Origin of the sequence: Vulgatibacter sp. (genome assembly GCF_041687135.1) — a bacterium.
Classification (GTDB): domain Bacteria; phylum Myxococcota; class Myxococcia; order Myxococcales; family Vulgatibacteraceae; genus JAWLCN01.
The window spans coordinates 1-57671 of the sequence record NZ_JAWLCN010000016.1 but is presented as its reverse complement, the minus strand read 5'-3'; the positions used below and the strand labels follow the sequence as shown (position 1 = coordinate 57671).

Below are 57671 nucleotides of genomic sequence, written 5' to 3'. Positions count from 1 at the left end.
TTCGCGGTTTCGTCTCGGTCCCCGCGCAGCCGCTGCCCAACGTCGCCGTCGAGTTCACCGCACGTGGCAACGCAGGGAACCGGCTCGCGCTCTACCTCACGGGACACACCTCCCTCGAGGTCACCGCCACCGGCGAGCCGCAGACCGTGCGCCGCTGCCTCGCTCCCACCTCCTTCGGCAACACGCTCGAGTTCGGCATCCACGCGCACAACTACGATTCCGAGACGGGAGGCTGCCCGCAGGCGGTCGACTGGCGGATCGACGACATCCGCTTCGTCTCCGACCCACTTTGTGTGGCAAACCCGTAAAGCCGGGATTCTCTTTGGTTTTCGGGCGACCTCGGCGCCCCCTGCCGGCTGTGCGACAAGGCTGGCCGGGGGCGCTTGCCGTGCCCTCCGATCACGGGGTAGAGCGTGCGACATGATCGCACCTGCCCTCCAGCACCGCGTCCTCGCCCTCGCCAACCAGGTCGGCCCCCGGGCCGACCTCGAGGGCGCCCCCGCCAGCCTGCACCGCTACAGGGTCCGCAAGTCGGAGACCGTGCGCGACGACCTCAGTTCGGCTCCGGTCCTCGAGTTGGTCCTCGAGGGTCGGAAGACGATCTGGCGCGACGGCAACCGGGAGATCTTCCGGGCGGGCCAGCTCCTCCTCCTGCCGGCGGGCCTGCCGCTCGACGTGACCAACGAGCCCTGTGCGGAGTCGGGGGTCTACCGGGCGATGCGTCTCGAGTTCGCCCCGGACGCGATCGCGCGCTTCCGCGCCAACTGGCCCGAGGCGCCGGAGCGCCTCCCCGGCGAGGCGCCGCTCCGGGTCGCCGTCGACGGCCCGCTGGTGGAGTCGCTGGGGCACGCCCTCGAGGCGCTGCTCCAGCCCGAGCACCACGGCAGGCTCACCGCGATGAACCGCCTCATGGAGGTGCTGCTGCGCCTGCGCCGCCAGGGCAAGCTCGCCGATCTGATCGGCGACGTCGCCGAGTCGGAGCCGGCCGCCGCCCTTCCCAGCCGCGTCGCTGCCGCAACCGCCTCGTGGGCAGCAGCCCCACTCCCGTGATCGGCTGGGCCTCCCCTGCACATGGGCGGTAGACTCGCCCCCCCTTGCACGGGAGTACCGGATGACGACGAAGCGCCTCCTGGTCGCCCTCGCGACCGCATGGCTCTCCGCCTGCGGCGCAGGCGAGGACGGTAGGGACGGAACCTCCTGCACGGTGCAGGAGCGGGCCGACGGGACGGGCCACGAGCTCGTCTGCGCGGACGGCACCACGGTGCCCCTGCCCGAAGGGCCGCAGGGCGAGCCCGGCACCTCCTGCACCGCCACCGAGAACGGCGACGGCTCCCGCACGATCGCCTGCGCGGACGGCACCAGCATCGTCATCCGCGACGGCACCGACGGGACCGACGGCGAGGATGGCAGCGACGGTGAGGACGGCACCTCGTGCACCGTGACCGACAACGGCGACGGGACCAAGACCGTCTCGTGCGAGGACGGCACCAGCGTCGTGGTCGCAGATGGCATCGACGGCGAGGACGGCACCTCCTGCACGCTCACCGACAACGGGAACGGCACCGCGGATCTCGTCTGCACCGACGGCAGCCGCGTCACCATTCCGCTCGTCCAATGCCGCGGTGATTTCTTCGCCGGCGATTTCAGCATCGGCGGGCCCTGGCAGCGCGAGGGAGCGGCGGACGTGGACGAGACCACGCCGGGCCACGACGGCCGCGGCGCCGGCTACCTCCGCCCCGCCGCGGTCTGCGCCCAGGACACGCTCTCCCAGACGGTCTGCATCGGCGGCCTCCACGAGCGCGGCCCCCTCGTGCTCTCGCTCTGGCAGCAGACCGATTGCCCCGGCTGCACGCAGGAGACCGCGGTCACCATCGGCGCGGGCACGGTTCCCGTCGCCCTCGGCGCCGCCAGCGACACCTGGAGCGAGGCCCGTCTCTGCGTCGGAGAAGCGGGCTATGGCGACGCGATCGCCTTCGCGCTGCAGAGCCTCTCGGCGCCAGCGAGCTGCGACGGTACGGGCACGACGCCGGGCGTCTATTTCGACGACGTCGCCCTCGAGGAGGCGCTGCCGCTCGAGTGCCCGGCGGTGGGTGAGGTGAGGAACGGCGACTTCGAGCAACGCCTCTTCGGCTGGCAGATCGAGCAGAGCGGCCGTGGGCTGGTGCTGCTGGAGCTGAAGCCGGATGGAAATTCGGTGCTCTTCCAGGCCCTCGACGACTGTTCCGAAGCGACGGCGACCGGCCTCGTCTCGGTGCCGCTGCCAACCACCCTGCCCGGCGCGGCGCTCCAGCTCCGCGCCGCCGGGATGAGCGAGATCGAGGTGCGCTTCAACGGTGCCTCGACCGGAAGCACCTTCACCGGCACCGGCAGCCGCGAGGTGCTCACGGCCTGCATCCCCGACGAGCTGGCGGGCAACGCGGTGGCGGTGCAGATCGGCCTTCCCGCCCGCCGCAGCACCAATTGCACGAGCTCGCTGCCGCGGGAGTGGGTGGTGGAGGAGGTGCGCCTCGTCGCCGATCCGGTGGGCTGCCCGTAGCGGGACGTCGGCCAGGCCACGCCCGGGCGCGGAGCGGGGGTTGCCGCAGGCGCCCCCCGACGGCACTTTCGGTCGTTCCTTCCGGAGGAGATCGATCGATGCACGGCGAGAAGCCCCGCGAGTCCTACCCACTCGGCGCCCACGTGCTGCCGGGCAGTCGCTGCTCGTTCAAGGTCTGGGCCCCCCGAGCCCACGGCCTGCAGCTCGAGATCCTGCCGCGGCACGACGCCGGCGAGACCCGGCTCTACGATCTCGAGCCCCACGGTGACGTGCTCGGCGTGGTGGTGGACGACGTGGTGGACGGCGACCGCTACCATTTCGTCTTTCCCGACGGCAGGCGTCGTCCCGATCCCCGCTCGCGCCGGCAGCCCGACGGCGTGCACGGCCCCAGCGCCGTGGTGGATACCGCAGCCCTGGGCTTCTCCGCGATCCGCGGCGACCGCCTCGACGCGCGCGAGCACGTGATCTACGAGCTCCACGTCGGTACCTTCTCGCGGCGGGGCACCTTCGACGGCGTGATCGACCGCCTCTCCCATCTGCGCGACGAGCTCGGCGTCACCGCCATCGAGATCCTGCCGGTCTCCTCCTTCCCCGGCAGGCGCAACTGGGGCTACGACGGCGTGCACCTCTTCTCGGTGCAGGAGAGCTACGGCGGGCCGAAGGGGCTCGCGCGGCTGGTGCAAGCGGCGCACGAGGCGAACCTCGCGGTGATCCTCGACGTCGTCTACAACCACTTCGGCCCCGAGGGGAATTACCTCCGCGAGTTCGGCCCCTACTTCACCAGGAAACACGCGACACCCTGGGGCGAGGCGATCAACTTCGACGACGAGGGTGCGGGTTTCGTGCGCTCCTTCGTGATCGACAACGCGCTGCAGTGGATCCGCGATTACCGCATCGACGGCCTGCGCCTCGACGCGATCCACGCCATCGCCGACGACAGCCATCCCCACGTCCTCGCCGAGGTCGGCGCCGCGGTGCAGGCGGTGGGCGGCTTCGTGATCGCGGAGAGCGATCTCAACGACCCCGTCACCATCCTCGGGCGGCCCGACGGCTGGGGCCACGACGCGCAGTGGAGCGACGATCTCCACCACGCGCTGCACGCCCTCGTCACCGGCGAGCGCAGCGGCTACTACGAGGACTACGGGCAGGTGGGCGACGTCGCGGGGGCGCTGGAGCGCGGCTTCCTCTACGACGGCAGCAGGCCCTCGGCCTTCCGCGGCGGCAGGCACCACGGCATGAGCACCCGCGGTATCCCGGCGGAGCGCCACGTGGTCTGCATCCAGAACCACGACCAGGTCGGCAACCGCGCCAGGGGCGATCGCATCGCCCACATCGCCGGCACGGAAGCGGCGAAGGTCGCAGCCGCCACGGTGCTGCTCGCGCCGGGGATCCCGCTGCTCTTCATGGGGGAGGAGTACGCCGCGCCGCAGCCCTTCCCCTACTTCACCTCGCACTCCGATCCGCAGCTGGCGAAGGCGGTGACCGAGGGACGGCGCCGGGAATTCGCCGCGTTCTCGTGGCAGGGCGAGGTGCCCGATCCGCAGGCGGAGGAGACCTTCCTCTCGGCGGTGCTGCTGCCCGATGATCACGAGCGCGCGCCGCACGCAGGCGTCTTCGCCTTCTACAAGGCGCTCATCGATCTGCGCCGCAACCACCCGGCCTGCCGCGGCGACGAACGGCAGACGCGCACCAGCGTCGGCTTCGACGAAGCGACGAAGGTGCTCTGGATGGAGCGGTGGTCGGGGCAAGGCAAGCGGCTGCTGGCGATTTTCTCGTACGGCGCCGAACCGGTGAGACTCGCCGCCACCCTGCCGCAGGGGCCCTGGCAGCTCGCCATCGACAGCGGCGGCGGGCGCTTCGGCGGAGGCGGCGGCACGGCGCCGGCGACGCTCGAGGGCGGAACCTCCACCCTCGAGCTGCAGCCGACGACGGCGTGGGTCTACACCGCCTGATCACTCGGTCGCAGGCGCGTCCTCGCAGGTGAAGAGCGGCCGGACGCTGCCGAAGAGCGGCATGCTTCCGTCGCCGGCGCCGTTGACGATCACGGTCACCGTGCCGTCGTCGCCGCCGCTGGCGTAGCCGACCCCCGGCATGCCGAAGAGCGCGCCGTTCTCGCACTCGAAGAGCTGCATCATGCCGGCGCGGAGGGCCGAGCCGTCAGGGCAGGTGACGGTGACGCTGGAGACGGTCGCTTCGATCTTCGCGGTGCCCGCATGCGTGGTGATCGCCTGGCTCGAGCTGCTCTCGCCACCGGTGGAGCGCGCGGCGAAGCAGTCGGCGCCGTCCCTGGTGGCGGTGAAGTTCCAGTCGTGGCCATCCTCAGGGAGCGGGCGCGGCACCGGCTCGGTGAAGGAGATGGCGAAGCCGTCCTCGTAGCTGCAGCTGGTGCGATCGGCGGAGAAGGTGCCCGCGTCGTCCGGCGCCGGGAGGCAGCTGCTCGCAGCCAGGGCGACCTGCCGCCAGCAATTGTCGGGCTGGTCGAACCACTCGCAGGTGAGCTTCTTCGGTGCGTCTTCGTCGCCGCCGCAGGCGGATGCGAGGAGGGCCAGCGCAAGGGCGTAGGTGAGCTTCTGCATGGGGCGGCTCCTGGTCGTGGATGGAGAGCCACCACCCTGCAACCGCCGTGCGCGGCGCAAGCCCGCGGAAACGCAGGTGTGACGACAGGGGCGTGCCCACTGGAGCACGACACCGCTGTCACGCCGGCGGGACGAGGAGCTTCGGCGGCTCGCCGGGGACCAGGTGCCAGGCGAGGCGTGGCGCACCTTCGCCTTCGGGCAGATCGAGGGCGAGGATCGCGCCGGGCTGCAGCGGCGCCGGCACGCTGCGCAGGCCGAGGAGGAAGGCGGCCAGCGCGCCGATCAGCGGCAGGTGGCCCACGAGCGCGAGCGTTTCGCCGTAGCGATCGTCGACGAGCTGCGCCGCTGCGGAGACCCGCGCGTCGGGGGCGAGGGCGGTGGTCACCTCCACCGGCCCGTCCAGGCCGAAGGCGGCGAGGCCGATCTCGCAGGTCTGCACCGCGCGCACCAGGGGCGAGACGATCCAGCGGGTGGGGGATCCGCCCTGCTCCGCCCAGATCGCGGCGCTGAGGCGGAAGAGGCGGCGCCCGTCGTCGGTGAGGGGGCGGTGCTCGTCGAGCTCGGTGCCGCCCGGCGCTGCGATGCCGTGCCGGACGAGATAGACGCGCATCAGATCTCCCGGCGGCCCGCGAGCGCGCGGGCGAGCGTGACCTGGTCGGCGTATTCGAGATCGCCGCCCATGGGGACGCCCTGGGCGATCCGGGTGACGCGCACGCCGAGGGGCTTGAGCAGGCGGGTGAGGTAGAGCGCGGTGGCCTCGCCCTCGACGTCGGGGTTGGTGGCGACGATCACCTCCTCGACCCGCTCGCGCCCTTCCGGCGGTGTACCGAGGCGGCGGACCAACTCCTTGACGCGGAGCTGGTCCGGGCCGATCCCGTCGAGGGGAGAGAGCGCGCCGTGGAGCACGTGGTAGCGGCCGCGGAATTCGCGGGTGCGCTCCACCGCCAGCAGATCGGGCACGTTCTCGACCACGCACACGATCCGATCGTCGCGCCGGTCGTCGCTGCACGTCGCGCAGGGGTCTCCCTCGGTGAGCGTGCAGCACACCGAGCAGAGGCGGACCTTCTCCGTCACGTCGACGATGGCTGCCGCCAGATCGCGTGCGTACCCCGGCTTGGAGCGGAGGATGTGGAAGGCGAGTCGCTGCGCGGTCTTCTCACCGATGCCGGGCAGCTTGGCGAGCTCGGCGGTGAGGCGCTGGATCGGGTCGGGGGTCAAACGGGCCTCACATCGTCAGGCCGGGGATCTTGATGCCGCCGGTGAGCTTGCCCATCTCGGCATCTTCCTGGACCTTGGCCTGGGCGAGCGCCTGGTTCACGGCGGCGACGACGAGATCCTCGAGCATCGAGAGGTCGTCGGTGTCGACGGCCTTGGGATCGATCTTGAGCGAGACGAGCTCGCGCACGCCGTTGACGGTGGCGGTGACCAGCCCGTCGGCGGCCTTGCCCTCGACGCGGACGGTCTCGGCCAACTCCTCCTTCTTCTTGTTGGCCTCCTCCTGCATCTTCCGGACCTGGCGCATCAGCGTGTTGAAATCGAAACCGGGCATTTCCTGACTCCCCTGGCCGGCCCGAAGGACCGGCTTTCGAAAAAGCGGTGCGGCAGTCTACCGCTCCTCCAACACTTCGATGTCGTCGATTTCGCCGCCGAGGATCGATTGCACCGCGAGGACCGCAGGATGCTCGCGGGCCTCGGCGCGGAGGCGGAGGCGCCGCTCCTCCCGCGCCTTGCGCTCCGTATCCGCCACGGACGCAGGCGCGTTGGCGGCCGCCTCCTGCAGCTTGAGCTTCGTCGGCGCGCCGAACCAGCGGCTCAGCATCTCCTCCACCTGCCGGGCGAAGGTGCTCTCGAGCTGGCTCCGGTAGAAATGGCCCGCCGGTGGGTAGCCCAGCGCCACCTCGCCGGGCCGGAGCCAGAGGAGGCGGCCCTCGGAGAGGCAGGAGCCGATGATCGTGTTCTCGCGGCGCAGGCCGTCGACGGCGTCGCGCCAGCGGGCGTGGACGTCGGCGGTGGGATCGTCCGCCGGCGCGGGCACGGGAGCTGTCGCGGAGGCCTGCGGCGCGGGCTCGTCGCGGCATTCGTTGGTGGCGCAGCCGCCGGGCATCTCCTCCCGCGGCAGCGCGCGCACCTCGCCGCCGCCGGAGAAGCCGGGCTCCTCGTCGCCCCACGACGGCATGTCCTCGTCGCCGGGCGGCGGCGGCTCGTCGTCGCCCCAGGGCGCAGGCGCCGGCGCGCTCGCCCTGGCGGCGATTGCCGCACGAAAATCGGGCCTGCCGGCGCCGGGACCGGGACCGTTCGGCGCAGGGGGTCTGGCGCCGAATCCGCTCCGGCCCTCCGGCGGGCGTCCGCCCTGCATCCCCCGGGGCACGGGCATGCCCGCCGGGATCTCGAAGGGCACCCGGGAGCCACCTGCCGCAGGAGGAGACGGCGCCTGCCGCTGCTGTTGCTGCACCGGCGGCGCGAGGGGACGCGCTGCAGCAGGCGGCGCTACCGGACCAGTCGCCGGTGGCGGGCTGAAAGCGCGCGGCGCACCATGGGGTTCTTCGTCGCTGCCACCTGCCGGCGGCGTGCCGCGCCCTGCAGGCCTGCCCCCCGCCTGCCGGGGCGCCGCCCTGCCGCGGGTGAGGGCCTCCACCTGCTGGAGCAGATCGTTGGTGGGCATCTGCACCGGCCGCTGCGGCGCCGCGGGCCGCTGTTGCTGCGGCGGCTGCCCGTGTGACACCGGCGGTGCCATCGGCGCCCGCTGCTGCTGCGGCGGTCCCCGCTGCGGCGCGGGAGCCGGCGCCGCCTGCATCGGCTTCGGCATCGGCGCCGTGCCGCTCGCCAGCGCCCCTGCCACCGCGTCGAGCCGCGCCGCGAGATCCGCCAGCCCCTGCGCAGGCGCCAGGTGCACCGCCGAGAGCAGCGCCACCTCCAGCGCCAGCCGCGGCTGCGCCGCGTAGGAGAGCTCCCGGATCGCGTGGTGCACCAGGTCGAAGAGCCGGGTGATCTGCGTCGCGTCCGCCTTGCCGGCCTGCTCGACCAGCAGCTTCTGCTCCACGTCGCCGCGATCGCCCGGCGCCTGCCCGATCGCCTTCACGTAGACGAGATCGCGCAGGTGCTGCGCCAGCTCCTCGCAGAGCCGCTTCGCGTCGACGCCGCGGTCGTAGACCCGCGCCAGCGACTCGATCACCCGCTTGCCGTCGCGTTCGAGGAGCCCGCCTGCGATCTCGTGGACCACGGTGCGATCGACGAGGCCCAGCGCCTCCTCCACCGCTCCGTCCTCGATCTGCGTCCCAGCCGAAGACAGGAGCTGGTCGAGGAGCGAGAGCGCGTCGCGCATGCCGCCGTCCGCCTGCCGCGCCACCAGCGCCAGGGCCCGGTCGGAGATCGCGATCCCCTCGGCGTCGCAGATGAAGCGCAGGCGATCGACCATCTTTCCCGCGGGCACCCGGCGGAAGTTGTGGCGCTGGCAGCGGGAGAGGATCGTGTCGGGGAGCTTCTGCGGATCGGTGGTGGCGAAGACGAACTTCACGTGCGGCGGCGGCTCTTCGAGCGTCTTGAGCAGCGCGTTGAACGCCGCCACCGAGAGCATGTGGACCTCGTCGATGATGAAGACCTTGTGCCGGTCGCGCTGGGGCAGGTAGCGGGCCGCTTCGCGGAGCTCGCGCACGTTGTCCACGCCGTTGTTCGAGGCGCCGTCGATCTCCACCACGTCCACCGAGGAACCCGCCACGATCTCGCGGCAGGCCTGGCAGGTGCCGCAGGGGGTGGCGGTGGGGCCTTCGTGGCAGTTGAGGGCCCGGGCGAGCAGGCGCGCGGTGGTGGTCTTGCCCACGCCGCGCGGGCCGCAGAGGAGGAAGGCGTGGGCGACGCGATCGTGGGCGATGGCGTTGCCCAGCGTCTGGACCACGTGCTCCTGGCCGGTGACGTCCTCGAACGCCTGCGGACGGTATTTCCTCGCCAGGACCAGGTAGCTCATCGACGTCTCCCGCGGTGCAAGAGGGAAGGGTTTAGCCTGTCCCCTCGGCGCGGGACAAGCCTGGCTTGGGAGAACCGCCGGCGGCGCCCGCGCCATCCGCGCGCGCGATCAGCGCGGCGCCTGCTCCAGCGAGAGGTGGAGCACGCCCCGGATCCCCTCGGGCACCACCGTGCCGTGGAGGAGCACGTTCTCCACCTGCTCGAGGAAGGCCGCCTCCTCGAGGAGGAGCGCCCGCACCACCGCTGCCTCGGCGCTCCGGGCCTCGCTCTGGCGGAGGGCCTCGAGGATGGCGCGAACGTCGAGGAAGAGCGCCTGCTCGCCAGGGGCGCCGAGGGCCTCGAGCCGCGCGCCGAAGTCGGTGGTCCCCTGCCCCGGCGCGAGCTCCCGCCGCGCCCGGATGGTGGCGATCTGGAGGATCCCCTCCTCCAGCCGGTAGAAGAGCGGCCCGCGCTGCCACCAGCCGCCGCCTGCCCGCTGCGCTGCGGCGGCGAGGGCCTGCTCCACCACCCGCGCTGCCTCGGCGCCCTGCAGCTCCACCTTCGCCAGGATCGGCGGGTGGGTGTCGGCCCCTGCGCCGCCGAGCCCTTCGCGCTGCAGGAGCATCGCCACCAGCTCGGTGAAGCCGGCGGGATCGAAATAGAGCGCCGCGGTGGCCCTGCCGGTGGTGGCGTCGAGGAGCCTGCCCAGGGGCACGCCCGCCCGATCCGCCACCAACCCCTCGAGCAGCGCCCGCTGCAGCCGGTTGGGCACCGCCTGTCCGAAGGCAGCCTGCGGCTCGAGGGAGAGGGAGAGGAAGCCCACCGCCCCCTCGGGATAACGGCCCAGCTCGGCAGAGCCGCCCTCCCCCTGCGCCACCACCCCGCGCAGGCCCTCCACCTGCTCGGGCGGCAGCGGCACGCCGAAGCTCGCCTCCGCGGCCTCGTCCGCGAGGGCGAGTCCCACCGCCAGCGGCATCCAACTGCCGTCGTCGTGCTGGATCTGGGCGAAGAAGATGGCGTCGTCGCCGGGCGCCAGGGCCCGCGCCTGCTGGAAGCGCTCGGAGGCACCCAGCCCCGCGCCACTCGTGGCGAAGGCGCCGACGGTCTCCTCGATCGGGCCGGGCTCGGCGCTCGCCCGCAGCAGCAGGTAGCCGTCGACCAGGGCGAAGGCCCGCATTTCGCCCTCGGGGAGGATGCCGACGAAGAGTTGGCCCGCCTCGGTCTCGATCGGCTCCACCTCGCGGACGTCGAAGAGGCGCTGCGCCAGCTCGATCGCCTTCCCCTCGTCGAGGATGCCCACCGCGATCCAGGCGGCAGAGGCGTCGAAATCGAAGACGGCGATCCCCAGCCCCTCGGCCGGATCGATCCCCTGCGCCACCAGCTGGCCCGGATCCGCCGGATCGGCGCCGAGGCGCTGCGCCACCCGGTCCAGCGTCTCGGTCACCTGCTCCGCCGGGAAGAAGCGCCGTGCGAAGGACGTGAAGCGCTCGAGGCGCGACCAGCCGTCGGGGAGGACGAGGGCGAAGCGCACGCTGGCGGGGATCGCCCGGAGCACCGGCCGCGGCGCGACCTCCACCTCGAAGCGATCGGCGCCGCCGCTCCCCTCCACCGTGACGGTGTACTGGCCGGGGACCTGCCAGGCGTGGCGGAGCACCCGCCCTTCCACCGGCTCGCTGCCGTCGCCGGGGCTCCAGCGGAGCGCGTCGTCCTCCGGTGGTGGCTCCGCCAGCGCGATCTCCATCGTCTCGCCGGCGAAGGCCTGCTGCCGCGCCGGCGCCACCGGGCGGAAGCCCGCGCAGCCGGCGCAGAGGACGAGGAGGAGGACGGTGACGGAGAAGCGGGGTGCGCCCATGTCGGCTCCAGGCCTTGCGGCAGGGGAGCCGCAGCAATGGCGGCACTGTAGTGCGGCGAAGCGGTGCTGCCCACGCCGAACGCGCACAAAAAAAGCGGCGATCCCCGGAGGGATCGCCGCTCGACAAGAGTGATAGCCGGGCAACCCGAGTACACGCGGAGGTGCGCTACCGTTGCTCCCTTCCGGGCCTGGCGGGGTTCACGACCCCGCGTTACCACGGACCCGGCTATCGCAATGCTGGCGGAGAGGCAGGGATTCGAACCCTGGGTACCCTTGCGAGTACACACGCGTTCCAGGCGTGCACCTTCAACCGCTCGGTCACCTCTCCAAAACGAACGCCGGTGCGGGGTTGATTCCGCACCGGCTTATTCAACTGTGGCGGAGAGCGAGGGATTCGAACCCCCGGTACCCTTGCGGGTACACCTGATTTCGAGTCAGGCGCCTTCGACCAGCTCGGCCAGCTCTCCAAAATCTGTTGCCGGCCTCTCGGCCGACGAAAGCCGCGCTCCATCGAGAACGCGGCTCCTTGTGCCTCTAGCCCCCGCTGCTTCGGGCTGCCTTCCCCGCTGCGCGCTTGCGCCGGAAGAAGTCGGTGAGGAGTGCGCCGGACTCCTCCGCCCGAATCCCGCCCACCACCTCGATGCGGTGGTTGAGCCGGGGGTCGGTGCAGATTTCGTAGAGGCTCTGCACCGCGCCTGCCTTGGGGTCGCTCGCGCCGTAGACCAGCCGATCGACCCGGGCATTCACCATCGCCCCTGCGCACATCGCGCAGGGCTCCAGGGTGACGTACAGGGTGACTCCAGTCAGGCGCCACCGACTCAGGTTTCGCGATGCGTTCCGGATCGCGTCGAGTTCGGCATGCGCCAGGGGGTCCGTCCTGCATTCCCTGGCATTGCGTCCCGTGCCGACGATCTCGCCCTGGTAGATGGCGATGGCACCGACTGGGACTTCGTCCTCCGCTGCGGCTTTCCTCGCTTCCTCCAGCGCGAGGTCGAGGAAATGTTCGTCAGCGGGGTACATCAAAATATGGCGGGCCCTGCAGGATTCGAACCTGCGGCCTTCGGATTCGTAGTCCGACGCTCTATCCAACTGAGCTAAGGGCCCGTACTTTCCTTCAAATGGCGGAGAGAGAGGGATTCGAACCCTCGATACGGTGTGACCCGTATGCCGGTTTAGCAAACCGGTGCCTTCGGCCTCTCGGCCATCTCTCCCTAGGGAAGTTTCTGCTGCGGGAACGACGGCTGGCACGACCGGGATTCCCGCTATTCGATTGTCTGGCGGAGGAGGAAGGATTCGAACCTTCGGGACGCCTCTCAGCGCCCAGCGGTTTTCAAGACCGCCGCCATAAACCGCTCGGCCACTCCTCCGTGGCCTCCGCCTGTCGCTTCGTTGTTGCCGTCGCGACGTGGGCGGCTTCTTAGCGCAGGCTCCGGCGGGCTTGCAAGCAGGATTTCGCCGGCGCCTCGAAAAACTTTCAGCGCAGCTCTTTCGCGCCGCCGAGATAGGGCTGCAAAGCCTCCGGAATTGCTACGCTTCCGTCCGCCCGCTGGTACTGCTCGAGGATCGCCACCACGGTGCGGCCGATGGCGAGCCCGGAGCCGTTGAGGGTGTGGACGAAGCGCGGCTTTTCGCCCTTGGCGGGGCGGAAGCGGATCTGCGCCCGCCGCGCCTGGAAGTCCTCGAAGTTCGAACAGCTCGAGATCTCGCGGTAGGCGCTCTGCCCCGGCAGCCAGACCTCGATGTCGTAGGTCTTGGCGGCGCCGAAGCCGAGGTCGCCGGTGCAGAGCGCCATCACCCGGTAGTGGAGGCCGAGGCGCTGGAGGATCTCCTCCGCGTCACCGGTGAGCTTCTCCAGCTCCTCGTAGGAGCTCTCGGGCCTGGTGAACTTCACCAGCTCCACCTTGTGGAATTGGTGCTGGCGGATGAGCCCCTTGGTGTCCCTGCCATAGCTCCCCGCCTCGCGGCGAAAGCAGGGCGTCCAGGCGGTGTGCCGCAGCGGCAGCTGTTCGCCCTCGAGGATCTCGTCCCGGTAGAGGTTGGTGACCGGGACCTCGGCGGTGGGGATGAGGAACTTCTCGTCCTTCTGCTCCTCCTCCCGGGTCTTGAAGGCGTCGTCCTCGAATTTCGGGAGCTGGCCGGTGCCGGTCATCGACTCGCGGTTGACCAGGTAGGGCGGGAGCACCTCTTCGTAGCCGCGGCTCGTGTGCACGTCGAGCATGAAGGCGGCGAGGGCCCGCTCGAGCCTGGCGCCCATGCCCCGCAGCACGACGAAGCGGGCGCCGGAGAGCTTCGCCGCCCGGTCGAAGTCGAAGATGCCGAGGGCGGTGCCGAGCTCGTCGTGGGTCTTCGGCGCGAAGTCGAGGGCGCGCTTCTCGCCCCAGGTGCGGACCTGGACGTTGTCGTCCTCGCTCCTGCCCTCCGGGGTGCTCTCCGCCGGGAGGTTGGGCAGGTAGAGCAGGGCCTGCTCGAGCTCCGCCTCGATCCCGCGGAGCTTCTCGTCGAGCCCCTTGATCTGGCCGGAGAGCTCCTTGAGCTCGGCGCGGGCGCCGGCGAGGGCGTCGCCGCCCTGCTTCGCCAGCACCTTCATCTGCTCGTTGGCGGCGTTCTGCTTCTGCCGGAGGCTCTCGCTCTCCTGCAGCAGCGTGCGGCGCTCCTCGCCGAGCCGGCGCACCGGCTCGAGGTCGATGCTGCCACCGCGGCGGGCGAGCTTCGCCGCCACTTCGTCGAAGTTGGAAAGGACGTACTTCAGATCGAGCATTCGCTTACTCCGCCCACTCGGGAGGGTCTTCGCCTTCCACCATGTCCTCGAACGGCTCGCCGCGGCGGACGCCGTAGTAGATCCAGGCGGAGGCGTCGGGATCGTAGACCTTGTCCTCGAAATCGGCAGGCCGCACCGCATCGAGCGCCCGCGCGAGGGCCTGCACCACCTGCTCCCAGTCGGGACGCTTGGCCTCGTCGCCACCCAGCATCGCCCCTTCGGCGCTCTGGTAGAGATAGGCCTCGCTGACGTCGCCCTCCGGGCCACGGACGAGCACCGGATAGGTGAAGGCCTCCGCCAGCGCTTCCGTGCGGTAGGGCGGCGAACCTGCCAGCGCCTGCAGCTTGCCGCGCAGCTCCGGCATCGCGAGGTCGAGCGGCGCGATCGGCTGGCCGAGGATGGAGAGGTGCAGGTCGAGTTCGGCGAGCAGGAAGGCGTAGCCACCTGCAGCGAGGGTCCGCTCCGGGACCGGCTCGCCGCTCTCGGCGGCTCTCTGTGCGCTCCGCAGCGTGGCCTCGGCGTCGGCGCGACGCTCCTTCAGCCCCATGGATGCTCCTTGTGGCCTCCCGTGGCTCCACGGGCGGTGCTCGTTCGTGCACGGGCGGCGGCGGACCGCCCGCAGGGGAGCGAAGGTATAGCAGATCGAACGCGGAGGGGCGCCCGGGGATCTGCCCCCGAACGCCCCTCGTCCAGCCCGAGCGCTTTCGCTCGCCGTCAGATCCGCAGCGTGGCGATCTCGTCCTCGATCTCGGCGCGATCGGTGGCCTCGGGTTTCTTCTCGAGGTAGCGCCGGAAGGCCTTCACCGCTTCGCCGATCCGGTTGCGCTCCTTGTAGGCGTAGCCGAGCTGGCGCCAGGGCATCGCGTCCGCCGGGTCCTCGCTCACCGCCTTCTGGAACCAATCGATGGCCTCGCCGCTCCGGCCCTTCTCCTGGTAGGCCATCCCGAGGCGGAAGGCGACGCCCTGCAGCGAACCGTCCCGCGGCGCCCGGCCCAGGGCCGCGATCGCCGCATCCCAGCGGTTCGACCGCATGTGGGTGTCGGCGATGGCGAGGAGGAGCCGCGTCCTTTCGGGATCGATGGCGAGCGCCGCCTCGAAGGACTTGACCGCCCGGGCACCGGCGTTGAGCGAGAGGTAGATGTTGCCCTGGTGCTCGAGGGCGTCGGCGTGGGCGGGGTAGAGCTTCACCGCGGCCTTGAACGCATCGAGCGCGTCCACCGGATTGTTGGCCTTCTCGAAGACGAGGCCGAGCTCGTAGGGATAGGTGGCGTTCTTGCCGTCGAGGGCGATGGCGCGGCGGAGCGCGTGAACCGCGGCGCTGCCGTCCCCCTTCGCAAGCTGGAAGCGCGCGAGGTAGAGGTAGGTTTCCGGGTTGGTGTTGTCGAGGGAGAGGGCGCCCTCGATGCTCTGGATCGCCGCGTCGATCTGCCCCGCATCGAATTGCGCGGCGCCGAGGCGCGAGAGGATCGCCGCGTTCTTGGGCGCGATCTTCTGGGCGGCCTCGAGGGCGGCGATCGCCCGCTCCATCTCCTTCTGCTTCCAGAGCACCGTCCCGAGCCGCAGGTGGTGCTCGGGGATCGCGTCGTTGATCGCGAGCACGGTCTGGTAGGCGGCAGCCGCCTCCGGGAGCGCCCCCAGCATCTCCAGCGCCCGAGCGCGGCCGAGGTGGGCCGCGGTGAACTCCGCATCGATCCGCACCGCCGCCTCGAAGGCTGCGATCGCCGCTGCGGGCTCACCCGCGGCGAGCCGCACCTCACCCTGCATCGTGTGGGCGCCCGGATCCCCGGGGGCACGCGCCACCGCGTCGCGGATCGCCTCGCGCGCCTCGGCGGTCTTCCCCTGCGCGAGGAGCGTGCGGGCGAGCTCGACGCGGGCGTCGGTGCGCTGCTCGTCGCGCTGGATCGCCTCGCGGAACGAAGCCGCAGCTGCGTCGAGCTTGCCGCTCTTCTCCTCCACGAACCCCTGCAGGAAGAAGAGCCGCGCCTCCTCGGGCTTCTGTTTGCGGAGCGCCTGCACGAGGTTGTCGGCCTGCAGCATCTTGCCTGCAGCGGCCCACGCCCGGACGAGGAGCTCGGCCACGTCGTGATCGGCGTCGGCGCGGGCGCGCACCGCCTCGACCACGGTCACCGCCTGGTCGGCGTCGCCGCGCTCGAGGAGGAAGCGGCCGTAGCGGAGGCGCGCCTCGGCGTTGCCGGCGTCCGCGGCGAGCGCCGCCTCGAAGGCTGCCTTCGCCTCGGTGGGAAGACGCAACCGCGCCAGCGCCGAACCGAGCAGGCCCTGTCCCCGCGCGAGGACCTTGCCGCCGATGCCCGGGACGGCGCCCGCTGCGAGCGCCGCCTCGAGGTGCTTGCGGGCGCCTGCTGCATCGCCGGCCTCGAGCGCGAGGCTGCCCAGCTCCACGGCGGAGGCTGCGTGCTGCACGTCGGCGGCGAAGGCCGCAGCGAGCTTTTCCCGGGCCCCGTCCGCGTCGCCGGTGGCGAGGAGCGCCAGCCCCTGCAGATGCAGGGGCGCTGCTGCCTTCGGGGCGAGGGCGACGGCCTTCTCGAGGAGCGGCAGCGCCTCGCCGGCGTTGCCCTGCGCGAGGTGGGCCTCGGCGAGGAGCAGGGTCGCGTCGAGATCGCCTCCAGGCGCTGCGAGCAGGGGCCCCAGGTGCCCGGCGACGCTGGCCGCCTGGCCTGCGTGGAGCGCCGCCGCAGCGCGCGCCTTGCGGACCTCGGCGTTGCCCTGGCTCGTCGCCACCAGGGCGTCGAGGTAGCTCTGCGCCTGCGGGATCTGGGCGCCGGTGCCGAAGCGGCGCTGGAGGTGGAAGGCTGCCTGCGCCCAGGCGGCACGGGCGTGGACGTCCTCGGGATCCTCGGCGAGGCCACGCTCCGCTGCGGCCAGGGCGCGCTGGTAGGCGGCGAAGTTGTCGCGGCGGATCTCGTCGCGGGCCGCCGAGAGCTGCCGCGCCAGCGGCGTGCCCTCCTCCGGTCCGTCGTAGCCGAGCAGCGGCTTGCGGAACCAGAAGCCGTAGGGCGTCGCCACCTCGAGCACCGCGCCGGAGCCTGCGATGGCCACGGCGGCGGCGGCGGCGATCACCTTGCGATCGATCCGGCGGCGGATCCGCTGCAGGAGCTCGCTCGCCGCCTCCAGCTTCGAGGGCGGCTTCATCCGCAGCACCTCGGAGGGAGTCGGCTGCGGCACGCCATCCTCGTTGAATCCGAGGATCGGCGGCGCGCCGGCGAGGGGCGCCGCGCGGATCGCCGCTGCCAGATCGTGCACCGAGGAGAGCGGTACCCAGGAGACGCCGTCGCGGGAGACCTCCTCGTTGCCGACGAGCTGTCCCTCGCCGAGCATCCGCCGCACCGCATCCACCGGGAAGGGGCCGAAGATCTTGCCGCTGCTGCGCCGCACGTGGAAGCGATCGGAGGCCTGCGCCTCCGCAGGTCCGTCGACGAAGGCGCGGATCGCCTCGTCGGTGTCCGCTGCTGCGGTCGGATCGAATTCGAGGCCGCCGTCCTCGAAGGGCCGGGGGCTCTGCGCCAGCGGCGCCGCGGGAGGCGGCGGCGGCGGCAGATCGAAGGCGACCTCGTCGAACTCGAAGACCTCCGCCTCCGCGGGAGGCGGCGGCGCGGGCGGCGGCGCCGCTGCGGCTGGGGGCGGCGGCGGCGCGGCGAAATCGACGGCGCCGAAGTCGAAGCCGAGATCGGGCGGCGGGGTCTGTGGCGGGCGCATCGCCGTGGTGGCTACAGGCGGCGGCGCTGCTGCCGCTGGGTCCAGGTGCGGCATCTGCGGCGGACGGGCCATCGGTCGCGTCTCGTCGCTGCCGAAGGGACCGGCGTCGAAGTCGACCAGCGAAGGCAGGTCACCGAAGCCCGGTGCTGGAGCGGCGGGCGCTGCGCCAGGCAGCGGCACCGCTGCGCCCGGGGACGATGGCGGGGCGAAGCCCGCGCCGGGAAGTGGCACGGCGCCACCTGCCGGAGGCGGCGGCGCGAAGCCCGAATCGAAGCTGCCGGGCAGCGGCACGGCGCCGGCTGCCGGCGGCGGCGGCGGCGGCGCGAAGTCCGGATCGAAGCTGCCGGGCAGCGGCACGGCGCCACCAGCCGGAGGCGGCGGCGGCGGCGCGAAGCCCGGACCGAAGCTGCCGGGCAGCGGCACCGCGCCGGCTGCCGGCGGCGGCGGCGGATCGAAGAAGGGATCGAAGCCACCGCCCGCGTTCTCGCCACCGGGGAGCGGCGGGGTCATCGAGGGATCGAAGGCCTGCCCCGCCAGCGGCTCGCCACCGGGCAGGGGCACTGCGCCTGCCGCGGCGGCCTGCTGCGACGGCGGCGTCGTGCCGGGAAGCGGCACCGCGCCGGATCCTGCCACCGTTCCCACCGCGGCCCGGGCACCGGGCGGCGGCCCGGCAGGCGGCGCCTTCGGTGCGGCGCCTGCGGCCCCGGGCAGCGGGACGGCAGGCCCTGCAGCCGGTGCCGCTGCAGCCGGCGGGCGCACGGCGAAGACCGCTGCGCACTTCGGGCACTTCATGTTCAAGCCGGCGGGCGGAACACGGCTGTCGTCGACGGTATAGGTGGACTTGCAGCCTGGGCAGGCAATTCTCATCGCGGCCTCGCCTCGGGGAACCGGGCGTCGTATCAGGAGAAATTCCGGGGCGGAGGGTACCACCGGGCCCCCGGTCGATCCAATTACGCGGCGCTTCCGAGCGCCGTGGCAGCCGCCTGCTCGGCAGGTAGCCGGACCACGAAGGTGGAGCCTTCCCCCGGCTTGCTGGTAGCGGTGATCGAGCCGCCGTGCCGCAGCGCGATCTTGCGGCAGATCGCGAGGCCGACCCCGCTCCCCTCGTAGCTTCCGCGGCCGTGGAGCCGCTGGAAGACGGCGAAGATCTTCTCGAGATAACGCTCGTCGAAGCCGATCCCGCGGTCCGTTACCCGGAGCTCGCAGAGGCGCTGGCCACCCTCGCGCACCAGCGCCGCCTCGATCCGGACGTGCGGCGCCCTACCCGGCTCGGTGAATTTGAGGGCGTTGGCGATGAGGTTCTGGAGGACCTGCCGCATCTGGAGCGGATCGGCGTCGATCACCGGTAGCGGCCCCAGCTCGATCGACGCGTTGGTCTCCTCCACCCGCACCTCGAGATCGGCGAGGACCTGCCGCGCCACCTGGGCGAGATCGCACCGTTCGAAGGGGCGCGCGTTGGTCGTGATCCGCGAGAAGCGGAGGAGCCCCTCGAGCAGGTCCTGCATCCGCCGCGCCGCGCCCAGCATGCGCTCCAGGTAGTCGCGCCCCTGCTCCTCGAGCACGGCGCCGTAGCGGCCGGCGAGCCTGTCGCCGAAGGCCTGCACCTTGCGCAGCGGTTCCTGCAGATCGTGCGACGCGATGTAGGCGAAGTCCTGGAGCTCGCGGTTCGAGTCCTCGAGGCGCGCCGCCGTCGCCCGGAGCTCCTCCTCGGCGAGCCTGCGCTCGGTGATCTCCTGCGCGAGCACCATGCCTGCGTAGACCTCGCCCGCCTCGTTGCGCACCGGCACCGCGCGCACCAGGAACCAGCGGCCGTCGAAGGGGATCTCGGCGCTCGTCGCGTCGCCCTCCAGCGCCGCGACGTAGAGGGGCAGGAGCCGCGCCGCCGCTTCGGCCGGAAGGCGCTCGCCGAGGGTCTTCCCCTCGAGGCGGACGTTGGAGAGGCCCAGACCCTCGAGAAGCGGCCCCTCGGCGAGGAGGTAGCGGAGGTCGCTGTCGAAGAGGAAGACCGCCGCGTCGGGCAGGTGCGCAGCGAGGGTCCGATAGAGCTCCTCGCTGCGGTGGAGCGCCACGGTGACGCGCTCGCGCTCGAGCATCTCCTCCTCGAGGGAGTGGCGGGCCCGCTCCGCTTCCCGCGCCCGCGCCCTCGCCACCTGCGCCTGCCGGATCGCGAGGGTGAGCAGCAGGCCGATCAGCGCGCCGCTGGCGCCGACCAGCCAGGGGAGCGGCGAACGTTCCTCGGCGACGGTGGCGAGGAGCGGACTCGCGTCCACCCGCCAGCGCCCGCCGTAGAAGGCCGCCTCGGCGGCGTGGGTGCGCCGCAGGCCCGCCCCGCTGCCCGGCGCGACCCGGGTGTGGATCAGGTCGCCGCCGTCGTGCACCGCCAGGGTGTAGCCCGCGAGCACGCCAGCGTTCCCCTCGAGCACGTTCTCGAGGAAGTCCTCCACCAGGAAGACGCCGAGGATGTAGCCCTGGAAGCCATCGCCGCGGACGATCGGGACCCAGGTCAGAAAGCCGAGCCCCTTGCCGTTGGCGATGCGCAGGGTCCGCGACACCGCCGCGGCCCGATCGCGCCGGGCGCGCTGCAGTGCTTCGAGGCGGCGCTCGTCGAGCGGCACCGGCAGCCCCTCGAGGAAGCGGTTGGGCGCCTGCGGCTCGATCCAGCGGTTGGTCACCTCGGGATCGACGAAGACGAGCGCCTCGTAGCCGCCGAAGTCGCGGAGCAGCCGGGCCGCCTCGTGGCGGAACTGCACCTCGCTGAGCGCGCCGTCCTCGGCCCAGCGCGCGGCGATGCGCTCGAGGGCGAGCACGCGGGTGCGCATCGACGCCTCGATCGCCGCTGCGGCGCTCCGCGCGGCGAGGGCCGTCTTCTGCTCCATCTGCTTCTCCTCCTGGAGCCAGAGCGCGCGGGCGAGCCCGGCGGTGGCGAGGAGGATGGCGCAGCCGGCGAGGAGGGGGAGCCAGGCCCGCAAGCGGGCTCGGTGTTCAGCCATGGGCGAGCGGGTCCTGCCGGGAAGGGGGCAGGATCACGCGGAAGAGCGTGGCCCCCGGCCGGCTCTCCACCTCGATCCGACCGCCGAGGGAGCTCACGATGCCGTCGCAGATCGACAGCCCGAGGCCCGTGCCGGTTCCCACCGGTTTGGTGGTGAAGAAGGGATCGAAGAGCCTGCCGAGGGCCTCGCGGGGTATGCCGACGCCGGAATCGCGAACCTCGATCCAGGCGCTGCCGTCCCCGGCGGTGCGCGTCGCGACCGCGATCACGTTCTCCTCGGGTCTCCCCTCGGGGATCGCCTGCGCGGCGTTGAGCAGCAGGTTCACGAAGACCTGCCCCAGCTGCGACGCGTTGCCCGGCACCGGCGGCACGGGATTGCAGTCGCGCACGAGCCGGGCCCGCTGCCGGATCTCGTTGGTCACCACCGAGAGCGCCGACTCGAGGATCTCGCGGACGTCGATGATGCCCTGGCCCGCCTGTTCGCGCCGCGCCAGCATCTTGAGGTCGCTGACGATGGAGCGGACCCGGTCCGCGCCCTGCTGCGCCTCGACGAGGCTCTCGCGCAGGTTGGCGATGCAGGCCCGTGCCCGCTCGGGCGGGAGCCCCTGCTCCGCCTCCTTCGCCGCCTCGTCGAGCTCGCCGAGGACGAAGCCGAGGTTGGCGATGACCGAGGCGAGCGGGTTGTTGATCTCGTGCGCGACGCCGGCAGCCAGCGTGCCCACCGAGGCGAGCCGGTCGGCGAGGACCAGCCGCTCCTGCATCCGCTTCTTCTCGCTCACGTCCCGAGCGAAGATCACCACCGCCTCGCTGCCGTCGAAGAAGAGCGGCAGGCCGGCCACGTCGATGGTCAGCCGCGCGTCCTCCCGGAGCAGGCGCATCTCCCGCGACTGCCATCCCCCGCTGCCGCGGAGCGAGCGCCGGTCGTCCGGGTGGACGAAATCCCAGACGTTCCTGCCGATGAGCTCGTCGACGGACGAGGCGCCGAGCAGCGCCACCATCTGCCGGTTGGCGTAGGCGAAGAAGCCGTTGCGCTCCACCGCGATGGCATCGGGCGCCCGCTCGATCAGGCTGCGGAAATTGCTCTCCGAGCGCTTGAGGGCGTCCATCGTCCGCGCCCGCTCGATGGCGTAGCGGATCGTGCGCCCGAGGAGCTCCGGGCTGATCTGCCCCTTGACCAGGTAGTCGGCGGCGCCGGCGAGCATCGCCAGGTGATCGAGCTCGGCGTTCACCTGGCCGGTGAGGAGGATCAGCGGGGCGGTGCACCCCTCGGCCAGCGACTCCTGGATGAAGTCGAGGCCGTGCCTGGCGCCGAGGCGGTAGTCGACGAGGTGGACGTCGTAGCCGCCGCGCCTGCTGGCCTTGCGCCCCTCCTCGAAGGTCGGGGCCCAATCCAGCTCGTACCGCTGCGACTCGACCTCCCGGAGGAGGTCGCGGGTGAGCACGAAGTCGTCCTCGTCGTCCTCGACGAGGAGAACGCGCAAGGGGCGCGCCGGCATCAGCGCTCCTCCTCTGCGGCGGGGGGCAGCTCGACGATCTCGAACCAATACCTGCCGAGCATCCGCACCGTCTCGACCAGGGCGGCGAAGGTCACCGGCTTGGCGATGAAGGAGTTCACCCCGAGGTCGTAGGTGCGGAGGATGTCCTCCTCGGCCTTCGACGTGGTGAGCACCACCACCGGGATCCGACGCAGAACCGGGTCGCGCTTGATCTCCTGGAGGGCCTCCCTGCCGTCCTTCTTCGGCATGTTGAGGTCGAGGAGGATCAGGCCCGGACGCGGCGCGGCGCCGGGCTCCGCCCAGGGGCCGCGGCGGTGGAGGTAGTCGAGGAGCTGCTCGCCGTCCTCGACGAAGCGGACGACGTTGGACAACCGGGCTTCGACGAAGGCGTCGCGGGCGAGCATGCGGTCGTCGGGGTCGTCGTCCGCCATCAGGATGGTGATCGGGCGGCGCTGGGATTCCATGTCGTCCTCTCGCGATCCCCCCGGAAACGCGACGATCGGTCGACCGAATCCTAGCCCCATGTCCGATGGGAAACAAATTTCGGGCCGCCCGGGAAGGCCCCCGGGCGCCCGTCCGCTCCCGTGCGGTCAGTGGAGATCGAGCTCGCGCTTCTCGGCGACGGGGGGCCGCTCGTTATCGCTCACGGCGCGGGTCACCGCGGCGAAGAGGACGCCCAGCCTGCCGGTCTTCGGATGAACGTACTCGGCGTGCTCCGGCTCGACCTTGATCAGCACCAGGTCCTTCGAGTCGGGCCCGTCCGGAAACCAGCCCTTCCAGCTCGGCTCCCAGAGCTCGTGGATCTTCTGCCGGTCCTGCACCACCTCCGCCCGCCCGGAGATCGAGACGTAGGTCGCGCTCCGCCCTCCGGCGTGGAAGGCCACGCCGCAGTGGGGATCGCTCTCGAGCTCGTCCACCTTGGCGCTGTCCCGCCAGGTGGCGAACCAGAGGTAGTCCTCGAAGGGCCTGCGCTGCACCGCCATGGGCCTGGTGTGGAAGCGGCCGTTCCGGTCCCGTGTGGTGAAGAGCGCGGTTTCGTAGTCGTGGAGCAGCTCGGCGAGCTCCCTCCTGTCGCCTTCCATCGAAAAATCCTTTCTCCCCCGTCCTTCGTGTCCTTGGTGGAAGCTACGCACGGAGCGGGCCTGAAAGGTCCTTGAGCACGCCTGCCCGTGCGTTAGAGTGCCGCCGATGCAGAAGCTCGCCTGCGTGACGATCAACCTCCAGGGCCTGCCCCACCTCTGCCGCCGGGTCGGGGTCGACGAGCGCTCCCTCGCTCCTGCCGGTGCCGGGGCAGTGACCCGGCGCGCGCCCGAGCGCTACGCCGAGCTCCTCGACCGCAAAGGCGTGCCCGCCACCTTCTTCACCATCGGCGAGGATCTCGAGGACGGCCCCTCCGCGATGGCGATCGGGGAGCTCTTCCGCCTCGGCCACGAGCTGGGGACCCACGGCTGGAGCGGCGACCGCGACCTCGCCGCACGGCCTGCCGGCGCGATCCGCGACGAGCTCGAGCGGGCGGCAGCCGCCCTCGAGGGGCTCGGCGCGCGCAAGCCCGCGGGCTTCCGCTCCCCTGGCGAGACGATCAGCGCCACCCTGCTCGGCATCCTCGAGGAGCAGGGCTACCTCTACGACGCCTCGGTCAACCCCAGCCCGCCGCTCTGGCTCCACCGGGCAGCGCGGCGCCGCGTCCACCGGGCGGAGGCTGCAGGCGAGCGCCCCGACTCCCCCGCCCTCCTCCTCGCGCCGCGCGAGCCCTACCGGCCGAGCCCCCGCGATCCCTACCGGCGCGGCAGCTCCAAGCTGGTCGAGTTGCCGGTGGCCACCGTGCCGATCTCCCGGCTCCCCTTCTCCGGCGCCTTCCTCGCCTCGCTGCCCAAGGCCGCGGTGGCGACGCTCTACCGCGCGGTGCGCTTCCGCGACTTCCTCGCCATCGAGCTGCAGGGCTACGACCTGCTCGACGAGAGCGACGGCGCGAGCCCGGAGCTCAGCAAGCGGCGCAGCGACCTGCGGGTCCCCGCCGCCACCAAGCGGCAGCGCCTCTCCGAGCTCCTCGACTGGCTCAAGAACGATTTCGAGATGGTCACGCTCGAGGAGGCGGCCGCCCGCCTCGCTCCCCGGCTGCGCTGACGAGGTGCGATCGGCGCCGGGGTTGACGGAACGCCTTTCGTGGGCCGATCCGCGCCTGTACGATGCGCGCCATGGCTGAGCCCATCGGCAATCGCGTCGAGCGGACGCTGCGCAACCTCACCTTCCGCATCGGCGGCGGGGACATGCGCGAACGTTTGCAGGCGCTCGCCACCCAGCAGAACGAGTTCGGCGTCGATCCCTTCGGCATGGACATGGATTACGCCCTCGCCGCGATCGGGCCGCTGCTCTGGCTCTATCGCCATTACTTCCGGGTGCGCACCACCGGCCTCGAGAAGGTCCCCCGGGGCCGCGTCCTCCTCGTCTCGAACCACTCGGGGCAGATTCCGCTGGACGGCGCGATGATCGGCGTCTCCCTCCTCACCGAGGCCGATCCCCCCAGGGCGGTGCGCTCGATGGTGGAGAAGTGGGTCCCCACCCTGCCCTACGTCTCGACCTTCATGGCCCGCTGCGGCCAGGTGGTGGGGACGCCGCAGAATTGCATCAAGCTCCTCGAGCGGGACGAGGCGATCCTCGTCTTCCCCGAGGGCGTGCGCGGCCTGAACAAGCTCTTCAGCCAGCGCTACCAGCTGGCCGCCTTCGGCCATGGGTTCATGCGGCTCGCCCTCGAGACCGGCGCCCCCATCGTCCCGGTCGCCGTGGTCGGCGCGGAGGAGCAGGCGCCCGCCCTCTTCGATCTCAAGCCGGTGGCGCGGCTCCTCAAGATGCCCGCGCTGCCGATCACCCCGACCCTGCTCCCGCTGCCGCTCCCGGCGCGCTACCACATCCACTTCGGCGACCCGATGCGCTTCACCGGCAGGCCCGACGACGAGGACGCGGAGCTCGAGCGGAAGGTGAAGCAGGTCCGCGCCGCGATCCAGTCGATGCTGAACGAGGGGATCCGGGAGCGGAAGCACATCTACTGGTAGTGGAGAAAGCCTTGGCCTCGCAGAAGCCCGCCGTCGCCATCACCGGCATCTCGGGAAATCTCGGACGCGCCCTCGCCAAGCAGCTGCACGGCAGGGAGCGGATCATCGGGATCGATCGCCGCCCCTTCCCGGGCCGGCCGAAGGATCTCGAGATCCACCAGGTCGACATTCGCAAGCGGAAGGCCGAGGACCTCTTCCGCAAGGGGAACGTCAAGGCGCTCATCCACATGGGCATCATGCACGACCCGCGGATGAGCGCCGAGGAGCACCACCACTTCAACGTGCTCGGCACCGCCAAGGCGCTCGAATATTGCGCGCGCCACGGGGTGAAGAAGCTCGTGGTCCTCTCCTCGGCCAACGTCTACGGACCGCATCCGGACAACACCAACTTCCTCACCGAGGACGCGCCGCTGATGGCGGCAGCACGCTTCGGCGAGATCCGCGATCTCGTCGAGCTCGACATCCTCGCCCAGTCCTTCATCTGGAAGCATCCGGAGGTGGAGACGATCATCCTCCGGCCGGTGCACATCGTCGGACCCACGATCCGCAACGCCGCCGCGAACTACCTGCGGCTGCGCCACCCGTGGACGCTGATGGGCTTCGATCCGATGATCCAGCTCATCCACACCGACGACGTCTGCAGGGCGATGGTGCTGGCCCTCGAGCGCAGCGGCGCCCGCGGCGTCTACAACGTGGTGGGTCCCGGCGAGGTCCCCCTCTCCGCCGCGATCGCCGAGCTGGGCCGGCACCCGCGGTCGGTGCCCCACTTCCTCGCCAGGCCGGCGCTCGACCGCCTCTTCAAGCTGCGGGTCACCAACTTCCCGCCAGGCGAGCTCGACTACATCCAGTACCTCTGCACCGTCGACGGCAGCCGCTTCGCGAAGGAATTCGGCTGGAAGCCCGATCACGGCCTCCGCGAGACGATCCGCAGCGTCGCCGCCGAGGCGTGGTAGAGCCGGAAGCATCGGCGCCGCCCGGCGGTTCGCCCCCGTTCCCTCTCGTTCGCTCCGTCCGGCTGCCCTGGCCGGGCGGTGGATAGGCTCCAAGTCGCATGTCCCGTGATCATCTCCTCCGCGCCCTTCTCCCCGAGCACGACCTGCGTGTGCTCGTCTGCGACGCCACCGGCGTGGCGCAGCACGCCGCCCACCTGCAGGAATGCAAGCCCACCGCCGCCGAGATCTTCGGGCAGGCGATCGTCGGTGTGCTCCTCGCCGCCGGGCTCGGCAAGGAGCGCCAGCGGGTGACGCTCCAACTCGCAGGCGCCGGCCCGATGAAGGGCCTCTTCACCGACGGCAGCGCCGACGGTTCCGTGCGCGGCTACGTGCGCGAGGGAAACGTCGACTTCCCCGGCCGCGGCCTCGACCTCGACGCGGTGGTGGGGCCGGACGGCTATCTCTCGGTGCTCCGCGAGCTCCCCAATGGCGAGTACTACCGCGCAGCGGTGGAGCTCGAGGACCCGCGCCTCGACCGCAATCTGGAGCACTACTACGCCGTCTCCGAGCAGGTGCCGACCACCCTCTCCATCGACGTGCAGGTGGACGAGGCGGGGACGATCACCCGTGCCGTCGGCGTGGTGGTGCAGCGGCTGCCGGGTGGCGACACCGAGGCGCTGGAGCTGGTGCGCAAGCGGCTCCACGCCGGCGGCCTGGCGCAGGCGCTCGACGGGGAGACGGGCGGCGCGAAGCTGGTGCTGCCGCTGGTGGAGGGTCTCGGCGAGATCGAGGTCCTCGAGGACCTGCCGGTGCGCTACGTCTGCACCTGTTCCCGGGAGCGCGCCCTCCGCGGCGTCGCCGGCGCGGGGCGCGAGGAGATCCTCGACATGGTCGCCCGCGACAGGGGCGCCGAGGTGCACTGCGAGTTCTGCAAGACGCGCTACCACTTCGACGCGCGGGAGCTCCTCGCGCTGGTGGACGAGCTCACGCCCGAGGACGAGCAGAAGTAGCGGCTCCGACACGGACGCCGTGCAAAGAGAAACGCCCGGGCCGCTCGCGGTCCGGGCGTTCTCGGTTGCGGGGGGGCGGCGCGATCAGGCCCCGGCCTTCTTCGCCGCGGCGATCCGCTCGTCGACGATCCGGTCCGCCACCACATCGGGCGTGGTGCCCTCGGCCTTCGCGCGCTCGAGGATCATCAGGATGGTGTCGTAGATCTTCGAGCACTTCTCACGGCTCTGGTTCTCGTCGTAGCCCACGACCTCCTGGGCCACGTTGATCAGGCCGCCGGCGTTGATCGCGTAGTCGGGGGCGTAGACGATGCCGCGCTTCGCCAGCAGGCTGCCGTGGCGCTCCTCGCGGAGCTGGTTGTTCGCAGCGCCGGCGACCGCCTTGCAGCGGAGCTGGGCGAGGGTCTGGTCGTTGATGGCGCCGCCCAGCGCACAGGGCGCGTAGACGTCGACCTCGAGGCCGACCAGCTCCTGCGGCGAGACCACCTTCGCGCCGAGCTCGTCCTGGGCCCGGCGCAGCGCCGTCTCGTTCACGTCGGCGATCCAGAGGTTCGCGCCCTGCTCCTTGAGGAGGCGCGCGAGGTGGTAGCCGACGTGGCCCACGCCCATGATCGCGACCGAGAGGCCCTGCAGATCGCTGCGGCCCATCGAGAACTGCGCCACCGCCTGGATGCCGCGGAGGCAGCCGTAGGCGGTGAAGGGGGACGGGTCGCCGGAGCCGCCCTTCGAGCGGGCGATGCCGACCACGCTCTTCGTCCCCTTGCGGACGTGGTCCATGTCCTCGGGCGAGGTGCCGCTGTCCTCGGTGGTGATGTAGCGGCCCCCGAGCGACTCGACCGCGCGACCGAAGGCGGTGAAGAGCGCCGCACGATCGAAGGGGCCCTTCGGCAGCATGATCACGGCCTTGCCGCCGCCGTGGGGCAGGCCTGCCAGCGCCGCCTTGTAGGTCATGCCGCGGGCGAGCCGGAGCACGTCGTCGACGGCGTCCGCCTCGGTCTCGTAGGTCGAGAGGGCGCGGGTGCCGCCGAGACCTGCGCCGAGGGTGGTGTCGTGGAGCGACACCAGGGCCTTCAGGCCGGTCTCCGCGTCGTGGAAGAAGTGGACCGACTCGTACGCCTTGCCTGCCATCACCGGGAAGAGGTCCATGCTCGCTCCATCGCCGCGACGAGGACCGCGGCTCGCGTGGGGTTGTAGGCGCCGCCCCGGACGCTGTCGAGGCGCAAAGCGTCATCGTTGGCGAAAGGTCCTCTACCCCACACGGGGGGCGGCGCTTTCTAGCGGTCGGTGTCGAAAATCGACACCGCTCGTACCACACGGTTTGACCTTCGCGGGCAGCTACCGGATGATTCCGGGCACTCCAACCGGCTTCACCGAATCATCGAGAGGAATCCATGCGCACCCACGTCCCGTGGTACGTGCCCATGTTGCTGCTCGTTGTTGTTGCTGCATGCGGCGGCAGTGGTGGCGGTACCCCGAACCAGAACCCCGATCCCTGCGCAGGCGTCACCGCGACCTGTGCCACCGACGCGGACTGCAGCGGCGGAGCCACCTGCTCCGGCTGCGGCGTCTGCGAAGGAGGCGAGCCGGGATGCTCGACGCACACACAGTGCGCCGAGGGCAAGCGCTGCATCGAGGGCGCCTGCGCCCCGGGTGGCTGTACCGAGACGAGCTGCGGTGATGCCGAGGTCTGCAACCCGTCGACCCGCCTCTGCGAGGTGCGGGACTGCAACCGCGACGGCTGCCCGGGCGATCTGCGCTGCAAGCCCGAGGCGGGTACCTGCCACGAATGCCTGCTCAACTCCCATTGCATCGACGAGGCCAGCCCCTGGTGCGACGTCTCCACCGGCACCTGCGTCGGCTGCCGCGGTGATCCGGATTGCAACGACAGCGCCGCGGGCAACACCTGCCGCATGGCCGACCAGGTCTGCGTCACCTGCCTCGACGACGGCGCCTGCAACGAGGCGGCGCCCCGCTGCGATGCCGACGGCCAGTGCCGGCAGTGCATCGAGGACGCCGACTGTCCGGGTTCCCGCTGCCTCGAGAACGGGACCTGCTGGGCAGGCCCGGTGGACGGCGAGACCTGCCGCGAGGACGGCAGCTGTGCCGCCGGCTTCCTCTGCATGGAGGGCGAGAACGTTTGCAAGCCCGCGTGCAATCCCTTCGAGCCCGCCTGCCCCACGGGGCGGGTCTGCACCATGCTCGAGGCGGACGGCAGGCTGATCGTCGAGGACGGCGTCCCGGTGGCAGCGTGCCTGCCGGACGCCGGCGGCGCCCCTGCCAACCGTGCCTGCGACAAGGACGAGAACGCCTGCCGCGTCGACCTCTACTGCATGCCGGACACGCCGAGCACGGGCTTCTGCCGCCGCTACTGCGATCCGAGCGGCCCCGACACCTGCGGCACCGGCCTCTCCTGCCACGAGGTGCCGATGGGCGGCGCCATGGTGGGCGTCTGCAGCCCCTCGACCTCGTGGATGCGCTCCTGCGTCCGCGACACCGACTGCGCCTTCAACCAGGGCTGCAAGCCCCTCGACGACGGAAGCGGCGTTCCCGGCGGCCGCTGCGACTGGAGCCCCGGCAACGCCAGGGCGGCGGAGGCCTGCGACGACGACGGCGATTGCCGCTCGGGCTTCTGCTTCGCCCTCGACGGCGCGGGCAACGGCCATTGCTTCGGCGGATGCGCGGGTGACGCGGACTGCACCGCCACCAACGCCTTCTGCGCCGAGCTGCCCCTCTCCCTCGACGACGGCACCACCGGCGGCCTCGCCGCCTGCCAGCCCCGCTGCGCCAACGACGCGGGCTGCAGCGCCTTCGGCGATGCGGTCTGCAACGTGGTGCAGGTCGGCGTGAAGCTCGAACAGGGCTGCACCGCGCTGGGCGGTCCCTCCGACGCAGGGGGCGGCGACTTCTGCACCGCCGACGACGGGTGCGCCACCGGCACCTGCATCGACAACGCCCGGGGCGAGGAGCCGGCGACCGCGGGTTTCTGCCTCGGCAGCTGCTTCGACGCTGGCGACTGCAGCGTCGACACCACGTGCAGGGAGGTGGCCTTCCGCACGTCGCCGGATCGGGCGGAGCCCGAGACCTGGGATACGGCCCAGGTCTGCTGGGGCGCCTCCTGCACCGGCGACGCGAACTGCCCCGAGGGCCGGGCCTGCACCTTCGAGCCCGATCCCCGCAACCCCACCGCAGCGCTCCGCACCTCGTGCAACCTCGCGGTGGGCGAGCTGCCGGCGGGATCCGCCTGCACCCTGCCTTCCAGCTGCAGCACCGGCACCTGCGAACGCCCGCAGCGCACCTCGTGGTCGGTGACCAAGGAGAATTGCACCAACGGGTGGAACGACGACTGGTGGCAGGACTCCGCCGCCGACTGCTCCGACACCGATTGCATGGCGATCTATCCATGCGCCGCCGCTGGCGAGCGCTGCGACGATGGCATCGACAACGACGGCGACGGCCTCGCCGACTGCCAGGACCCGGACTGCAGCAACCAGAGCACCTGCGCCGAGATCTGCACCGACGGCATCGACAACGACGGCGATGGCCTCGTCGACTGCGACGACGGCGAGTGCGCCTTCCTGCAGAGCTCGGGCTGCAGCAGGAGCATCTGCCTCGGGCCCTGCGCCACCAGCGCCGACTGCGCCTACGGCACCAGCTGCAGGCAGCGCACCATCGGCGGGCTGACGCTCAACGTCTGCGATCCTGCCTGAAGTAGCACCGGGGCCCCGTCACCGGCGGGGCCCCGCACCATCTGCGAGGGGAAATTCATGCGACACGTGCTGCTACCGCTGCTTTCGATCCTCACCCTGCTGCTCGCCGCCTGCGACGGGGGCGGTGGCGGCACCGTCGATCCCTGCGCCGGCGTCACGCCGGAGTGCACCAGCGACGCCGCCTGCAACCCCGGGGCGAGCTGCGACGAGTGTGGCCGCTGCATCGGTGGCGGCTGCGCCATCGACACCGATTGCGGCGGCGGGCAGGTCTGCACCGCGGGTACCTGCACCACGCCGACCGGCTGCACCGGCAACGACGATTGCGGCGAGGGCGAGGTCTGCGAGGCAGGCGCCTGCGTCGCCGGCGATTGCACCGAGGTCGGTTGCCCCAGCGGGCTGCGCTGCCGCACCGAGGACGCGCTCTGCGTCGAGTGCATGGGCAACAACCACTGCATCGACGGCGCGCGGCCCTGGTGCGAGCTCGACAGCGGCACCTGCGTGGGCTGCCGCGGCGACGGCGATTGCGACTACGATCCGGATCGCACCCGCTGCACCGAGGCGCTCACCTGCGTGCAATGCCTCTCCAACGACGACTGCGACTTCCCCACGCCGAAGTGCCGGGAAGACGTCGGCGTCTGCGGCACCTGCTCCACCGACGCGGACTGCCCCGGCTCGTTCTGCCGTGAGGACGCCACCTGCGACCTCGGGCCCGAGGAGGGCGAGGCCTGTGCCGCAGGCGGCGCCTGCGCCCCGGGCTTCGCCTGCGTCGGCGCGACCTGCAGGACCGTCTGCGACCTCTACGCCTCCGACTGCCCCGCCGGGAAGGCGTGCACCGCCGTCGCCCGCGAAGGCAGGGTGGTGATGAACGACGACGGCTCGCCGGTCGCAGCCTGCGTCGACGCCTCCACCGGCGCCGGCCGCGACCAGCCCTGTAGCAGCACCACCGGTTGCGCCGCTGGGCTCTTCTGCCTCCCCGAGTCCGCGACGGAATCGAGCTGCAAGCCCTTCTGCAACCCGGACGGCACCGGGGCGAGCTGCGGCGGCGGCGACGAGTGCATCGCCTTGAGCCTGGGTGAGAACGGCGAGGCGGTCGGCGTCTGCAGCACGCCGAGCTCCTGGTTCGATGCCTGCACCACCGACCTCGACTGCGACGCGGGCCAGGGCTGCGCTCCCTCCTACGAGGACGGCGTTCTGATCGGCCGCTGCGTCTTCACCACCGGTACGGGCACGGCGCTCTCCCCCTGCGACGACGACGCCGATTGCCGGTCCGACTTCTGCGTGCCCTTCGAGAGCGGCAGCTCCGCCGGCTTCTGCTTCGGCGGCTGCGACACCGACGCCGCCTGCAATGGCGAGGGCTTCTGCTCCGAGTACCTCTTCACCGTGGGTGTCAGGACCGTGCCGATGAACGGCTGCAGGGCGGGCTGCCTGTCGGATGACGAGTGCGCCGAGTACCCCGGCGCCATCTGCGGCATCGGCGTGATCGAGGAGCAGCTGGTGGGCATCTGCACCATGCCCGACGGCGCTGCCGGTCCCGGCGATTTCTGCACCAGCGACGCAGCCTGCGGCACGGGGATCTGCTTCGACAACGGCGTGGTCGGCCACCCGGCGGACGAGGGTTTCTGCCTCGGGCCCTGTGGCAGCGACGTCGATTGCGGGCCGGACACCGCCTGCAGGCTCACGGCGCTCAACATCGGCACCAGCACCGCCCCGCGCTACGACACGATGGAGATCTGCTGGGGCCTCGAGTGCACCGGCGACGCCAGCTGCCCGGAGGGCTGGGCGTGTGGCTTCGACGCGGAACCCGCCGACCCCGCCAACGACCTGCGCCCGAGCTGCTTCCCGGCCTACGGCGCGGGCCTCGCCGGCACCAGCTGCACCACCGATCTCGACTGCCGCACCAACCAGTGCCGGAGCTGGGGCGTCGACACCATCTGCCTCGGTCCCTGCCGGACCGATGCCGACTGCACTGCGGAGGGGACCGTGTGCGAGCTCGTGATGTTCACCAACACGGGATTGCTGGGGGTCTGCGCACCGCTCTGATGTTGCGCGGCCTACCTCCAATCGACTACGTAGACCGCAAGGGCCGCCCCTCGGGGCGGCCCCACATCCAGGACAGCGACGAGGTGCATGGTGGGGCGGCAGGAGACGCGGCGCGGGGGAACGTCGGCCTCGAGCAAGGCGACGACGAAGCGGGTGGGCTCGGCGGGCAAGGCGAAGGCCGTTCCGGAGAGGGAGACGGCCAAGGCACGCACCAGGGTGGACGGCGCAGCCAGGACGAAGGCCCGGGCGACGCCCGAGTCGGAGACCGCCAAGGCCCGCACCGCCGCAGGCGGCGGCACCGCGGCAAAGAAGTCGGCGCCCCGCAAGGCGGCACCGGCGGCGAAGGCCGCCGCAGCGAAGGCCCCCCCCGTCGCAGCGAAGAAGAAGGCTGCCGCTGCACCGAAGGCAGCCACGACGGCCAAGAAGAGCGCGGGCGGGAAGGCAGCCGCTGCGGCGAAGAAGCCTGCCAAGGCAGCCCCCGCGGCGAAGAAGCCGGTCGCGGCGCGGGCAGCACCCCGTGTGAAGAAGCCCGCTGCTGCGAAAGCAAGCCCCGCCGGGAAGCCCGCCGCCCGTGGCAAGGCCGCTGCAGCGAAGGCCGGAGCCGCGAAGCCGACGCGCGCCCGGAAGACCGATACCCCGCTGGCGCCGGAGGCCCTGCCCCGCATCCGTCGCACCGTCGATCGCCCAGCCTCGACCCGGCAGCGTCCCACCCGCGCCCCGCGGGATCGCTCGGCGCTGCAGGAGCCCGGCCTCCGGGAGCTCGACTGGCAGCACATGGCCGAGACGGCACGGACCCTCGCCCGGCAGGTGGCGAAGACCTGGTCGCCGGAGCTGGTGATCGGCGTCGCCAAGGGTGGCGTCTTCGCCGGCGAGGAGGTCGCCACCACCCTCGGCCTCGACTTCTACCCGGTGCGGGTGGGCAAGCGCAGCCGCGACGCCGGCGCCAGGGCCCCGGCTGCTGCGGCGTCGATGCCGGCGCAGGCCCGCGGCAAGCGCGTCCTCGTGGTCGACGACATCGCCGGCAGCGGCGCCACCCTCCGTGCAGCGGTGGAGGCGGCCACCGCCGCCGGCGCCAGCGAGGTCCGCACCGCGACCCTCGTGATCCGGGCGGGCGGCTTCCAGCCCGACTTCTCCTGCCTGGAGACCGCGGATCTGGTGGTCTTCCCCTGGGATTACGAGCCCTCCCCCGGTGCCGTGGGCTCCGCCTCCACCGATGCCGAGGACGAGGAGGAGGCGATCAACGCCCTTCCCTTCGCCGACGACTTCGAGGAGGAAGAGGCCGAGAACGACGAGGACGACATCGACCAGTTCGGCGTCTGAACCAGCGGCACTCGCGTGGAACGGCGGGAATGGTCGAGGGCGCCCGGCGCTTTCACCCTGACCGCCGTTTCGCCGTCGGAGGGCTACGCTCGAAGCCTCGCGAGGCCCCAGCCGAGGATCCATGCGCAGAGTCGTCATCGGTACAGCCGGACACATCGATCACGGCAAGACGGCCCTCGTCCGCGCCCTGACCGGCATCGACACCGATCGGCTCAAGGAAGAGAAGCAGCGCGGGATCACCATCGAGCTCGGCTTCGCCCACCTCGATCTCGGTGACGGAACGGTCGCCGGCCTGGTGGACGTGCCGGGCCACGAGCGCTTCGTCCGCGCCATGGCCGCAGGGGCCGGGGGGATGGATCTCGCCGTCCTCGTCGTCGCTGCGGACGAGGGGGTGATGCCCCAGACCCGCGAGCACGTCGACATCCTCCGCCTCCTCGGCGTGCGCACCGGCGTCGTCGCCCTCACCAAGGCCGACCTCCTCCCGGGCCTCGGGGCCGAGTGGCTCGATCTCCTCCACGCCGACCTGGCGGACGTCTGCGCCGGCACCATCCTCGACGGCGCCCAGCGGGTCCTCTGCTCCGCACGGACGGGCGCCGGGCTGGACGACCTGGTCGCCGCCCTGCGCCGCGCAGCAGCAGGAGCCGAAGAGCGCCCCACCGACGGCCCCCTCTACCTGCCGGTGGATCGAGCCTTCACCATCCGCGGCTTCGGCACGGTGGCGACCGGCACCCTCCTCTCCGGCAGCGTCGCTGCCGAGGAGGCGATCGACCTCGTCCCCGCCGGCTCCACCGGACTCCGGGTGCGCGGCGTCCAGGTCCACGGCGCCCCGGTGGAGCGGGCCTTCGCCGGCCAGCGGGTGGCGGTGAACCTGAGCGGCGTCGAGGCGCAGCAGATCGAGCGCGGCATGGTCCTCGGGGCCCACGGCCAGCTGCCCCCCACCCCGATGCTCGACGTGGAGCTCTCCCTCCTCGAGAGCGCGCCGCGGGCCCTGGCCCACCGGAGCAAATGGCTCCTCCACGTGGGCACCGCGCAGGTGCCGGCCACCGTCTCCCTCCTCGATCGCGAGGCGATCGGCGCCGGGGAGACCGCCCTCGCCCAGCTGCGCCTCGCGGCGCCGGTGGCGGCGCTGCCCGGCCAGCACTTCATCCTCCGGGGCTTCGCTCCGATCCCTGGCCGCGGCCACACGGTGGCAGGGGGCAGGATCCTGGCGATCCTCCCCCGCAAGCATCGCCGCGGCAGGCCCGAGATCGCGGCGGGCCTCGCGGTGCTGCGCGAGGGGGATGCCGCCGCCCGGATCGAACGCATCCTCGTCGAGGCAGGTGCGGCAGGCCTCGACGCCGGTGCGCTCGCCGTGCGCACCGCCCTGCCGGCGAAGGCCCTCGCCCGCAGCCTCGAGCAGCTGGGCTCGCGCGGCGCCGCCCTCTGCTACGACCGGGAGCGGCGCGCCTGGGTCGCCACCTCGATCCTCGATCGCCTCGCCCGCAAATCGATCCTCGCCGTGCAGCGCCACCACGAGGAGCAGCCCCTGGCCCCGGGCCTCCCCCGCGAGGAGCTGCGCGCCCGCCTCGGCCTCGCCGATCCGAAGCTCTTCGCCAGGCTCGTCGGCCTTCTCGGCGAGCGGGGCATCGAGGCGGTGGGTGAGCACCTCTCGCAGCGGGGCCGCAAGGCCGGAAGCGGCGCCACCGACCAGGCGCTCCGCGAGCGGGTCCTCGGCCTCGTGCGCGCCGGGGGACTCACCCCGCCCGCGGTGGCGGAGCTCGCCGCTGCAGCAGGCGAGGAGAAGGAGCGGCTCCTCGCGATGCTCAAGCTGCTGGAGGGCGAGGGGCTGGTGGTCCGGGTGAGCCAGGAGTTCTTCTTCGAGGCGACCGCCGTCGGCACGCTGCGCGAGCGGCTCGTCGACTTCCTCCTCGCCAACGAGGCGATCTCCACCCAGGAGTTCAAGGAGCTCGTCGGTGCCACGCGCAAATGGGTGATGCCGCTCGGCGAGTTTTTCGATCGGGAGAAGGTTACCTTGCGCGTCGCCGACACCCGCCGCGTCCTCCGCGGGGATCGGGACACGTGGCGCGAACGGCGCGAAGCAGGTGCAAGGTGATTGTCGAGCGCACGAGCCGCCAGCCGATCGGAGTGCAGGACCTCGTCGAGGCGCTGCCGGCGGGCCTGGTCCACGCCCGCGACGAGCGCGTGGTCTATTGCAACGAAGCCTTCGCCGCGATGCTGGGCGAGAAGGCGGAGGACCTCGTCGGCAGGGACTTCTTCTCGCTGGTGGCCCCCGAGCACGAGCGGCAGGCGCGGGAGCGCTACCACCTGCGCCAGCACGGGAGCGCCGTTCCATCGAGCTGGGAGCTCGAGCTCAAGCGGAGCGACGGCACCACCCGCCGGGTGGAGCTCGAGCCGAGGGCGATCGCCCCCGGCGAGCACATCGTCCTGGTGCGCGAGGTGGGCGCCACCCTGCGCGACATCGAGCTCGCCAACCGGCTCTCCGCGCTGGCGCTGCGGCTGCAGCGGGAGCGGAGCCTCGAAGCGGTGCTGCGGGCGACGCTGCGCGGCCTCGAGGAACTGGGCATGCGGATGCACGCCTTTCGCTACGAGGACGACGCGCTGGTTGCCGATTCCGTGACCGACGCGACCAATCCCCGGCTGGCGGCGGTCTTCCGGGAGCACCTCGCCACGACGCTGGGCGGCTTCCGCTTCGTGCACCCCGACGAGAACTTCTTCCGCCGCCTCTTCGAGGAGGGACAGGCCGTCTACCTCGACGACGTGCCGGCCAGCCTCGTGCACAGCGTCACCGTGGCCCGGGGGGAGGCGCCCTCCGCGGCGCTGCGGCAGGCGCTCGCCGAGACGAGCGCACGCAAGGGCGTGATGGCGCCCCTCTTCGTCAGCGACCAGCCGTGGGGCGCGATCTTCGTGGGCTCGGACGACCTGAGCACCCGCGACGCGGCGACCGTCGCCCTCTTCGTCGCGCAGGTGGCGAGCGCGATGGAGGTGGCCCGCCGCATCGACGAGCTCGGCAGGGCCAACCGGGGCCTCCGGGCGATCCACGAGGTGGCCCGCGCCGGCACCGAGCAGGAGCTCGCCCGCGTCCTTCCGCGGCTCCTCGAGGTGGCAGCGAACGCCACTGCCAGCGATCGCGCCGCGATCTTTCTCCAGGACCACGAACGCGGCGAGCTGGTCCTCGGGGGCAGCCACGGCATCTCGTGCGAAGTCCTCGAGGAGCTGGGCCGGGACAGCGTCTCCGCCCTCAATCCCTTTGCGGACGTGCTCCAGCGGCACCGGCCCGTGGTCCTCGGCGGCCTCGAGGAGGGGAGCGTACGCGAAGCCCTGCTTCTCCCGCTGCAGGTCCACGGCAGGCTCTGCGGCGTGCTCTGCCTCGGCCGCGGCGACGAGCGCCCCTACGACGAAGAGCAGGTCCGCGCGGTGGAGCCCATCGCCGCGCAGCTCGCCATCCAGGTCGAGAACGCGCGCCTCTACTCCGAGACGCGCCGCCGCCTCGACCTTCTCTCCGTGCAATACGCGCTCAGCCGCACCATCGCCGGAACCCTCGAGGAGGGCCCGCTCGTCGACGGCGCCCTCGCGCTCCTCACCGATCGCCTCGGCGCCGACGCCGGGTGGATCTACGCGAGCCAGGAGGATCGGCTCGTGCTCGCGGGGCAGCGGGGCCGCCAGGGCCAGGACATTCGCGCCGCCTGCGGCTCCGAGCTGCCCCTCGACGTGGGCAGCGTCTGCGGGCGAGCGGCCCTCGAACGGCGCTCCCTCAGCCTCGACCTCGAGCTCCAGCAGGAGCACCTCTCACCTGCGGCGCAGGCGCTGGGCATCCGCCACCTCGTGGCCATCCCGCTCGTCGTCGAGGATCGCCTCGTCGGCACCTTGAGCGTCGGCCGCAGGGGCCCCCACGGCTTCCGCGACGAGGAGCAGCAGCTGATCGAGAGCTGCGCCGTGCAGCTCGCCGTCGCCATGGAGCGCACCCGTCTCTTCTCCGAGGAACGGCGCCGCGCCCAGGACCTCTCCCGGCTCAACCAGCTCGGCGGCCTGATCGCCCAGCAGCTCGAGCTGCCCGCGCTCCTGCCGGTCGGGGTCGAGCATCTCGTGCGCCTGGTCGACGTCAGCCACGTCTTCCTCTCGCTCCTCGAGCCGGACGGCGGGCCGCTCCGCGTCGTCGCCTCCAACCTGCGCGAAGCGGGCGTCTTCGACATCACCCTCGATCGAGACGCGCCCTCCGCTGCTGCTGCGGCGGTGCGCGAGATGCGCCCCGTCCTGATCGAGGATGCCCAGCGGGATCCACGCGCCTCCCGCTCGCTGGTGCTGCGCTTCGGGCACCGGAGCCTCCTCGCGGTGCCGCTCATCTCCCGCGGCGAGGCGATCGGCTCGATCGTCCTCGCGGAGACCCGCGAGGGCCGCCGCTTCCACGGCCCTGCGATCGAGCGCGCGGTGGCGATGGCCAACCAGCTCGCCGCTGCGATCGCCAACGCCCGCCTCTTCGAGGAGGAGCGCCACCGCGTCCGCGAGCTCTCGCTCCTCTCCGAGCTGGGCCGGATCGCCTCGGGAACACTCCAGCGCGAGGTGCTCCTCTCCGAATGCCTCGGCCACATCCGCTACGCGCTGGGCTTCGATGCAGGGGCCGCGTGGACGGTGCAGCGGGGCGGCCTCGAGCGGGCAGCGGCGCAGAGCCGTGCGGATGACGGCGCCGAGGCGTCGCCGCTTCTCGAGGCGGCTGCGCTGCGGGCGCTGGAAGCTGCGGCGCCCACCGGCGAGACGTCGCCGAACGGGACCTCGGTCTGCGCACTGCCGCTGGTGGCAGGCGCGGAGGTCGGCGGCATCCTCGCCTTCTCCCGCAAGGGCAGGCCGGTGAGCGACGCGGAGCTGCGCACGCTCGCGGCCGCTGCCCCGGAGCTGGGCGTGGCGCTGCAGAACGCGCGGCTCTTCGACGACGCGAGGCGCCGGGTCGAGGAGCTGCGCCTCCTCCTCGACATCGGCAGGGCGATCACCGGCTCGCTCGACCTCGATCAGATCCTCGAGACGTCGGCCAACACGCTCACCCGGATCATCGACGGATCGAATACCTTCATCCTCCTCCTCGACGCGGGATCCGGTGTGCTCCACGGCGCCGCCTGCTCGAATCCCGCCTGGCGCGACGATTTCCGCGGGACGCGGATCCGTCTGGACGAGATGAGCATCGCCGCACGCTGCGTGCGGGGCAGGACGCCGCTCTCGGTCAACGACGTGGCGCGCTCCGACTACCGCGACGCGCCCCGGGTGCGCCTCTACGCAGAGAAGAGCGTGCTGGCGCTGCCGCTGCTCGTCCGCGGCGAGCCGATCGGCGTCGTCCTCGTCGACGACACGCGCCAGCCGCGCGACTGGCAGCCGGCGGAGATCGAGCGCGCGGCCCTCGTGGCGCACCAGGTGGCGGTGGCTGTTGCGAACGCCCGCCTCTACGACGACTTGAAGCGCAGCTATGGCGAGCTGGCCCGGACCCAGGAGGAGCTGGTGAAGCGCGAGCGGCTCGCAGCCCTCGGCGAGCTCTCGGCGGTGGTGGCGCACGAGGTCCGCAACCCGCTGGGCGTCATCTTCAACTCCCTCGGATCGATGCGGAAGCTGCTCCGGCCCACCGGCGATGGCGCCATGCTCCTCGACATCGTCGAGGAGGAGGCCGACCGCCTCGACCGGATCGTCCGCGACCTCCTCGACTTCGCGCGGCCCCACGAGCCGGCGCTGGAGCCCGAGGTGATCTCCGATCTGCTCGCCGACACGTTGCACGCGGTCCACGGCGATCGCGTGCCCGCCGGGGTGCAGGTCGACCTCGCCGTCCCCGACGATCTCCCCCGGGTCCGCATCGACGAACGGATGATCCGGCAGGTGCTCCTCAACCTCTTGCTCAACGGCATGCAGGCCATGCCCCGCGGCGGCACGCTGCGGATCCGGGCCGCGGTCGAGCAGGGCCAGCGGCCGATGGTCCGGATCGAATTCTCCGACGAGGGCACCGGCGTGCCGCCCGAGCTGGCGCCGCGGATCTTCCAGCCCTTCTTCACCACCAAAGCCGCGGGAACCGGCCTTGGACTCGCCGTGGTCAAGCGCTTCGTCGAAGCGCACCACGGCACGATCACCTTCCAATCCCGGCAGGGCGAGGGAACGACCTTCACCCTGCGCCTGCCGGTGGACGAGGCAGTCTGAGCATGGACACGGGGGAAATTCGCAATGCCGAGCAGCAGGGCCCATCGCAGAGCCGGGCCCGGGTGCTCGTCGTCGACGACCAGCGCAACATGCGCGCGACCACGGCGATGGTCCTCCGCCAGGAGGGCCACGAAGTCGCCGAGGCAGCCGGCGGCGAGGAGGCCCTTCGCCTCCTCGAGCGCGAGCCCTTCGATCTGGTCCTCACCGATCTGCGGATGGAGCCCATCGACGGTCTCGAGCTGCTCCGCCGGATCTTCGAGGTGGCGCCGATCACCCAGGTGATCCTGATGACCGCCTACGGCACCATCGAGAGCGCCGTCGAGGCGATGCGGCTCGGTGCCGCCGACTACGTGACCAAGCCCTTCAAGGAGGGCGAGCTGCTCGTGCGGGTCAACAAGGCCCTCGAGAAGCGCCGGCTGCTCCACGAGGTGGGGCTCTTCGCCGGTGAGTTCCGCGAGCGCTACGGCCTCGAGAACATCGTCGGCAACAGCGCCCCGGTGCGCGAACTGATCAGCCGCATCGTCCGCGCCGCGCCCTCGGAGACCACCGTGCTGATCACGGGCGAGTCGGGGACGGGCAAGGAGCTGGTCGCCCGGGCGATCCACGCGGCGAGCCGGCGGGCGGGCAGGCCCTTCGTCCCGGTCAATTGCGCGGCGATCACGCCTTCGCTCCTCGAGAGCGAGCTCTTCGGTCACGCCAAGGGCGCCTTCACCGGCGCGCTCAAGGCCCGGCGCGGCCTCTACGAAGAGGCAGAGACGGGCACCCTCTTCCTCGACGAGCTCGGGGAGACCGACACCGCCTTCCAGGCGAAGCTGTTGCGCGCCCTGCAGGAGAAGGAGATCCGCCGGGTCGGCGAGTCCCAGCCGGTGCACGTCGACGTGCGGGTCGTCGCCGCCACCAACCAGGACCTGAGCAAGGCGGTGCAGGAGAAGCGCTTCCGCGAGGACCTCTTCTACCGTCTCAACGTCGTGCCGATCCGGGTGCCGCCGCTCCGGGAGCGGATGGGCGATCTGCCCCTGCTCGCCGCCCACTTCCTCGCCCGCTACAACAAGCGCCACGCCAGCCGCAAACGGCTCACCGAGTCGGCCCTCGACAAGCTCCTCTCCCACGACTACCCGGGCAACGTCCGCGAGCTGGAGAACCTGATCGAGCAGGCGGCGGCGCTCTCCACCGGCGAGGCGATCGATCCCGACGACTTCGACTTCGCCCGGCTCGAGGAGCGGAGCGCCGCCGGCGGGGAGCTGCGCCGTCTCTCCGACGTGGTCGACGACGCGGAGCGGGCTGCGATCCAGGCCTCGGTCCTGCGCCACCCGGGCGATCTCGCCGCGGTGGCCCGGGAGCTCGGGATCTCGCCCACCACGCTCTGGCGGAAGATGAAGCGCCTCGACATCGCGTCCGATGCTGCCCGTTGAGGGTATGGGAAACGGGTGGAGGGCCCCCGCCTTTCAGTTCTGCAACACTGCATCGCAGGACTGAAAGGCAAGCGCAGGGCAGGGCCACACCAAAGCGGCCCTGCGGGGCCCTCCAGCGGAGACTGGCCCGTGGCACGGTCGCTGCAGTAGATTCCAGACGAAGCGCGGCGTCGGGAACCAGAGGTAGGTCCCCCCCCGCCACTCATCCTGAAGCCCGCTTCCTCGTGAGCGGGCCTGGCGCATCCCCCCCCAGCGCCAGGCCCGCTCTTTTTTTGCCCAGCCGCCGAGGCGCGGCTGCGGTCCCCACCCCCGTGGTTGTCCCGAAAGACGCACCAGCCCGGTCAAACCCTTCAGGGTTCTGCACCGCCATGTCACTTTTTCCCGCCCGAGCCGGGTGGTGCCTGCCCCGACCGCTTTTCAGATCTGCAAGGTCGGCTCGCAAATCTGGAAGCAGCGGAAGGCGTGCGGCGCGAGGGAGCGGGGGATTTTCCCCCTTTTCCGCGGGATCGAGGTGCTGGCACGCCGACTGCATTCTCATCCAGGCGAAGCACGGCGGCGGCGCCAGAGTACGGTTCCCCCCCCACCACTTCGGTGCGCCGCCGGCTTCGTTTTTGATCCCGGAGGCTCGGCGCTATCCCCCCCAGCGCCGAGCCTTCGACTTTTCAGGGGCCGCTTCCGGATGGCAACTTCCATCCTGCTCGTGGACGCTGACGCCAACTTCCGCCGGGCGCTTCGAATCGCCCTGACGTTGGATGGTGTGGCCGTGGGCGAAGCCGCCACGCTCGACGAAGCCCGCGCCGCCCTCCAGCAGCAGCGCTGGGATTGCGCCCTGGTCGATTTGCTCCTGCCCTGCGGCGAGGGCGCCAGCGTCCTCGAGCTCCTCGAGCAGGTCTCGAACCTCGGCGTCGTGGTCTGCAGCGCCCATGCGGAGCTCCTCGCGAGCCACGTCGGCCGCCACGTCGTCCTCGAGAAGCCCTTCTCCCCGCAGGCCCTCCTCGGCACCGTGGGCCGCATCCTCGGCAGCGCCGCAGCGCAGCCCTGCTCCGCCGTCGAACGGCGCTAGCGCCGCCCCCCCACGACGCAAAAACGCGCCGGAAGCCCGAGGGCCGCCGGCGCGCTTGCGATCGTCAGGCTCGTCCGGTGCGGATCAACCGCCGCCGAGCGCGAGGGCCGAGGCCCGAACGGTCTCGCCGATCAGGCCGGGCAGCACACCGAGGAGCACGGTGCCGACGGCGGCCACGGCGAGGGCGATGGCCATGTTGGGCCGGGTCGCAGGCGCCACGCCGACCGAGGGCTCCGGCTCGCGCATGTAGAGGTAGACCACCACGCGCAGGTAGTAATAGACGCCGATCACCGAGGTGAGCACACCGAAGATCGCCAAGCCGTAGAGCTTGGCGTCGATGGCCGCCTTGAAGATCCAGAGCTTGCCGACGAAGCCCGCGGTGGGGGGAATGCCCGCCAGCGAGAGCATGAAGATCGCCATGGCGAGCGCGAGGCCCGGATGCGACTTCGCCACACCGGCGAAGCGATCCAGGTCCCAGCTCATCGGGCCCTCACCCTCGAGCCGCTCGAGGGCGGCCACCACCGCGAACGCGCCGACGCCGGTGAAGGTATAGGCGGCCAGGTAGTAGAGGATGCCGGCGCTGGCAGCTGCCCGGGCAGCCGGGTCCTGCGCCGCGGCGACGCCGACGAGCAGATAGCCCGCGTGGGCGATCGACGAGTAGGCGAGGAGGCGCTTCACGCTCCGCTGCGGCACCGCGAGGAGGTTGCCCACCAGCATGGTGATCACCGCGAGGACCGCGATCACCTCGCCCCAGCCCACGCCGATGGTGCCGGCCTGCGAGGCGGAGCCGAAGCCCACGGTGAGCACGCGGAGCAGCGCGGCGAAGGCCGCGGCCTTCACGCCCACCGCCATGAAAGCGGTGACCGGGGTCGGCGACCCCTCGTAGACGTCCGGCGCCCACATGTGGAAGGGCGCAGCCGCCACCTTGAAGAGGAAGCCAGCCGCCACCAGGGCGAGGCCGGCGCCCATCAGCACGGAGAGGTCGCCGACCCGCGCCAGATCTGCAAGCGAGGTCTTGCCACCGGACGCGCCGTAGACCAGCGCCGCACCGTAGAGATAGATCGCCGAGGAGAAGGCGCCGAGGATGAAGTATTTGAACGCCGCCTCGGCGGGACGGGTGCCGCGGCGCATGTAGGCTGCCAGCGCGTAGGTGGCGACCGACATGATCTCGATGCCGATGAAGATCGAGAGCAGGTCGGTGCTCTGCGCCAGCAGGATCATGCCCGAGGCGCCGAACATCGCGAGCGCGTAGAACTCGCCGCGCTCCGCGCGACGGGCCTGGAGGAAGGCAGCGGCGACGAGCGAGGAGATGGCGAGGCCGACGCAGACGATCACGGCGATCACGCCGGCGAAAGGATCGCTCACCGCGAAGGCGCCGCGCGTCGCGGTCCGAAGGATCGGGAAGGCCTCGGAGGTGATCATCGGGATCGCCGCGATACCCGCGAGCACCGAGGTCACCACCGTGAACCAGGCCTGGTAGCCGCGCTTGTCCGATTCCTGGAAGACCTCGAGCATCAGCAGGACCATTCCGCCGAGGACGAGGAGGATCACCGGTGCGAGCGCGAGGATGTCGGCAAGATTGAACTGGGGCATCGCTGTACCTTGCTCGCTTTACGGCTGCGTGGGGACGACCGGTCGGACGCCCTGCGGGAGAAGGTTGTTTCCCGGCTGGAGCGGCCGGGCCCGCGGCAGGATCTCGAGGCGCTGCTGGCCGGGCCGCATCGGCAGGCGCACCGGCTGCGCCACCACCGGCGTCGCCGAGGCGGGCAGGTCACCGGCGAGCTGCGGAGACGTACGCTCCATCAGGCCGACGAAACGCTCCACCGAGGGGCGGGCCAGGTCGAGGAAGGGCGACGGGAAGAGGCCCATCACGAAGATCAGGGCGACGAGCGGCGCGAGGATCAGCCACTCGCGGACGGTGAGGTCCTGGATGTGGCGGTTCTCTTCGCGCTTCACTTCGCCGTGGTAGACGCGCTGGTACATCCACAGCATGTAGACCGCGCCCAGGATGACGCCGGTGGCTGCAACCGCGCCCCACCACGGACCGCCCGGCAGCTTCGACCAGAACGTCCCCGAGAGGATGAGGAACTCGCCGACGAAGCCGTTGGTGCCGGGGAGGCCGATCGACGACAGGGTGACGATGAGCCACACCGCGGCGAAGGCCGGGATCACCTTGGCGATGCCGCCGTAGTCGGAGATCAGGCGGGTGTGCTGCCGCGCGTAGATCATGCCGACGAGGAGGAAGAGCGCGCCGGTGGAGATGCCGTGGTTGAGCATCTGGTAGACCGCGCCGGTGACGCCTGCGGTGGTGAAGGCCACGAGGCCCAGCATCACGAAGCCGAGGTGGGCCACCGAGGAGTAGGCGATCAGCTTCTTCATGTCCCGCTGCGCCATGCACATCAGCGAGCCGTAGACGATGCCGATCACCGCGAGGAGCGCGATCAGCCAGCGGAACTCGAAGGTGGCCTGCGGGAAGAGCGGGAAGGCGAACCGGTAGAAGCCGTAGGTGCCCATCTTCAGCATGACGCCTGCGAGCACCACCGAGCCGGGGGCCGGTGCCTGCACGTGGGCGTCGGGCAGCCAGGTGTGCAGCGGGAACATCGGCACCTTCACCGCGAACGCCAGGGCGAACGCCGCGAAGAGCCACATCTGCACCTCGGGAGCCATCCGGAGGGCGAGCATCGCAGCGTAGTCGAAGCTGCGGGTGCCACCCTGCTCACCGGTGAGCCAGTACATGTAGATGATCGCGATCAGCATCAGCAGCGATCCGACCATCGTATAGATGAAGAACTTCACCGCGGCGTAGATGCGGTTCTCGGACCCCCAGATGCCCACGATGAGGAACATCGGGACGAGCATCAGCTCCCAGAAGACGTAGAAGAGCACCATGTCGAGGGCGATGAGCGCGCCCAGCATGGCGGTCTCGAGCACCAGGGCCGCGACCGCGAACTCCTTCTGCCGGAAGGTGATCGTCTGGCTCGCGGAGGCGATGACGATCGGCATCAGGAACGTGGTGAGGAAGACGAGCAGCAGCGAAACGCCGTCGACGCCGATGTGGTAGCTGATCCCGAGGGACTCGACCCAGGGGATGTTCGACTCGAGCTGGAAGGCAGCGGTCGACGCGGTGTCGAACTGCCCGAGCAGAAGCAGGCTGATCAGGAAGACCACGACCGAGCACCAGAAGGCGATGCTGCGGCCGAGCTTGCCGTCGGGGACGGCGAGCACCACCAACCCGCCCAGCAGGGGCAGGAAGGTGATGATCGTGAGGAGGTTCGCGAGAGCGCCGGTCACGAGCTGCTCCTAACCGAGGAAGACCCAGAGGATCGCAACCGCAGAAACCGCCATCACCACGGCGTAACGCTGGACGTCGCCGTTCTGGAAGTAGCGGAAGATCTGCGCGATCCAACCGGTGATCATCGCGGTGCCGTTGACGAGCACCTTGTCGATGGCGAAGGAGTCGACCACCTGGTAGAGGACGCGGGCGGTCCCCTTGAGCGGGCGAACAATGACGAGGTCGTAGAACTCGTCGACGTAGAATTTGTTGGCGAAGGCCGAGTAGAGGCCGGGAGCGCCCTGGGCGAGCTTCGCGGGGGCGCCGCGGCCGGGCCCGAGGTAGAGGTACCAGGCGATCCCGAAGCCGATCCACGCGACGATCAGCGCGACGATGTAGCCGCCGAGCATCTCGCCGAAGCCGTGGGACTCGGGGAGCGGCGGTGCCTGGATGGCGAGCTGCTCCGCCGCGAGGGTGTAGGTCTTCGCGAGGTTCTGCCGCGCCGGCTCGAAGACCGGGGCGAGGAAGCGCTCGAAGCGCGCGCCGCCGAGGAGCGGGAAGCCCCACACCGCAGCGCCGACCGCGAGGCCTGCCAGCACCCAGAGCGGACCGGTCATCGCCGGCCCGGACTCGTGGGCGTGGTGGTGGATCATGCCGCGCCGCTCACCGTTGAAGGTGAGGTTGAACATGCGCCACATGTAGAAGGCGGTGGAGAGCGCGGCGAGGAGGGCCACCACGTAGAGCGCCGTCGGGACCCAGGAATACCAGGGGTTCGGGTTGACGTGCGCCGCGTGGATGATGGCGTCCTTCGAGAAGAAGCCCGAGAGCGGCAGGATGCCGGTGATGGCGATGGTCGAGATGCCGAACGTCGCCCACGTGTGCCACATCTCGTGGCGGATGCCGCCGAACTTCCGGATGTCGGTCTCGTCGTTCATGCCGTGCATGACAGAGCCGGCACCGAGGAAGAGGCAGGCCTTGAAGAAGGCGTGGGTCACCAGGTGGTAGATCGCCGCCCACCACGCACCGACGCCGACGCCGATGAACATGAAGCCGAGCTGCGACACCGTCGAGTAGGCGAGGACCTTCTTGATGTCGTTCTGGGCGTAGGCCATCAGCGCCGCGAAGATCGCGGTGAGAGCGCCCACGATCGCCACCACGGTCATCGCGGTCGGCGTGTAGACGTAGAGGAACGAGAGCCGGGCGATCATGTAGACGCCGGCGGTCACCATCGTCGCCGCGTGGATCAGGGCCGAGACCGGCGTCGGACCTGCCATCGCGTCGGGCAGCCAGACGTAGAGCGGCAGCTGCGCGCTCTTGCCGGTGGCGCCGACGAAGAGGAGGAGGCAGGCGACGGTGAGCACCGCGCCGACGGTCCAGCCGCTCCACAGGCCGCCGCCGAGGACTGCGCCGGGAAGCACCCGGGCAGCGGCAGCCTGCAGCTCCACGAAGTCCACCGTGCCGAAGAGGCCGATGAGCGTGAAGACGCCGAGGAGGAAGCCGAAGTCACCGATGCGGTTGACCACGAAGGCCTTGCGGCCGGCGTAGGCCTTGGTGTCGTCGGTATACCAGAAGCCGATGAGCAGGTACGACGCGAGACCCACGCCTTCCCAGCCCACGAACATCACGATGAGGTTCGCGCCCAGGACGAGCGTCGACATCATGCCCACGAAGAGGTTGAGGTAGGCGAAGTAGCGCCAATACCCCTCGTCGTGGCTCATGTACTCGGTGGAGAAGAGGTGGATGAGGAAGCCGACGCCGGTGACCACGCAGATGAGCGTGGCCGAGAGCCGGTCGACGGCGAACGCCATCTCCACGGGGATGTCGCCGATGGTGAACCAATGCCACCACAGCTCTTCGATGCGCTGCGAGCCGCCGAAGCTGACTTCATAGAGCGCGAGCGCCGACACGACGAACGCGCCGAAGATCACGCCGAGCGCGATGAGATGAACGTTGGCCCGGCCCAGCCGCTTGCCGAGCAGGCCGTTGATGGCCGCGCCGATCAGTGGCAGCAGGACGATCCAGTGGAGGGCGTTCTGCAAGCCCAGGGTAGGATCCATCGGAGAAATCTCCCTCGGTCGTCCGGGGTCAGTACTTGAGGGCGTCGACTTCGTCGACGTTGATCGTGTTTCGCGTCCGGAAGACCGCGATCAGGATCGCCAGGCCAATTGCCGCTTCCGCTGCAGCCACCGCAATCACGAAGAACGCGATCGAGTGCCCCGCGGCGTCGTTCAGGTTGCGGGCGAAGGCAAGGAAGGTGACGTTGGCTGCGTTGAGCATCAGCTCGACGCCCATGAAGATCAGCAGGGCGTTGCGCCGGATGAGGACCGCGGCCAGGCCGATGGCGAAGAGCGCGGAGGCGAGCGCCAGATAGTGAGCGAGCGGTACGGTGTTCATGCTCAGATCTTTGCCTTGGCGACGACCACCGCGCCGACGATGGCGACGAGGAGGAGGATGCCCGTCGCCTCGAAGGGGAGGATGAACTGGGTGAAGAGGATGCGCCCGACGCCGACCACCTCGCCGAAGTTCGCCGCGAGCTGCGTCGGCATCTCCTGGTTCGGAAGCCCCTCGAACACGGTGTACGAGAGCATCCAGAAGACGAGGGCGACCGCTCCGCCGACCACCGCGCCCACCGTGATCCTCTGCTTGCCCATCTCCGCTTCGGTGATGTTCAGCAGCATGATCACGAAGAGGAAGAGCACCATGATGGCGCCGGCGTAGACGATGATCTGCAGCGCGGCGAGGAGCTCCGCCGAGAGCAGCACGTAGATGGCCGCGATCCCGAAGAACGTGAGCACCAGGCTCATCGCCGCGTAGACCGGGTTGCGGGAGAGGATCATCGTGAAGGCGCCCGCCAGCGTGAGGATCGCGAGCGGGTAGAAGATCACGCCTTCGGCGACGGCTGCGGCGAGAAGCGGCGTCATGCGCGGACCCCTTCGTCGGCGAGGATGCCGAACGGGTGCGGGAACGGGCAGCGGTGCTCGTTGATGTGCTGCTCGAACTCGGCGCGGAACTTCTGGACGAAGGAGTGGACCGGCAGGGCCGCTGCGTCGCCGAGGGCGCAGATGGTGGTGCCGAGACCGATCGGCGGATAGGGCGCGATCGAGTTCACCACGGAGAGGAGCAGGGTCAGGTCCTTGGGCTCGCCCTGTCCTTCCTCGATCTTGCGGAGGATGCGCTCCATCCACGGCGTGCCTTCGCGGCAGGGCGTGCACTGGCCGCAGCTCTCTTCCGCGTAGAACTTCGAGATGCGCCAGAGCGCCCGGACCATGCACGTCGACTCGTCCATCACCACGATGGCGCCGGAGCCGGCCATGTTGTCCTTGGCCTTGAGCGCCTCGAACTCCGCCCACACGTCGAGTTCGTTCGCTGCGAGCACCGGCGCCGAGGAGCCGCCGGGGATCACGGCCTTGACCTTGCGGCCGCCGGGAACGCCACCGCCGTACTCGGGCTTGTGGATGATGTCGAGGAAGCTGGTCTGCATCGGGATCTCGTAGACCCCGGGCTTCGCCACGTGGCCGGAGATGCTGATCAGCTTGGTGCCGCCCGACTTGTCGGTGCCGAGCTTCGCGTAGGCGTCGGCGCCCATCTGGAAGATGGTGGGCAGGGTGTTGATCGTCTCGACGTTGTTCACCACGGTGGGCGCGCCGAATAGGCCCTTCACCGCGGGGAACGGCGGCTTGAGGCGCGGCCAGCCCTTCCAGCCCTCGAGGCTGTTGAGCAGCGCGGTCTCCTCGCCGCAGATGTAGGCGCCGGCGCCGCGGTGGACGTAGACGTCCAGGGCCCAGCCCGAGTCGAGCACGCTCTTGCCGAAGATGCCGGCGGCGTAGCACTCCTCGATCGCCTTCTCGAGGATCTCCGCCTGCTCGAGGTACTCGCCGCGGATGTAGATGTAGCAGGTGTGGACGCCGAGGGCCCACGACGCGATGGCGATGCCTTCCATCAGCGAGTGCGGGTCCTGCTCGATGATGAGCCGGTCCTTGAAGGTGCCGGGCTCCGACTCGTCGGCGTTGATGCAGAGGTACTTCGGCCCCTCGACGTTGGGGACGAAGCTCCACTTCATGCCGGTGGGGAAGCCCGCGCCACCGCGACCGCGGAGGTTGGACTTCTTGACCTCGGCGGTCACGTCGGCAGGCGCCATCTTGAGAACCCTGTTGAGGCTCTCCATGCCGCCGTGCTGCTTGTAGAACGCGAGGCTCCGGCTGTCGGGCTGGAACCAATTCTTGGTGAGGAGCCGCTCGGCCATGTCTTACGCCTTCTTCGGGGCCTGCTTGCGCAGGTCCTCGATGAGCTGATCGGCCTTCTTGAGGGTCATGTTCATGTGGAAGCGCGAGTCCACCTGGAGCACCGGGGCGTTACCGCAGGCGCCGAGGCATTCGAACTCGCGCAGGGTGAACATGCCGTCCTTCGTGGTGTCGCCCATGTGCACGTCGAGCTTCTGCTCCAGATGCTCGATGAGGGGCTCGGCACCACGCAGGGAACACGAGATGTTGGTGCAGACGTCGATGACGTGCTTCCCCTTGGGCTGCAGGAAGTACATCACGTAGAAGGTCGCCACCTCGCGCACGCGCTCGGGCGTCGACTGGCACTTCTCGGCGACCTGGATCATCGCCTCGGGCGGAACCCACCCGACGAGATCCTGGACGAGATGGAGACCGGGAAGAATGGCCGCAGCCTTCCGGCCCTCGGGGAAGCGGGCGAGGTACTTCGCCATCCCCTCATCGAACTGCTTCTGCTGGTCTGCAGTGAACGGCGCCGCCATTTTGGACACACCTTGACCTGTCGTCGGGGCCGGTAAAAAAGGCGCACAAGATCGTCGCGAGGCGCTTCGTTGTCAAGCGAAACCTTGCCCGATCCGAGGGAGGCCGAAAACGGCGCAAACCCCGGAAAATGCGGGGTTTGCAGCGATGTCGCAGCGCCTGTCCGGGGGGCGGAAGGCAGGTGTCGACCAGCGACACGACGATCGGACCGGCTGGCGGCGCCGCGACGGCGCGATCGCATCGGTGATCCGGCGGCGCCCGCGGTTTTTCGTGGCGGAAAGCCGGGGCCGTGCCGCTGCGCCCCTGTGATTCCGCCCACTTGCGCAGCCACCTTTTCTGGCAGGGCCCTTGCTCCACGACGGAGCGGACGCCGGCCGCAGTCCGGTCGGGTCCAGGGAGGGATGAGATACATGGATCGTTTGAACAACCCACGCCTGGCGCTCTTCGGGACGGCGCTGGCTGCGCTGCTCCTCTTCGGCTTCGACGGCGGCAGCTGTGACGGTGGCGGGGTGCCGCCCAATGGTGGCACCGAGCAGCCGGTCCGCGGCGACGAGTGCCCCGGCGTGCTCTGCGACGTCTGGTGCGAGTACGGCCACGTCCCCGACGAGAACGGCTGCCCGACCTGCGCCTGCAACGAGGCGCCCGCCGCATGCCAGCCGGTGACCTGCGAACTCTGGTGCGAATACGGCTTCGCCCGCGGCCCCGACGGCTGCGAGGTCTGCGCGTGCAACCCGGGCCGCGAACCGGTTCCCGGGGACCACTGCACCGGTCTCGACGAGCGGAGCTGCAACGCCACCTCCGGCTGCCTCGGCATCTACGGCGACGACGAACCGGGCTGCGCCTGCCCGGAGTGTGATCCGAACGATCCCAACTGCCCGCCGTGCGATTGCGACGACCACGGTGACGACGACGGCCGTGACGACGAGTGCGTCTGCAGCCCCTGCCCCGATGGCGTCGAGTGCATCTGCGACTGCCCGACCACGCCGGTGGAGGGCGGCTTCCTCTACTGCGTCCTCGATCGTCCCTACCAGCCGGGCCCGCCGCCCTGCTCCAGCGATGCCGATTGCGGCCCCGGGATGATCTGCGAGACCCGGGAGGTCGACTGCACCACCAACGCGGACGGCTCCACCGACTGCGCCGGCTCGAGCCACGGCGGCGTCTGCATCCCGGCGCCGGCGGCGTGTGATCCCGCCTGCGGCGAGGGGCAGGCCTGCGTGCAGGAATGCGCGTGCGACACCGATTGCCGCGACGAGGATTGCGCCGGTGCCTGCTACTGCCGGTCGACCTGCGTCGACGTCGACCCGCCGCGGCCCCCCGGCGAGCCCTGCAACACCGACGCGGATTGCGGCCGCGGCGGCGCCTGCGTGGAGTTCGCCAGCTGCACCGCGATCGGTTGCCCGGAGGGCGGCTTCTACTGCGTCTATCCCGACGACGGTGGCGGCGACCTCTGTGAGCTCGCGATGCTCGGCAGGGACGGCGTCTGCTACGGCCCCGACGGCAGCGTCGTGGAGCCGGCGTGCTGCGGCGCGCGAGGTTGAGGGCGGGTAGGGCCACGCACCTTCGGTGAGTGGGGGCGCCGCTCCGGCATCCGGGCCGGAGCGGCGCTCGTCGTTTCAGGGCGCCGCTGCCTGGGTCGCGTCCCTGGCGACCGGCACCGGCAGCGCCGCGGTGGCGGCCTCAGCCGCCCGGACCACCCGCGGCGTGAGCGCCTCGCCGAACCAGGCGTTGTGGGCCGAGGTGGTGCGGCGCTCCATCTCCCGCTCGCTCACGCAATAGCTCGTGTAGCCCTGCGCGACCCCGACCACCCTGCCCCGCAGGCCCCGCGCCGCCGCAGCCCGCTCGAAGAGCGGCGCGGTCGCGCCCAGCGGCTCCGCCGGCACGCCGACCAGCGCGAGGTCGCCGAGCTGGAAGGCCATCGCCCGGGCGGTCCGCGGCGCCGTCGGCGCCGCGAGGTTCGAGGCGAGCCGCCCCAATCCCTCCGGCACCATGCCCGCCACGTCCGCAGGGGGCAGGTCGAATTCCACCTCGGCGCAGGCGAGCGCCACCGGTCCCTCCTGCGCCACGAGGGGGATCGCCCCCACCCGCTCGGCGATCGTCTCGCCGAAGAGGAGCGCCCGGATCGCGCCCTTGCCCGGCGAGGCGGCGCGGGTCGGGCGGGCGTCGCCCACGGCGCCGGGGAGCACGAAGGCCACCCCGCCCTGCTCCTCGAGCCGCTCCATGGTGAAGCCGGGCCAGTCGCCGGCGGGCCCCACCTTGCGGGGATTGAGGGTCGGGTGCGCCGAGAAGCGGGCCAGCGTCGCCACCATCTTGCCGTCGGGGCGCTGCAGCGCCACCCGGGTGATCCGCTGATCCACCGCCTCGCCCTTGTGATCGCGGTTGGAGGCGAGCCCGGCGCCGAGGGCCTCGCCGGTGGCGAGCGTCGCCGGGGCGAGCTCCGCCCGGGCTGCCACCAGGGAGGCTTCCACCGCCTCGAGGATCGCCCGCTCCACCGCCGGGTCGTAGCGACCGAGAACGAGCTGGGGCAGGAACGCCTGGTCGTAGCCGCCCGGGCCGGAGTGGGTGTGGCTCGCCACCACCAGGGCGCAGGCGGCCCCTTCCGCAGCGGCCCGCTCCTGCACCGCGTGGGCGAGGGGCTCGGGCAGGGTGAGCAGCTCCACCAGCACCACCGCGGTGCGCACGCCGCCGGCCTCGAGGAGGAGCGAGCGGGCGTAGAGGGGCGTGGACGGTTCCTTCGGCGAGCGGCCGAAGGCCTGGTAGCCGGCGAGGACGACCTCCGGCGGCAGGGCGATCGGCGCCCTGCCCGCCCCGGCGAGCAACGCGCCCCTGCCACCGGCGCTGGCCACCAGCCGCGGCGGCGCCTCCTGCCGCCCCGCGCGCAGATCGAGCCCAGCCGCCGCGGCCACCAGGCCGAGGAGGAAGAGGACGACCAGGCGGGCTGGGTTACGGAGAGAAAGGAGGGCGTTCACGGGGTGACGAAAGGCTGGCGCTGCGGTGCCGGTTGGGCGTATCACGGGCCCGCCCCGGTCGGCCAGACGCGGGACCGGGGCCCCGCCAAATTCGCGCGCTCGCAGTCGGGCGAAATTTGCCGCCACCCATCGTGTTCTGGATTGCGCATGTTCGACAAGCTCAAGGAAGAATGCGGCGTTTTCGGTATCTGGGGTGCGCCCGAAGCGGCGAACCTCACCTACCTCGGCCTGCACGCCCTGCAGCACCGCGGGCAGGAGGGTGCCGGCATCGTCTCCAACGACGGTGTCTCCCTCCACATGCACAAGGATCTCGGCCTCGTCGGTGACATCTTCGGGGCGAAGGTCCTCGAGCGTCTTCCGGGCGAGGCGGCGATCGGCCACGTGCGCTACTCCACCGCAGGTGGCGGCGGGATCAAGAACGCCCAGCCCTTCGCGGTGCAGACGAGCACCTGCCCCCTGGCGATCGCCCACAACGGCAACCTCGTGAACGCGGACTCGAAGCGCCGCCTCCTCGAGGAGCAGGGCGCGATCTTCTTCTCCTCGTCGGACACCGAGGTGGTCCTCCACCTGGTGGCCCGCCGCCCCGAGGCCGTGCTCCACGAGCGGATCTCCGCGGCGTTGCGCGAGGTGGACGGCGCCTACTCGCTCCTCTTCATGAGCGACGAGCAGCTCATCGGCGTGCGGGATCCCCACGGCTTCCGCCCGCTCATCCTCGGCAAGTTGAAGAACGCCTTCGTGCTCGCCAGCGAGACCTGCGCCCTCGACCTCATCGAGGCGGAGTACATCCGCGAGATCGAGCCGGGCGAGATGGTGGTGATATCGAAGGAGGGCCTGCAGTCCTTGCGGCCCTTCGAGCAGGTGGCCGCAGCCCGCTGCATCTTCGAGCACGTCTACTTCGCCCGCCCCGACTCGGTCCTCTTCGGCCAGAGCGTCTACGCCACCCGCACCCGGCTCGGCGCCCAGCTCGCCACGGAGCATCCGGTGGAGGCGGACCTGGTCATCCCGGTGCCCGACTCCGGCGTGCCCGCGGCGATCGGCTACGCCGCCGCGAGCGGCATCCCCTTCGGCATGGGCCTCGTGCGCAGCCACTACGTGGGCCGCACCTTCATCGAGCCCTCGCAGTCGATCCGCCACTTCGGCGTGAAGCTGAAGCTCAACGCGCTGGGCAACGAACTCAAGGGCAAGCGGGTGGTGGTGATCGACGACTCGATCGTCCGCGGCACGACCTCCCGGAAGATCGTGAAGATGCTCCGGAACGCCGGCGCGAAGGAGGTGCACCTGCGCATCTCCAGTCCGCCCACCGCGTGGCCCTGCTACTACGGCATCGACACGCCGACCCGGCAGGAGCTCATCGCCTCCTCGCACTCGACCGACGAGATCACCAAGTACGTGACCGCGGATTCGCTGGGCTACCTGAGCACCGGTGGTCTCCACGATGCGGTGGGAAGCCGCGGCGAGGGCTACTGCGACGCCTGCTTCACCGGCAACTACCGGGTGCAGTTCCCCAAGGACGAAGAGAAGCGCAGCCTGCGCGTCCTCGAGGCCTGAACCTGCCGTAAAGCCCCAATATCAGACGGTTCTCGGAGGCGGCCCGGACGAAAGTTCCGGCCGCCTTCGCCGTTCGGGGCTATCTCTTCCGACGTGAGCGACGGAAGCCCGACGGTCCTCCGGGGCCGCATCCTCTGCTATCGCATCTTCGACGTGGGCGATCAGATCGACCTCGATCGCGCCGAGCAGACGCTGATCGAGACGCCCGGCAAGAAGCGCGCGAAGCTCTCCCGCGAGGGAGCCGAGTCGCTGGCCTTCACCTCCCCGCCCCTCGACGTGGGGCTGGGAAAGCGGAGCCTGGCGCTGCCGAAGGTCGCCCGCACCATCGAGTGCGACGTCGCTGCGCGCTTCTTCGACTTCGCGGCGATCTCGGTCCTCTTCGAGGTGCCGATCCCGCCGGGCACCAGACTCTCCGAGATGCTGCCCCTCTGCGACGAGCTCTACGACACGCCGGTGCTCGAGCAGCACGCGCGCCTGGAGCTCGATCCGCTCCTCGACCGGCTGCGCTCCACCATCGAGGGGACCCACGCCTGGCCCGGGGTCGAGACCTATACGGTGATCTTCGTCGAGGAGCTGGAGGGCAGCCCCAGCGCGCGGGAGGTGCTGGCTACCCCGGGGCTGGGGAAGCTGCTGCTCGGCGAGACCAGCCCCAAGCGCCTCGCCAGCGAGGAGCGCGGCGACGTGCTCAAGCACGCCTACAGCTATTTCGACGACGACCTCGCGGTCATCGATTGGAACAGCGCCTTCGTCCTCGAGCCCTCGGGGAGCCGCGACATCCCCGACATCCTCGAATTCGCCACCTCGCAGCTCCTGGAGCTCCGCTACTACGACGACCTCCTCGACGTGGAGCTCAACGGAATCTACGACGAGGTCGAGGAGGCGGGCGGCAGGTGGTGGGCGCTCTTCTGGAGTCCCTACGGCGCGCTGGCGCGCAAGGTGATGCGGCAGCTCCTCGAGGTGACCGAGTTCACCGAGCGGGTGGAGAATTCGCTCAAGGTGATCGGCGACTTCTACCTGGCGCGGGTCTACCGGGCGGCGGTGCGCAGGTTCCGGCTGCCGTCATGGCAGGAGAGCGTCGGCCGCAAGCAGACGCTGGTGGCCCAGGTCTACGCCCTGCTCAAGGGTGAGATCGACATGCGTCGCAATACGCTCCTCGAGGCGGCCATCGTGCTCCTCATCGTCTTCGACATCGTGATGGCCTTCTGGCCCGGGGCGAAGTGAGGCGCCGTACGCAGCGCTGAGAAATGCGCCTGCGTTCATAGCCCTGGCTGCGGGGCGGACGACCGAGGAGGATCTGGCGGGCTCGATTCGTCGCCACCTCGTTCGGCGACGAGGACGCGGCCCCCGGCCACGGATCAACCGGCGTGGGCCGTGTCGAGCCCCAGGGCCTCGTTCGCGAAGCGGGCCATGCGCTCCACCACGCGGCGCTTTGCCTCCGCGGTGTCCCTGCCGGCGAGGTCCCCGGCCTCCTCGACGCGCTCACGGCAGCCGAGATCGCGGCAGACCACCACGCCGACCCGGCGCCTGGCGCTCTCCTCGGCGAGGAGGAGGCCGATCTCGTCGGGGCCGCCGTACGAGTGGCACCAGTTGCACATGTGGCTGACGCCGCCGGCACCGCGGGCGTTCGGGCGGCGGAAGATCAGGCCGCGGGGCTTGTGCGTGTCCGGGTCCTCGTAGACGAGGTAGATGCGCGCGCCACCGGTCTCCAGCCAGGCGCGGTAGTCGCGCACCAGTAGCGGATAGGTGGCCTCGTCGGGGAGCTCGAAGAGGCGCAGATCGAGCGGGCGGAACGCCTCCATCAGCTCGTGCGCGTTGCGGATCAGCAGCATCCATCCTCCGGTGGCGTACCGGGTCGGAACAGTCGGCAGGCGACGTGATTTCCCCTCATCGCCCACCAAGGAGCGCGTACGAATTCTGCGTGAGGCCACTCGCTCCCGTTCACGTCCGGGCTGCTCACCGCATCGCAGCGTCGCAGGCCGCGCTGCTCGTGTCCGACGGTTGGGTTGATGAGAACCTAGACCACGGTTCCCCGTTCAATCCTCACCCGGGTCCTCGCTCCAACCCCTGCCTTCGACCCAGCGAACGGCCCGGCCGCCCCTGGCCTCGATGAGGCCTTCGTCCCCAGCGCGGAGCCCGTGCGCCCACTGTCCGAAGCCCGCCTCGGCCACCGAGGCCGTCTCGAGATGCGGATTGTCCAGGGAGCGCAGAAGCGCCTCGCGACTCCTGCGAGCGAGCTCCTGCTCAACGGCCTCCGTAATGAAACGGGTGCGGCTACGCTCGACCCTGTCGATCCGTTCGACCAGTTCGGCAGGCAGGGTCACCGTCACACGCTCGCTGGCTCCCATCGGCTCCTCCGCAGGCTCGGCGCGCTGAAAATCCTACTACCGATCCATCCCGAGTGCTGGCGCCGGCACGACACGTAGAAGGGAGCGTTCGGCCTGCCTGGCAACGCACTCCACGACTCCCGGACTCCAAATCGGGATAGGGGCCGGCAGTTTTCTGCTGCCGGTCCCCTCCCACACCACCGGACGTGCGGGTCCGCATCCGGCGGTTCGGTTGGTTGAGGTGCTACG

43 protein-coding genes, 5 tRNA genes and 1 other RNA gene (1 of these 49 running past the window's edge) are annotated in these 57671 nt (G+C 71.0%); 18 read left to right on the top strand and 31 right to left on the bottom strand.

The window, feature by feature from the left end:
- The 4 genes from ACESMR_RS23225 to treZ all read left to right on the top strand — a co-directional run.
- Positions 1 to 308, top strand: the 3' end of a protein-coding gene (locus tag ACESMR_RS23225; protein WP_373049520.1) for a hypothetical protein. It extends 1132 nt beyond the left edge of the window; 308 of the gene's 1440 nt are visible here — the last part of the coding sequence; its start codon lies off the left edge, out of view; it ends in the stop codon at positions 306 to 308.
- A 112-nt stretch (positions 309 to 420) separates the two neighbouring features.
- A complete protein-coding gene (locus ACESMR_RS23220) occupies positions 421 to 1050 on the top strand; it encodes an AraC family transcriptional regulator N-terminal domain-containing protein (protein ID WP_373049519.1) in 630 nt (209 codons plus the stop codon).
- Between the two features lie 61 nt (positions 1051 to 1111).
- Positions 1112 to 2536 carry a hypothetical protein gene (locus ACESMR_RS23215; protein ID WP_373049518.1) on the top strand — a complete coding sequence of 475 codons (1425 nt, stop codon included), beginning with the start codon at positions 1112 to 1114 and terminating at the stop codon, positions 2534 to 2536.
- Positions 2537 to 2634: 98 nt separating this feature from the next.
- The gene (gene treZ, locus ACESMR_RS23210) at positions 2635 to 4488 is read left to right on the top strand and encodes a malto-oligosyltrehalose trehalohydrolase (RefSeq protein ID WP_373049517.1); all 1854 of its coding nucleotides are present in this window, start codon (positions 2635 to 2637) and stop codon (positions 4486 to 4488) included.
- Here the strand turns inward: treZ and ACESMR_RS23205 are convergent, their stop codons facing one another.
- From ACESMR_RS23205 to ACESMR_RS23110, 20 genes are all read right to left on the bottom strand, one after another.
- A complete protein-coding gene (locus ACESMR_RS23205) occupies positions 4489 to 5112 on the bottom strand; it encodes a hypothetical protein (protein WP_373049516.1) in 624 nt (207 codons plus the stop codon).
- Positions 5113 to 5230: 118 nt separating this feature from the next.
- Complete coding sequence (locus tag ACESMR_RS23200) at positions 5231 to 5722, bottom strand: SixA phosphatase family protein (protein ID WP_373049515.1); 492 nt, start codon at positions 5720 to 5722, stop codon at positions 5231 to 5233.
- A complete protein-coding gene (gene recR, locus ACESMR_RS23195; protein WP_373049514.1) occupies positions 5722 to 6330 on the bottom strand; it encodes a recombination mediator RecR in 609 nt (202 codons plus the stop codon). The genes ACESMR_RS23200 and recR overlap by 1 nt, the downstream gene beginning before the upstream one ends.
- Before the next feature lie 7 nt (positions 6331 to 6337).
- The gene (locus ACESMR_RS23190) at positions 6338 to 6661 is read right to left on the bottom strand and encodes a YbaB/EbfC family nucleoid-associated protein (protein ID WP_373049513.1); all 324 of its coding nucleotides are present in this window, start codon (positions 6659 to 6661) and stop codon (positions 6338 to 6340) included.
- Positions 6662 to 6718: 57 nt separating this feature from the next.
- A complete protein-coding gene (gene dnaX, locus ACESMR_RS23185; RefSeq protein WP_373049512.1) occupies positions 6719 to 9073 on the bottom strand; it encodes a DNA polymerase III subunit gamma/tau in 2355 nt (784 codons plus the stop codon).
- A 108-nt stretch (positions 9074 to 9181) separates the two neighbouring features.
- On the bottom strand, positions 9182 to 10903 hold the full coding sequence (locus ACESMR_RS23180) for a hypothetical protein (RefSeq protein ID WP_373049511.1): 1722 nt from the start codon (positions 10901 to 10903) through the stop codon (positions 9182 to 9184).
- Positions 10904 to 11034: 131 nt separating this feature from the next.
- Positions 11035 to 11131, bottom strand: an RNA gene (gene ffs, locus ACESMR_RS23175) — signal recognition particle sRNA small type.
- A 10-nt stretch (positions 11132 to 11141) separates the two neighbouring features.
- Positions 11142 to 11231 (bottom strand) — tRNA-Ser (locus ACESMR_RS23170).
- A 48-nt stretch (positions 11232 to 11279) separates the two neighbouring features.
- A tRNA-Ser gene (locus tag ACESMR_RS23165) sits at positions 11280 to 11370 on the bottom strand.
- Between the two features lie 67 nt (positions 11371 to 11437).
- The gene (gene tadA / locus ACESMR_RS23160; RefSeq protein WP_373049510.1) at positions 11438 to 11923 is read right to left on the bottom strand and encodes a tRNA adenosine(34) deaminase TadA; all 486 of its coding nucleotides are present in this window, start codon (positions 11921 to 11923) and stop codon (positions 11438 to 11440) included.
- Between the two features lie 7 nt (positions 11924 to 11930).
- Positions 11931 to 12007 (bottom strand) — tRNA-Arg (locus ACESMR_RS23155).
- 15 nt (positions 12008 to 12022) lie between these two features.
- A tRNA-Ser gene (locus ACESMR_RS23150) sits at positions 12023 to 12114 on the bottom strand.
- A 64-nt stretch (positions 12115 to 12178) separates the two neighbouring features.
- A tRNA-Ser gene (locus ACESMR_RS23145) sits at positions 12179 to 12270 on the bottom strand.
- Between the two features lie 107 nt (positions 12271 to 12377).
- A complete protein-coding gene (gene serS, locus ACESMR_RS23140) occupies positions 12378 to 13661 on the bottom strand; it encodes a serine--tRNA ligase (protein WP_373049509.1) in 1284 nt (427 codons plus the stop codon).
- A gap of 4 nt (positions 13662 to 13665) precedes the next feature.
- Complete coding sequence (locus ACESMR_RS23135; protein WP_373049508.1) at positions 13666 to 14208, bottom strand: hypothetical protein; 543 nt, start codon at positions 14206 to 14208, stop codon at positions 13666 to 13668.
- A 167-nt stretch (positions 14209 to 14375) separates the two neighbouring features.
- Positions 14376 to 18242 (bottom strand): tetratricopeptide repeat protein, encoded by a 3867-nt coding sequence (locus ACESMR_RS23130; protein ID WP_373049507.1) that lies wholly within the window; start codon positions 18240 to 18242, stop codon positions 14376 to 14378.
- A gap of 83 nt (positions 18243 to 18325) precedes the next feature.
- Positions 18326 to 20365 (bottom strand): ATP-binding protein, encoded by a 2040-nt coding sequence (locus ACESMR_RS23125; protein WP_373049506.1) that lies wholly within the window; start codon positions 20363 to 20365, stop codon positions 18326 to 18328.
- The gene (locus ACESMR_RS23120; protein ID WP_373049505.1) at positions 20358 to 21860 is read right to left on the bottom strand and encodes an ATP-binding protein; all 1503 of its coding nucleotides are present in this window, start codon (positions 21858 to 21860) and stop codon (positions 20358 to 20360) included. The genes ACESMR_RS23125 and ACESMR_RS23120 overlap by 8 nt, the downstream gene beginning before the upstream one ends.
- On the bottom strand, positions 21860 to 22324 hold the full coding sequence (locus tag ACESMR_RS23115) for a response regulator (RefSeq protein WP_373049504.1): 465 nt from the start codon (positions 22322 to 22324) through the stop codon (positions 21860 to 21862). Before ACESMR_RS23115 ends, ACESMR_RS23120 begins: the two co-directional genes overlap by 1 nt.
- Before the next feature lie 126 nt (positions 22325 to 22450).
- A complete protein-coding gene (locus tag ACESMR_RS23110; RefSeq protein WP_373049503.1) occupies positions 22451 to 22942 on the bottom strand; it encodes a pyridoxamine 5'-phosphate oxidase family protein in 492 nt (163 codons plus the stop codon).
- Positions 22943 to 23048: 106 nt separating this feature from the next.
- Between ACESMR_RS23110 and ACESMR_RS23105 the strand changes: the two genes are divergently transcribed.
- From ACESMR_RS23105 to ACESMR_RS23090, 4 genes are all read left to right on the top strand, one after another.
- Positions 23049 to 23984, top strand: a complete 936-nt coding sequence (locus ACESMR_RS23105; protein WP_373049502.1) for a polysaccharide deacetylase family protein — start codon at positions 23049 to 23051, stop codon at positions 23982 to 23984.
- 71 nt (positions 23985 to 24055) lie between these two features.
- Positions 24056 to 24910 (top strand): lysophospholipid acyltransferase family protein, encoded by an 855-nt coding sequence (locus tag ACESMR_RS23100; protein WP_373049501.1) that lies wholly within the window; start codon positions 24056 to 24058, stop codon positions 24908 to 24910.
- Positions 24911 to 24921: 11 nt separating this feature from the next.
- Complete coding sequence (locus tag ACESMR_RS23095) at positions 24922 to 25863, top strand: SDR family oxidoreductase (RefSeq protein ID WP_373049500.1); 942 nt, start codon at positions 24922 to 24924, stop codon at positions 25861 to 25863.
- 98 nt (positions 25864 to 25961) lie between these two features.
- Positions 25962 to 26852: an Hsp33 family molecular chaperone HslO gene (locus ACESMR_RS23090; RefSeq protein WP_373049499.1), complete on the top strand. Its 891-nt coding sequence runs from the start codon at positions 25962 to 25964 to the stop codon at positions 26850 to 26852.
- An 84-nt stretch (positions 26853 to 26936) separates the two neighbouring features.
- Here ACESMR_RS23090 and ACESMR_RS23085 read toward each other — a convergent pair whose 3' ends face one another.
- Positions 26937 to 27995, bottom strand: coding sequence for a Leu/Phe/Val dehydrogenase (locus ACESMR_RS23085; protein ID WP_373049498.1), 1059 nt, complete (start codon positions 27993 to 27995; stop codon positions 26937 to 26939).
- 245 nt (positions 27996 to 28240) lie between these two features.
- Between ACESMR_RS23085 and ACESMR_RS23080 the strand changes: the two genes are divergently transcribed.
- The 7 genes from ACESMR_RS23080 (at position 28241) to ACESMR_RS23050 (ending at position 42556) form a co-directional block, all read left to right on the top strand.
- Positions 28241 to 30556 (top strand): hypothetical protein, encoded by a 2316-nt coding sequence (locus ACESMR_RS23080; protein WP_373049497.1) that lies wholly within the window; start codon positions 28241 to 28243, stop codon positions 30554 to 30556.
- 57 nt (positions 30557 to 30613) lie between these two features.
- Positions 30614 to 32596, top strand: coding sequence for a hypothetical protein (locus ACESMR_RS23075; RefSeq protein WP_373049496.1), 1983 nt, complete (start codon positions 30614 to 30616; stop codon positions 32594 to 32596).
- A gap of 87 nt (positions 32597 to 32683) precedes the next feature.
- Complete coding sequence (locus tag ACESMR_RS23070) at positions 32684 to 33916, top strand: phosphoribosyltransferase (RefSeq protein ID WP_373049495.1); 1233 nt, start codon at positions 32684 to 32686, stop codon at positions 33914 to 33916.
- A gap of 121 nt (positions 33917 to 34037) precedes the next feature.
- Positions 34038 to 36008, top strand: coding sequence for a selenocysteine-specific translation elongation factor (selB, locus tag ACESMR_RS23065; protein WP_373049494.1), 1971 nt, complete (start codon positions 34038 to 34040; stop codon positions 36006 to 36008).
- Positions 36005 to 40081: a GAF domain-containing protein gene (locus tag ACESMR_RS23060; RefSeq protein ID WP_373049493.1), complete on the top strand. Its 4077-nt coding sequence runs from the start codon at positions 36005 to 36007 to the stop codon at positions 40079 to 40081. The genes selB and ACESMR_RS23060 overlap by 4 nt, the downstream gene beginning before the upstream one ends.
- 2 nt (positions 40082 to 40083) lie before the next feature.
- Positions 40084 to 41493 carry a sigma-54-dependent transcriptional regulator gene (locus tag ACESMR_RS23055; RefSeq protein WP_373049492.1) on the top strand — a complete coding sequence of 470 codons (1410 nt, stop codon included), beginning with the start codon at positions 40084 to 40086 and terminating at the stop codon, positions 41491 to 41493.
- Between the two features lie 679 nt (positions 41494 to 42172).
- The gene (locus ACESMR_RS23050; RefSeq protein ID WP_373049491.1) at positions 42173 to 42556 is read left to right on the top strand and encodes a response regulator; all 384 of its coding nucleotides are present in this window, start codon (positions 42173 to 42175) and stop codon (positions 42554 to 42556) included.
- An 84-nt stretch (positions 42557 to 42640) separates the two neighbouring features.
- Here ACESMR_RS23050 and ACESMR_RS23045 read toward each other — a convergent pair whose 3' ends face one another.
- From ACESMR_RS23045 to nuoE, 7 genes are read right to left on the bottom strand one after another with little or no spacing between them, the layout of a single operon-like run.
- Complete coding sequence (locus ACESMR_RS23045) at positions 42641 to 44149, bottom strand: NADH-quinone oxidoreductase subunit N (protein ID WP_373049490.1); 1509 nt, start codon at positions 44147 to 44149, stop codon at positions 42641 to 42643.
- Positions 44150 to 44167: 18 nt separating this feature from the next.
- The gene (locus tag ACESMR_RS23040; RefSeq protein WP_373049489.1) at positions 44168 to 45847 is read right to left on the bottom strand and encodes an NADH-quinone oxidoreductase subunit M; all 1680 of its coding nucleotides are present in this window, start codon (positions 45845 to 45847) and stop codon (positions 44168 to 44170) included.
- Between the two features lie 9 nt (positions 45848 to 45856).
- A complete protein-coding gene (gene nuoL / locus ACESMR_RS23035; RefSeq protein WP_373049488.1) occupies positions 45857 to 47884 on the bottom strand; it encodes an NADH-quinone oxidoreductase subunit L in 2028 nt (675 codons plus the stop codon).
- Between the two features lie 28 nt (positions 47885 to 47912).
- Entirely contained in the window at positions 47913 to 48221 is a 309-nt protein-coding gene (gene nuoK / locus ACESMR_RS23030) for an NADH-quinone oxidoreductase subunit NuoK (protein WP_373049487.1), read from the bottom strand.
- A 2-nt stretch (positions 48222 to 48223) separates the two neighbouring features.
- Positions 48224 to 48748 (bottom strand): NADH-quinone oxidoreductase subunit J, encoded by a 525-nt coding sequence (locus ACESMR_RS23025; protein ID WP_373049486.1) that lies wholly within the window; start codon positions 48746 to 48748, stop codon positions 48224 to 48226.
- Entirely contained in the window at positions 48745 to 50070 is a 1326-nt protein-coding gene (gene nuoF, locus ACESMR_RS23020) for an NADH-quinone oxidoreductase subunit NuoF (protein ID WP_373049485.1), read from the bottom strand. Before nuoF ends, ACESMR_RS23025 begins: the two co-directional genes overlap by 4 nt.
- A 3-nt stretch (positions 50071 to 50073) precedes the next feature.
- Positions 50074 to 50538 (bottom strand): NADH-quinone oxidoreductase subunit NuoE, encoded by a 465-nt coding sequence (nuoE, locus tag ACESMR_RS23015; RefSeq protein WP_373049484.1) that lies wholly within the window; start codon positions 50536 to 50538, stop codon positions 50074 to 50076.
- A 456-nt stretch (positions 50539 to 50994) separates the two neighbouring features.
- Between nuoE and ACESMR_RS23010 the strand changes: the two genes are divergently transcribed.
- Complete coding sequence (locus ACESMR_RS23010; RefSeq protein ID WP_373049483.1) at positions 50995 to 52122, top strand: hypothetical protein; 1128 nt, start codon at positions 50995 to 50997, stop codon at positions 52120 to 52122.
- A 75-nt stretch (positions 52123 to 52197) separates the two neighbouring features.
- On the opposite strand, the gene ACESMR_RS23005 is transcribed toward ACESMR_RS23010, so the two are convergent.
- Positions 52198 to 53550: a neutral/alkaline non-lysosomal ceramidase N-terminal domain-containing protein gene (locus ACESMR_RS23005; protein WP_373049482.1), complete on the bottom strand. Its 1353-nt coding sequence runs from the start codon at positions 53548 to 53550 to the stop codon at positions 52198 to 52200.
- 147 nt (positions 53551 to 53697) lie between these two features.
- On the opposite strand from ACESMR_RS23005, the gene purF reads away from it, so the two are divergent.
- Together purF and ACESMR_RS22995 are read left to right on the top strand one after the other, a co-directional pair.
- On the top strand, positions 53698 to 55098 hold the full coding sequence (gene purF, locus ACESMR_RS23000; protein WP_373049481.1) for an amidophosphoribosyltransferase: 1401 nt from the start codon (positions 53698 to 53700) through the stop codon (positions 55096 to 55098).
- 93 nt (positions 55099 to 55191) lie between these two features.
- Positions 55192 to 56319: a hypothetical protein gene (locus ACESMR_RS22995; RefSeq protein ID WP_373049480.1), complete on the top strand. Its 1128-nt coding sequence runs from the start codon at positions 55192 to 55194 to the stop codon at positions 56317 to 56319.
- 134 nt (positions 56320 to 56453) lie between these two features.
- Here the strand turns inward: ACESMR_RS22995 and ACESMR_RS22990 are convergent, their stop codons facing one another.
- Positions 56454 to 56927 (bottom strand): FBP domain-containing protein, encoded by a 474-nt coding sequence (locus tag ACESMR_RS22990; protein WP_373049479.1) that lies wholly within the window; start codon positions 56925 to 56927, stop codon positions 56454 to 56456.
- 204 nt (positions 56928 to 57131) lie between these two features.
- A complete protein-coding gene (locus ACESMR_RS22985) occupies positions 57132 to 57443 on the bottom strand; it encodes a hypothetical protein (protein WP_373049478.1) in 312 nt (103 codons plus the stop codon).
- Positions 57444 to 57671: the final 228 nt, after the last annotated feature.

Excerpts from the sequence above, each read along its gene's own strand:
- nuoK (WP_373049487.1), bottom strand. The coding sequence starts at position 48,221 with ATGAACACCGTACCGCTCGCTCACTATCTGGCGCTCGCCTCCGCGCTC.
- ACESMR_RS23070 (WP_373049495.1), top strand. The coding sequence starts at position 32,684 with ATGGTGGGGCGGCAGGAGACGCGGCGCGGGGGAACGTCGGCCTCGAGC.
- ACESMR_RS23025 (WP_373049486.1), bottom strand. The coding sequence starts at position 48,748 with ATGACGCCGCTTCTCGCCGCAGCCGTCGCCGAAGGCGTGATCTTCTAC.
- ACESMR_RS23100 (WP_373049501.1), top strand. The coding sequence starts at position 24,056 with ATGGCTGAGCCCATCGGCAATCGCGTCGAGCGGACGCTGCGCAACCTC.
- tadA (WP_373049510.1), bottom strand. The coding sequence starts at position 11,923 with ATGTACCCCGCTGACGAACATTTCCTCGACCTCGCGCTGGAGGAAGCG.
- ACESMR_RS23215 (WP_373049518.1), top strand. The coding sequence starts at position 1,112 with ATGACGACGAAGCGCCTCCTGGTCGCCCTCGCGACCGCATGGCTCTCC.
- ACESMR_RS23190 (WP_373049513.1), bottom strand. The coding sequence starts at position 6,661 with ATGCCCGGTTTCGATTTCAACACGCTGATGCGCCAGGTCCGGAAGATG.
- treZ (WP_373049517.1), top strand. The coding sequence starts at position 2,635 with ATGCACGGCGAGAAGCCCCGCGAGTCCTACCCACTCGGCGCCCACGTG.
- ACESMR_RS23120 (WP_373049505.1), bottom strand. The coding sequence starts at position 21,860 with ATGCCGGCGCGCCCCTTGCGCGTTCTCCTCGTCGAGGACGACGAGGAC.
- ACESMR_RS23075 (WP_373049496.1), top strand. The coding sequence starts at position 30,614 with ATGCGACACGTGCTGCTACCGCTGCTTTCGATCCTCACCCTGCTGCTC.
- ACESMR_RS22985 (WP_373049478.1), bottom strand. The coding sequence starts at position 57,443 with ATGGGAGCCAGCGAGCGTGTGACGGTGACCCTGCCTGCCGAACTGGTC.
- nuoE (WP_373049484.1), bottom strand. The coding sequence starts at position 50,538 with ATGGCGAAGTACCTCGCCCGCTTCCCCGAGGGCCGGAAGGCTGCGGCC.
- ACESMR_RS23090 (WP_373049499.1), top strand. The coding sequence starts at position 25,962 with ATGTCCCGTGATCATCTCCTCCGCGCCCTTCTCCCCGAGCACGACCTG.
- nuoL (WP_373049488.1), bottom strand. The coding sequence starts at position 47,884 with ATGGATCCTACCCTGGGCTTGCAGAACGCCCTCCACTGGATCGTCCTG.
- ACESMR_RS23205 (WP_373049516.1), bottom strand. The coding sequence starts at position 5,112 with ATGCAGAAGCTCACCTACGCCCTTGCGCTGGCCCTCCTCGCATCCGCC.
- ACESMR_RS23220 (WP_373049519.1), top strand. The coding sequence starts at position 421 with ATGATCGCACCTGCCCTCCAGCACCGCGTCCTCGCCCTCGCCAACCAG.
- ACESMR_RS23055 (WP_373049492.1), top strand. The coding sequence starts at position 40,084 with ATGGACACGGGGGAAATTCGCAATGCCGAGCAGCAGGGCCCATCGCAG.
- ACESMR_RS22990 (WP_373049479.1), bottom strand. The coding sequence starts at position 56,927 with ATGCTGCTGATCCGCAACGCGCACGAGCTGATGGAGGCGTTCCGCCCG.
- ACESMR_RS23050 (WP_373049491.1), top strand. The coding sequence starts at position 42,173 with ATGGCAACTTCCATCCTGCTCGTGGACGCTGACGCCAACTTCCGCCGG.
- ACESMR_RS23130 (WP_373049507.1), bottom strand. The coding sequence starts at position 18,242 with ATGAGAATTGCCTGCCCAGGCTGCAAGTCCACCTATACCGTCGACGAC.
- ACESMR_RS23080 (WP_373049497.1), top strand. The coding sequence starts at position 28,241 with ATGCGCACCCACGTCCCGTGGTACGTGCCCATGTTGCTGCTCGTTGTT.
- dnaX (WP_373049512.1), bottom strand. The coding sequence starts at position 9,073 with ATGAGCTACCTGGTCCTGGCGAGGAAATACCGTCCGCAGGCGTTCGAG.
- ACESMR_RS23115 (WP_373049504.1), bottom strand. The coding sequence starts at position 22,324 with ATGGAATCCCAGCGCCGCCCGATCACCATCCTGATGGCGGACGACGAC.
- purF (WP_373049481.1), top strand. The coding sequence starts at position 53,698 with ATGTTCGACAAGCTCAAGGAAGAATGCGGCGTTTTCGGTATCTGGGGT.
- ACESMR_RS23110 (WP_373049503.1), bottom strand. The coding sequence starts at position 22,942 with ATGGAAGGCGACAGGAGGGAGCTCGCCGAGCTGCTCCACGACTACGAA.
- serS (WP_373049509.1), bottom strand. The coding sequence starts at position 13,661 with ATGCTCGATCTGAAGTACGTCCTTTCCAACTTCGACGAAGTGGCGGCG.
- ACESMR_RS23135 (WP_373049508.1), bottom strand. The coding sequence starts at position 14,208 with ATGGGGCTGAAGGAGCGTCGCGCCGACGCCGAGGCCACGCTGCGGAGC.
- selB (WP_373049494.1), top strand. The coding sequence starts at position 34,038 with ATGCGCAGAGTCGTCATCGGTACAGCCGGACACATCGATCACGGCAAG.
- ACESMR_RS23010 (WP_373049483.1), top strand. The coding sequence starts at position 50,995 with ATGGATCGTTTGAACAACCCACGCCTGGCGCTCTTCGGGACGGCGCTG.
- ACESMR_RS23125 (WP_373049506.1), bottom strand. The coding sequence starts at position 20,365 with ATGGCTGAACACCGAGCCCGCTTGCGGGCCTGGCTCCCCCTCCTCGCC.
- nuoF (WP_373049485.1), bottom strand. The coding sequence starts at position 50,070 with ATGGCCGAGCGGCTCCTCACCAAGAATTGGTTCCAGCCCGACAGCCGG.
- ACESMR_RS23180 (WP_373049511.1), bottom strand. The coding sequence starts at position 10,903 with ATGGGCGCACCCCGCTTCTCCGTCACCGTCCTCCTCCTCGTCCTCTGC.
- ACESMR_RS23085 (WP_373049498.1), bottom strand. The coding sequence starts at position 27,995 with ATGGACCTCTTCCCGGTGATGGCAGGCAAGGCGTACGAGTCGGTCCAC.
- ACESMR_RS23105 (WP_373049502.1), top strand. The coding sequence starts at position 23,049 with ATGCAGAAGCTCGCCTGCGTGACGATCAACCTCCAGGGCCTGCCCCAC.
- ACESMR_RS23200 (WP_373049515.1), bottom strand. The coding sequence starts at position 5,722 with ATGCGCGTCTATCTCGTCCGGCACGGCATCGCAGCGCCGGGCGGCACC.
- ACESMR_RS23045 (WP_373049490.1), bottom strand. The coding sequence starts at position 44,149 with ATGCCCCAGTTCAATCTTGCCGACATCCTCGCGCTCGCACCGGTGATC.